Annotated in this window: 52 protein-coding genes and 1 pseudogene (2 of these 53 only partly in view); 25 read left to right on the top strand and 28 right to left on the bottom strand. The window is 63.8% G+C overall.

The features are described from left to right. Positions 1-588, bottom strand: partial view of a polyprenyl synthetase family protein gene (locus BGP00_RS11175; protein WP_168602533.1) — the 5' portion only. Its footprint begins 315 nt before the window's first position; only the first 588 of its 903 coding nucleotides appear in the window; it begins with the start codon at positions 586-588; the stop codon falls past the left edge of the window. Between the two features lie 15 nt (positions 589-603). Beyond that, the gene (locus BGP00_RS11170; protein ID WP_168602532.1) at positions 604-861 is read right to left on the bottom strand and encodes an exodeoxyribonuclease VII small subunit; all 258 of its coding nucleotides are present in this window, start codon (positions 859-861) and stop codon (positions 604-606) included. Between the two features lie 128 nt (positions 862-989). Here BGP00_RS11170 and purL point away from each other — a divergent pair, with 128 nt between their 5' ends. After that, entirely contained in the window at positions 990-3,143 is a 2,154-nt protein-coding gene (gene purL / locus BGP00_RS11165; protein ID WP_292689329.1) for a phosphoribosylformylglycinamidine synthase subunit PurL, read from the top strand. 251 nt (positions 3,144-3,394) lie between these two features. On the opposite strand, the gene serB is transcribed toward purL, so the two are convergent. Beyond that, positions 3,395-4,138, bottom strand: a complete 744-nt coding sequence (gene serB / locus BGP00_RS11160) for a phosphoserine phosphatase SerB (RefSeq protein ID WP_292689707.1) — start codon at positions 4,136-4,138, stop codon at positions 3,395-3,397. A 121-nt stretch (positions 4,139-4,259) separates the two neighbouring features. On the opposite strand from serB, the gene miaA reads away from it, so the two are divergent. From miaA to leuA, 7 genes are all read left to right on the top strand, one after another. After that, positions 4,260-5,228 (top strand): tRNA (adenosine(37)-N6)-dimethylallyltransferase MiaA, encoded by a 969-nt coding sequence (gene miaA / locus BGP00_RS11155; RefSeq protein ID WP_292689328.1) that lies wholly within the window; start codon positions 4,260-4,262, stop codon positions 5,226-5,228. Between the two features lie 245 nt (positions 5,229-5,473). After that, the gene (gene ilvB, locus BGP00_RS11150; protein ID WP_292689327.1) at positions 5,474-7,216 is read left to right on the top strand and encodes a biosynthetic-type acetolactate synthase large subunit; all 1,743 of its coding nucleotides are present in this window, start codon (positions 5,474-5,476) and stop codon (positions 7,214-7,216) included. Between the two features lie 17 nt (positions 7,217-7,233). After that, entirely contained in the window at positions 7,234-7,749 is a 516-nt protein-coding gene (ilvN, locus tag BGP00_RS11145; protein ID WP_168602881.1) for an acetolactate synthase small subunit, read from the top strand. A 153-nt stretch (positions 7,750-7,902) separates the two neighbouring features. After that, complete coding sequence (ilvC, locus tag BGP00_RS11140; RefSeq protein WP_168602527.1) at positions 7,903-8,922, top strand: ketol-acid reductoisomerase; 1,020 nt, start codon at positions 7,903-7,905, stop codon at positions 8,920-8,922. A gap of 74 nt (positions 8,923-8,996) precedes the next feature. Beyond that, positions 8,997-10,115, top strand: a complete 1,119-nt coding sequence (locus BGP00_RS11135) for a glycosyltransferase (protein WP_292689326.1) — start codon at positions 8,997-8,999, stop codon at positions 10,113-10,115. Then, entirely contained in the window at positions 10,112-10,735 is a 624-nt protein-coding gene (locus BGP00_RS11130) for a TMEM175 family protein (protein ID WP_292689325.1), read from the top strand. The genes BGP00_RS11135 and BGP00_RS11130 overlap by 4 nt, the downstream gene beginning before the upstream one ends. Positions 10,736-10,937: 202 nt before the next feature. Next, the gene (gene leuA / locus BGP00_RS11125; RefSeq protein WP_292689324.1) at positions 10,938-12,614 is read left to right on the top strand and encodes a 2-isopropylmalate synthase; all 1,677 of its coding nucleotides are present in this window, start codon (positions 10,938-10,940) and stop codon (positions 12,612-12,614) included. A 191-nt stretch (positions 12,615-12,805) separates the two neighbouring features. Here leuA and BGP00_RS11120 read toward each other — a convergent pair whose 3' ends face one another. The 3 genes from BGP00_RS11120 to BGP00_RS11110 all read right to left on the bottom strand — a co-directional run bounded on the left by BGP00_RS11120 (position 12,806) and on the right by BGP00_RS11110 (position 15,640). Beyond that, the gene (locus BGP00_RS11120) at positions 12,806-14,146 is read right to left on the bottom strand and encodes a pyruvate dehydrogenase complex E1 component subunit beta (RefSeq protein ID WP_292689323.1); all 1,341 of its coding nucleotides are present in this window, start codon (positions 14,144-14,146) and stop codon (positions 12,806-12,808) included. A 1-nt stretch (position 14,147) separates the two neighbouring features. Continuing rightward, positions 14,148-15,212, bottom strand: a complete 1,065-nt coding sequence (gene pdhA / locus BGP00_RS11115; RefSeq protein WP_168602522.1) for a pyruvate dehydrogenase (acetyl-transferring) E1 component subunit alpha — start codon at positions 15,210-15,212, stop codon at positions 14,148-14,150. Positions 15,213-15,355: 143 nt separating this feature from the next. Next, complete coding sequence (locus BGP00_RS11110; protein WP_246869987.1) at positions 15,356-15,640, bottom strand: septum formation initiator family protein; 285 nt, start codon at positions 15,638-15,640, stop codon at positions 15,356-15,358. Between the two features lie 220 nt (positions 15,641-15,860). Between BGP00_RS11110 and BGP00_RS11105 the strand changes: the two genes are divergently transcribed. Then, positions 15,861-16,274, top strand: a complete 414-nt coding sequence (locus BGP00_RS11105) for a PilZ domain-containing protein (RefSeq protein ID WP_168602520.1) — start codon at positions 15,861-15,863, stop codon at positions 16,272-16,274. On the opposite strand, the gene BGP00_RS11100 is transcribed toward BGP00_RS11105, so the two are convergent. Together BGP00_RS11100 and BGP00_RS11095 are read right to left on the bottom strand one after the other, a co-directional pair. After that, positions 16,275-16,406: a hypothetical protein gene (locus BGP00_RS11100; RefSeq protein WP_292689322.1), complete on the bottom strand. Its 132-nt coding sequence runs from the start codon at positions 16,404-16,406 to the stop codon at positions 16,275-16,277. A 124-nt stretch (positions 16,407-16,530) separates the two neighbouring features. After that, the gene (locus tag BGP00_RS11095) at positions 16,531-16,695 is read right to left on the bottom strand and encodes a hypothetical protein (RefSeq protein WP_292689321.1); all 165 of its coding nucleotides are present in this window, start codon (positions 16,693-16,695) and stop codon (positions 16,531-16,533) included. Here BGP00_RS11095 and BGP00_RS11090 point away from each other — a divergent pair. Continuing rightward, entirely contained in the window at positions 16,694-16,972 is a 279-nt protein-coding gene (locus BGP00_RS11090; protein ID WP_292921441.1) for a hypothetical protein, read from the top strand. The two genes, BGP00_RS11095 and BGP00_RS11090, sit on opposite strands and share 2 nt — an antisense overlap. Before the next feature lie 244 nt (positions 16,973-17,216). Here BGP00_RS11090 and BGP00_RS11085 read toward each other — a convergent pair whose 3' ends face one another. Genes BGP00_RS11085 through BGP00_RS11075 form a run of 3 tightly spaced genes read right to left on the bottom strand, consistent with a single transcriptional unit; the run spans position 17,217 to position 20,951 of the window. Next, positions 17,217-17,909: a response regulator transcription factor gene (locus BGP00_RS11085; RefSeq protein ID WP_168602516.1), complete on the bottom strand. Its 693-nt coding sequence runs from the start codon at positions 17,907-17,909 to the stop codon at positions 17,217-17,219. 8 nt (positions 17,910-17,917) lie between these two features. Continuing rightward, complete coding sequence (locus BGP00_RS11080; protein WP_292689319.1) at positions 17,918-19,543, bottom strand: ATP-binding protein; 1,626 nt, start codon at positions 19,541-19,543, stop codon at positions 17,918-17,920. 55 nt (positions 19,544-19,598) lie between these two features. Continuing rightward, positions 19,599-20,951 carry an MFS transporter gene (locus BGP00_RS11075; RefSeq protein WP_292689318.1) on the bottom strand — a complete coding sequence of 451 codons (1,353 nt, stop codon included), beginning with the start codon at positions 20,949-20,951 and terminating at the stop codon, positions 19,599-19,601. Between the two features lie 229 nt (positions 20,952-21,180). On the opposite strand from BGP00_RS11075, the gene cyoA reads away from it, so the two are divergent. From cyoA to BGP00_RS11040, 7 genes are read left to right on the top strand one after another with little or no spacing between them, the layout of a single operon-like run. Beyond that, positions 21,181-22,338, top strand: a complete 1,158-nt coding sequence (gene cyoA, locus BGP00_RS11070; RefSeq protein ID WP_172249243.1) for a ubiquinol oxidase subunit II — start codon at positions 21,181-21,183, stop codon at positions 22,336-22,338. 12 nt (positions 22,339-22,350) lie between these two features. Continuing rightward, positions 22,351-24,369, top strand: a complete 2,019-nt coding sequence (gene cyoB / locus BGP00_RS11065) for a cytochrome o ubiquinol oxidase subunit I (RefSeq protein ID WP_292689317.1) — start codon at positions 22,351-22,353, stop codon at positions 24,367-24,369. After that, on the top strand, positions 24,369-24,983 hold the full coding sequence (cyoC, locus tag BGP00_RS11060) for a cytochrome o ubiquinol oxidase subunit III (RefSeq protein WP_168602511.1): 615 nt from the start codon (positions 24,369-24,371) through the stop codon (positions 24,981-24,983). Before cyoB ends, cyoC begins: the two co-directional genes overlap by 1 nt. Further along, a complete protein-coding gene (gene cyoD, locus BGP00_RS11055) occupies positions 24,983-25,342 on the top strand; it encodes a cytochrome o ubiquinol oxidase subunit IV (RefSeq protein ID WP_168602510.1) in 360 nt (119 codons plus the stop codon). Before cyoC ends, cyoD begins: the two co-directional genes overlap by 1 nt. After that, complete coding sequence (locus BGP00_RS11050) at positions 25,342-26,067, top strand: SURF1 family protein (protein WP_292689316.1); 726 nt, start codon at positions 25,342-25,344, stop codon at positions 26,065-26,067. Before cyoD ends, BGP00_RS11050 begins: the two co-directional genes overlap by 1 nt. A 12-nt stretch (positions 26,068-26,079) precedes the next feature. Further along, entirely contained in the window at positions 26,080-27,378 is a 1,299-nt protein-coding gene (locus tag BGP00_RS11045) for an ATP-binding protein (protein ID WP_292689315.1), read from the top strand. Continuing rightward, positions 27,375-27,911: a response regulator transcription factor gene (locus tag BGP00_RS11040; RefSeq protein WP_168602508.1), complete on the top strand. Its 537-nt coding sequence runs from the start codon at positions 27,375-27,377 to the stop codon at positions 27,909-27,911. The genes BGP00_RS11045 and BGP00_RS11040 overlap by 4 nt, the downstream gene beginning before the upstream one ends. 249 nt (positions 27,912-28,160) lie before the next feature. Here the strand turns inward: BGP00_RS11040 and BGP00_RS11035 are convergent, their stop codons facing one another. The 3 genes from BGP00_RS11035 to BGP00_RS11025 form a co-directional block, all read right to left on the bottom strand. Beyond that, positions 28,161-29,657 carry a phosphomannomutase gene (locus BGP00_RS11035; RefSeq protein WP_292689314.1) on the bottom strand — a complete coding sequence of 499 codons (1,497 nt, stop codon included), beginning with the start codon at positions 29,655-29,657 and terminating at the stop codon, positions 28,161-28,163. A 168-nt stretch (positions 29,658-29,825) separates the two neighbouring features. Continuing rightward, the gene (locus BGP00_RS11030) at positions 29,826-30,965 is read right to left on the bottom strand and encodes a glycerophosphodiester phosphodiesterase (RefSeq protein ID WP_292689313.1); all 1,140 of its coding nucleotides are present in this window, start codon (positions 30,963-30,965) and stop codon (positions 29,826-29,828) included. A gap of 3 nt (positions 30,966-30,968) precedes the next feature. Continuing rightward, positions 30,969-33,413, bottom strand: a complete 2,445-nt coding sequence (locus tag BGP00_RS11025; protein ID WP_292689311.1) for a TonB-dependent receptor plug domain-containing protein — start codon at positions 33,411-33,413, stop codon at positions 30,969-30,971. Positions 33,414-33,633: 220 nt separating this feature from the next. On the opposite strand from BGP00_RS11025, the gene BGP00_RS11020 reads away from it, so the two are divergent. Both BGP00_RS11020 and BGP00_RS11015 read left to right on the top strand, forming a co-directional pair. Continuing rightward, on the top strand, positions 33,634-34,227 hold the full coding sequence (locus tag BGP00_RS11020) for a TetR family transcriptional regulator (protein WP_292689310.1): 594 nt from the start codon (positions 33,634-33,636) through the stop codon (positions 34,225-34,227). Beyond that, entirely contained in the window at positions 34,209-35,213 is a 1,005-nt protein-coding gene (locus BGP00_RS11015) for a CorA family divalent cation transporter (protein WP_292689309.1), read from the top strand. Before BGP00_RS11020 ends, BGP00_RS11015 begins: the two co-directional genes overlap by 19 nt. Here BGP00_RS11015 and BGP00_RS11010 read toward each other — a convergent pair. The 4 genes from BGP00_RS11010 to BGP00_RS10995 all read right to left on the bottom strand — a co-directional run bounded on the left by BGP00_RS11010 (position 35,210) and on the right by BGP00_RS10995 (position 39,745). Further along, positions 35,210-36,118, bottom strand: coding sequence for an SDR family NAD(P)-dependent oxidoreductase (locus tag BGP00_RS11010; protein ID WP_292689308.1), 909 nt, complete (start codon positions 36,116-36,118; stop codon positions 35,210-35,212). The two genes, BGP00_RS11015 and BGP00_RS11010, sit on opposite strands and share 4 nt — an antisense overlap. A 107-nt stretch (positions 36,119-36,225) precedes the next feature. Further along, a complete protein-coding gene (locus tag BGP00_RS11005) occupies positions 36,226-37,308 on the bottom strand; it encodes a hypothetical protein (protein WP_292689307.1) in 1,083 nt (360 codons plus the stop codon). A gap of 113 nt (positions 37,309-37,421) precedes the next feature. Beyond that, the gene (gene adhP, locus BGP00_RS11000; protein ID WP_292689705.1) at positions 37,422-38,447 is read right to left on the bottom strand and encodes an alcohol dehydrogenase AdhP; all 1,026 of its coding nucleotides are present in this window, start codon (positions 38,445-38,447) and stop codon (positions 37,422-37,424) included. 86 nt (positions 38,448-38,533) lie between these two features. Beyond that, positions 38,534-39,745 (bottom strand): NAD(P)/FAD-dependent oxidoreductase, encoded by a 1,212-nt coding sequence (locus BGP00_RS10995; protein WP_292689306.1) that lies wholly within the window; start codon positions 39,743-39,745, stop codon positions 38,534-38,536. 87 nt (positions 39,746-39,832) lie between these two features. Between BGP00_RS10995 and BGP00_RS10990 the strand changes: the two genes are divergently transcribed. Beyond that, positions 39,833-40,411, top strand: coding sequence for a PAS domain-containing protein (locus BGP00_RS10990; RefSeq protein ID WP_292689305.1), 579 nt, complete (start codon positions 39,833-39,835; stop codon positions 40,409-40,411). 12 nt (positions 40,412-40,423) lie between these two features. Here the strand turns inward: BGP00_RS10990 and BGP00_RS10985 are convergent, their stop codons facing one another. From BGP00_RS10985 to BGP00_RS10970, 4 genes and pseudogenes are all read right to left on the bottom strand, one after another. After that, positions 40,424-41,620: an MFS transporter gene (locus tag BGP00_RS10985; RefSeq protein ID WP_292689304.1), complete on the bottom strand. Its 1,197-nt coding sequence runs from the start codon at positions 41,618-41,620 to the stop codon at positions 40,424-40,426. A gap of 39 nt (positions 41,621-41,659) precedes the next feature. Continuing rightward, positions 41,660-43,296: pseudogene (locus tag BGP00_RS10980) on the bottom strand (amidase). Between the two features lie 66 nt (positions 43,297-43,362). Further along, positions 43,363-44,160, bottom strand: a complete 798-nt coding sequence (locus BGP00_RS10975) for a proline dehydrogenase (protein WP_292689302.1) — start codon at positions 44,158-44,160, stop codon at positions 43,363-43,365. Then, positions 44,157-45,257 carry a GNAT family N-acetyltransferase gene (locus BGP00_RS10970; protein WP_292689301.1) on the bottom strand — a complete coding sequence of 367 codons (1,101 nt, stop codon included), beginning with the start codon at positions 45,255-45,257 and terminating at the stop codon, positions 44,157-44,159. Before BGP00_RS10970 ends, BGP00_RS10975 begins: the two co-directional genes overlap by 4 nt. Before the next feature lie 99 nt (positions 45,258-45,356). Here BGP00_RS10970 and BGP00_RS10965 point away from each other — a divergent pair, with 99 nt between their 5' ends. Together BGP00_RS10965 and BGP00_RS10960 are read left to right on the top strand one after the other, a co-directional pair. Further along, positions 45,357-45,833: a vgr related protein gene (locus BGP00_RS10965; protein WP_292689300.1), complete on the top strand. Its 477-nt coding sequence runs from the start codon at positions 45,357-45,359 to the stop codon at positions 45,831-45,833. Between the two features lie 65 nt (positions 45,834-45,898). Further along, complete coding sequence (locus BGP00_RS10960) at positions 45,899-47,245, top strand: amino acid permease (RefSeq protein ID WP_292689299.1); 1,347 nt, start codon at positions 45,899-45,901, stop codon at positions 47,243-47,245. A gap of 7 nt (positions 47,246-47,252) precedes the next feature. Here BGP00_RS10960 and BGP00_RS10955 read toward each other — a convergent pair whose 3' ends face one another. The 3 genes from BGP00_RS10955 to BGP00_RS10945 all read right to left on the bottom strand — a co-directional run bounded on the left by BGP00_RS10955 (position 47,253) and on the right by BGP00_RS10945 (position 49,996). After that, entirely contained in the window at positions 47,253-47,417 is a 165-nt protein-coding gene (locus BGP00_RS10955; protein WP_292689298.1) for a hypothetical protein, read from the bottom strand. Between the two features lie 63 nt (positions 47,418-47,480). Continuing rightward, the gene (locus BGP00_RS10950; protein ID WP_292689297.1) at positions 47,481-49,535 is read right to left on the bottom strand and encodes a molybdopterin cofactor-binding domain-containing protein; all 2,055 of its coding nucleotides are present in this window, start codon (positions 49,533-49,535) and stop codon (positions 47,481-47,483) included. After that, a complete protein-coding gene (locus tag BGP00_RS10945) occupies positions 49,532-49,996 on the bottom strand; it encodes a (2Fe-2S)-binding protein (RefSeq protein ID WP_292689296.1) in 465 nt (154 codons plus the stop codon). The genes BGP00_RS10950 and BGP00_RS10945 overlap by 4 nt, the downstream gene beginning before the upstream one ends. Before the next feature lie 142 nt (positions 49,997-50,138). On the opposite strand from BGP00_RS10945, the gene dacB reads away from it, so the two are divergent. The 3 genes from dacB (at position 50,139) to BGP00_RS10930 (ending at position 53,502) form a co-directional block, all read left to right on the top strand. After that, positions 50,139-51,593 carry a D-alanyl-D-alanine carboxypeptidase/D-alanyl-D-alanine-endopeptidase gene (gene dacB / locus BGP00_RS10940; RefSeq protein ID WP_292689295.1) on the top strand — a complete coding sequence of 485 codons (1,455 nt, stop codon included), beginning with the start codon at positions 50,139-50,141 and terminating at the stop codon, positions 51,591-51,593. A gap of 9 nt (positions 51,594-51,602) precedes the next feature. Next, entirely contained in the window at positions 51,603-52,922 is a 1,320-nt protein-coding gene (locus BGP00_RS10935) for an amino acid permease (protein WP_292689294.1), read from the top strand. Between the two features lie 73 nt (positions 52,923-52,995). Beyond that, complete coding sequence (locus BGP00_RS10930) at positions 52,996-53,502, top strand: RidA family protein (protein WP_292689293.1); 507 nt, start codon at positions 52,996-52,998, stop codon at positions 53,500-53,502. 49 nt (positions 53,503-53,551) lie between these two features. Here BGP00_RS10930 and mdoH read toward each other — a convergent pair whose 3' ends face one another. The 3 genes in view from mdoH to BGP00_RS10915 are tightly spaced (at most 26 nt apart) and all read right to left on the bottom strand, a layout consistent with a single transcriptional unit that may run on beyond the window. Beyond that, positions 53,552-55,342: a glucans biosynthesis glucosyltransferase MdoH gene (mdoH, locus tag BGP00_RS10925; RefSeq protein WP_292689292.1), complete on the bottom strand. Its 1,791-nt coding sequence runs from the start codon at positions 55,340-55,342 to the stop codon at positions 53,552-53,554. Continuing rightward, positions 55,339-56,808: a glucan biosynthesis protein gene (locus BGP00_RS10920; RefSeq protein ID WP_292689291.1), complete on the bottom strand. Its 1,470-nt coding sequence runs from the start codon at positions 56,806-56,808 to the stop codon at positions 55,339-55,341. Before BGP00_RS10920 ends, mdoH begins: the two co-directional genes overlap by 4 nt. A 26-nt stretch (positions 56,809-56,834) precedes the next feature. After that, on the bottom strand, positions 56,835-56,995 hold the end of the coding sequence (locus BGP00_RS10915) for an efflux RND transporter periplasmic adaptor subunit (RefSeq protein WP_292689290.1). It continues 1,012 nt past the right edge of the window; only the last 161 of its 1,173 coding nucleotides appear in the window; its start codon lies off the right edge, out of view; its stop codon occupies positions 56,835-56,837.

Raw genomic sequence — 56,995 nt, 5'->3', positions numbered from 1 at the left:
TTCGACCGCCGCGCCCAGCAAGGCGCCCGTCTTGAGCTGCTGCAGGCGGGTCACGGTCGCCAGATCGAAACTGGCGGTTTCGGCGGCGATATCCATCATCTGGCCGCCCGCCATCCCGTTATGGCCGCTGGCCGTGGCCAGGGTCGTCACCAGTTCGACCCGCACAAAGGGATCGCCGCTGGTGGCCACATCGGCCAGCAGTTCAAAGGCAAAACACTGCAGCGCATCGCCCGCCAGCACCGCCGTAGCCTCGTCAAAGGCCAGATGCAGCGTCGGCTTGCCATGGCGCAGCGCGTCATTGTCCATACACGGCAAATCATCGTGGATCAGCGAATAGACATGAACCGATTCGATGGCCGCCCCCACACGCACCGCCGCATTCCGGTCCACCCCGTACATTTCGGCCACCGCCGCCACCAGCAAGGGCCGCACCCGCTTGCCACCGCCGATCACGGCATAGCGCATCGCCTCGAACAGGCGGGCGCGCGGATCCTCGGGAACCGGCAGCAACGAATCGAAAGCAGCGTCAATATCGGCCTGGATGCTTTTCAGCCCCTGAGCCAACAGATTATCGGTCACAACAGCCATGGCTTGCCCCTTCCCTTATTGTTCGTCGAGCGGGCGCAGACCGGCGGGCGCGCCATCGGGCCCGGCCACGATGCGCTCGATGCGCGCCTGCGCCGAATCCAGTCGGGCCTGACAGGCCTTGCGCAGCGATTCGCCCCGTTCATACAAAGTGATTGATTCATCAAGCGGCACTTCGCCGCCCTCCAGCCGCCGCACGACATCTTCCAATGCGCGCAGGGCATCCTCGAAACTAAGACCGGAAAGCTCGGGCGAACTTGCAATTTCTTGGCTCATGCGCATTGCCATGGCCCCAATTGCCCGGCCCGGTCAAGGCTCCCCCAAGGGCATCGTGCAACTATACACGTTCATGAGCGACCGATACGCTCTGGAAATCTGCCTGCCATGGCGCTAAGGGCGCGGCCATGACAAACGCCGCCAGCACGATCACCCCCGAAGTTGTCGCCGCCCACGGGCTTAGCCCGGAGGAATATGACAAGGTTCTCCACGCGCTCGGGCGCGAGCCGAACCTTGTCGAACTGGGCATTTTCTCGGTCATGTGGTCGGAGCATTGCTCGTACAAGTCGAGCCGCCTGCACCTCAAGAAGCTGCCGACCGAGGCGCCCTGGGTCATCTGCGGCCCCGGCGAAAATGCCGGCGTGATCGACATTGGCGACGGACAGGCTGCCATCTTCAAGATGGAATCGCACAACCACCCCTCGTATATCGAACCCTATCAGGGCGCCGCGACCGGCGTTGGCGGCATTCTGCGCGACGTGTTCACCATGGGCGCGCGCCCGGTGGCCAATATGAACGCGCTGCGTTTCGGCCGTCCCGATCACCCCAAGATGAAGCATCTGGTGCAGGGCGTGGTTGCGGGCATCGGCGGTTATGGCAATTGCGTGGGCGTGCCCACCGTTGGCGGCGAAACCAATTTCCACAAGGCCTATGACGGCAACGTTCTTGTGAACGCCATGACCGTTGGCGTGGCCGACACGGACAAGATCTTCTATTCCGCCGCCACGGGCGTGGGCAACCCCATCGTCTATGTGGGTTCCAAGACCGGCCGCGACGGCATCCATGGCGCCACCATGGCCAGCGCTGATTTTGGCGACGACATCGAGGAGAAGCGCCCGACCGTGCAGGTTGGCGATCCTTTCGTCGAAAAGCTGCTGATCGAAGCCTGCCTCGAACTGATGGCCACCGACGCCATCGTCGCCATTCAGGACATGGGCGCTGCGGGCCTGACCTCCTCCTCGGTGGAAATGGCCACCAATGGCAAGGCGGGCATCATCCTGAACATGGACAAGGTGCCCTGCCGCGAAACCGGTATGACGCCCTATGAAATGATGCTCTCGGAAAGCCAGGAGCGTATGCTCATGGTGCTGAAGCCCGGCAAGGAGCCGATGGCCGAGGCGATCTTCAAGAAGTGGGAGCTGGACTTTGCCGTGATCGGCGAAGTGACCGACACCGGCCACATGGTGCTGACCTTCAAGGGCGAGGAAGTCTGCAACATCCCGCTCGGCCCCCTGGCCGAGGATGCCCCGCTCTATGACCGTCCCTCCACGCCCACGCCCAAGCCCGCTCCCCTGGGCGATGTGGCGGAAAGCGCCGACATTGGTGCGGACCTGCTCAAGCTGATCGGCTGCCCCGATCTGGCCTCGCGCAAGTGGATTTTCGAGCAATACGATTCGCAGGTCGGCGGCGACACGCTGCAAAAGAGCGGCGGCGATGCGGCCGTGGTGCGCGTGCATGGCACCGACAAGGCGCTGGCCATCAGCACCGACTGCACCCCGCGCTATTGCTTCGTCGATCCCTATGAGGGCGGCAAGCAGGCCGTGGCCGAAACGTGGCGCAATATCTGCGCGGTGGGCGCAACGCCGCTGGCGATCACCAACTGCCTCAACTTCGCCAACCCGCAGCGCCCCGAAATCATGGGCCAGATCGTGGGCTGCCTCGAAGGCATGGGCGATGCCTGCCGCGCGCTGGACTATCCCATCGTGTCGGGCAACGTCTCGCTCTACAACGAATCGAAAGCCACCGGCGGCGGCTCGGCCATCCTGCCCACGCCCGCGATCGGCGGCGTCGGCCTGATGCTGAACCACGAAAAGATGGCCACCGTGAAGTTCAAGAAGGCGGGCGATGCGATCTGGCTGATCGGGCCGGAAGGCTCGCATCTTGGTCAGTCGATCTGGCTGCGCGAAGTGGCCGGGCGTGAGGAAGGCCCCGCCCCTGCCGTCGACCTGAACGTCGAACGCCGCAATGGTGAAACCGTGCGCCAGTTGATCGCCGATGGCGTGGCCACCGCCGTGCATGACGTTTCGGATGGCGGCCTGCTGGTGGCGATTGCCGAAATGGCGATGGCGGGCGGCATCGGCGCACGACTCGACGTGACGTTCAACACTGCGCAGGCCTTTGGTGAGGACCAGTCGCGCTATGTCGTGACCACGGCGGGTGATGTTGTGCTCGAAGGCGCGGTGCGTCTGGGCACTGTTGGCGGCGCGGATGTGGCCGGCGTGCTGGTGTCGGATCTGAAGCGTGCCCATGAGGCGTTCTTTAAGGATTGGATGGAGGGCTGATTTCAGCCTCCGGCGGGTAAAGGGCCTCGGCCCTTTGCAATCCCTTTATGGGGTTTTGATCAGCCCGCCACATCATCCCAATAGGATGAATGAAAAAGCCTGCGGCGCTTTAACCCTTGAGGTTTCCGCGCCGCAGGCTTTCATTTTTCAAACGCCGCGCCGATCAATCAAGGCCGGTACCGAACGCGACAAAGACAGTAACGGGATTGCAAAGGGTCCAAGACCCTTTGCCCGCCGGAGGCACCCCCCTTTTACTGAACCCAATCCGCCTCGGCCACGCCGAGCAAACGCAACACCGCCGTCAGATCCCCGCGATCCACCCAGCCATTGGCCGCCGCTCGGGCCTTGGGCTTGGCCTCGAAGGCCACGCCATAGGCCGCCGCTTCGATCATCGGGATATCATTGGCGCCATCGCCGGTGGCCAGCGCCACCGCCCCCTCGCCCAGCGCCGCCATTTCTTCGATCAGCGTGGCCTTCTTGGTGCTGCTGTCGCAGATCGGGCCATCAAGCCCGCCGGTCAGTCGTCCATCGGCCACAGCGAGGCGGTTGGCCACCACGCGCTCAAAACCAAGCTGCTCGGCCACCGGATCGGCAAACTGATGGAAGCCACCCGTCACCAGCACAGTGCGGCACCCCTTGGCCTTGAGCGTTTCAACCAGCACCTTGGCGCCCTTCATCGGGAAGATCCGCTGATCGAGGCAATCGGCAATCGCCTGAGCGGGCAAGTCCTTGAGCAGTCCGACCCGCTCGGTCAGCGCCTGGGCAAAGTCCAGTTCGCCGCGCATGGCACGCTCGGTGATATCGGCGACGCGATCCTTGATCCCGGCAAAATCGGCCAGTTCATCGATGCATTCCGCCGAAATCATCGTCGAATCCATGTCCGAGATGAACAGTTTGGGAATGCGGATTTTATGATCCGCGATCAACGCGTCCGAGACGCCCACATGGGTGTCGATGGCCCCGCGCAGATCCTCCAGCGCCACGCCTTCGACAATGACTTCCCACACATTGCCGGGCAGTTCGCGCGCATCGGCCGAGGCCTCGCCTTCGCTCAAAGCCTCCAGCAACGTATCAATCCTTGCCGACAGGTCCCCGCAATCTGCTAATACGCGCGCAATGAGCACCGAAATATCCCTTCATTCCTCGACAGGCCCGTCAGCCCGCCCTTTGGTCGGCCTCATTGCAGGCCCGACCGCCAGCGGCAAGAGCGATATTGCCATGGGCCTTGCGCGCGCGCTGGAAAAATCCGGGCGGGGCGCGGCCATCGTCAATGCCGACAGCGCGCAGCTTTATGCCGACCTGCCGGTTCTCTCGGCGGCGCCCTCGGCGCAGGAGCAGGCGGAAATCCCCCACCGCCTCTATGGCGCATGGGATGGGGCGCAGAGCTGCTCGGCCGCCGATTGGGCGGCGCGGGCGCGCGAGGAGATCGCAGCGGCCCATGATGCCGGGATCACGCCGATTCTTGTCGGCGGCACCGGGCTTTATCTACGCACGCTGCTCTATGGCATCGCGCCCGTGCCCGAAATCGCGCCCGAAGTGCGCGAGGCGGTGCGCGCCATGCCTGTGGGCGAGGCGCACGAAGAACTGAGCCGCCTTGACCCCGAACGGGCCGCCACCTTGCACGCCAACGACACCACCCGCGTCCATCGCGCGCTGGAGGTCGTCCGCTCAACCGGCCAGACGCTGGCCCATTGGCAGCAAAGGCTGGAGGGCGGGATTGGCGAAACGATCCGGCTGGCCCCGCTGATCCTGCTGCCCGACCGCGACTGGCTTTATGAGCGCTGCGACCGGCGCTTTGGGCTGATGGTAGAGCAAGGCGCGCTGGCCGAGGTCGAGGCGCTGGTTGCGCGCGGGCTGGACCCGGCGCTGCCGGTGATGCGGGCGATCGGGGTTTCCTCGCTGGCGGCGCATCTGCGTGGAGACATGTCGCTGGACGAAGCGATCGCCGATGGCGCGCAGGCCACGCGCCAATATGCCAAGCGCCAATATACCTGGTTTCGCCACCAGCCACCGGCCGACTGGCCACGCGCAGGCGAAACAAATGTCGCCCTAAAAACTCATTTTGATATTTTATTTCACGATTAATCCTTGACGAGACATTTTGCATCACCTAGAGCCCGAGCCGTCATCGATAGACAGGTGTGGAAGCGCCTGTGTGCCGGTGGGGCATGAATGGGCAGACAGCCGCAAAATGGCTGAATTTCGCGGTTTTGCACCATTTCCCCTCTTGCGCAGCAGGCCAAGCTTGGCCATGGCCGCGCGATTGTCGTGAGCACGCACCCCATACGGGGCCGGTGGCCGCAAACATTGTGATAGAAGGATGGATTCCCGTGAGCCAAGAGCTGAGCGGTGCGCAAATTCTGGTTGAAAGCCTTGCCCGTCAGGGGGTCGAATGCGTATTCGGCTATCCGGGCGGCGCGGTGCTGCCGATCTATGACGCGTTGTTTAACGATGCACGCATGCGCCACATCCTTGTCCGCCACGAAGCGGGCGCGGCCCATGCCGCCGAAGGCTATGCGCGCTCCACCGGCAAGCCCGGCGTGGTGCTGGTCACGTCCGGCCCCGGCGCGACCAATGCCGTCACCGGCATTGCCGACGCCTTCCTCGACTCGATTCCGATGGTGGTCATCACCGGACAGGTCGGCACGCCGCTGATCGGTTCGGACGCGTTTCAGGAAGCCGACACCGTTGGCATCACGCGTCACTGCTGCAAGCACAATTATCTGGTCAAGGATCCCGCCGATCTGGCCAAGGTGATCGACGAGGCGTTCCAGATCGCCACGACGGGCCGCCCCGGTCCGGTCGTGATCGACATTCCCAAGGACGTCCAGATCGCCACCGCCCATTTCCCCGAAGGCCCGGTCCAGCGCCGCAACCGCTATCAGCCGCGCATGGCGGGCAGCGAAAGCGAGATCGCGCAGGCGGTTGAACTGCTGGCCAATGCCAAGGCGCCGGTGCTGTATACCGGCGGCGGCGTGATCAACTCAGGCCCCCGCGCCTCTGAATTGCTGCGCCAGCTTCAGGCGCTGACGGGCGCGCCGGTCACGTCTACGCTGATGGGTCTGGGCGCGTTCCCGGCCGGGCATGACGACTGGCTGGGCATGTTGGGCATGCATGGCACGTATGAGGCCAACTGGGCGATGAATCAGGCCGACCTGATCCTGTGCATCGGCGCGCGCTGGGATGACCGCGTGACGGGCCGTCTGGACGCCTTTGCGCCCAATTCGACCAAGATCCACATCGACATCGACCGCTCCAGCATCAACAAGATCATCCGCGTCGATCTGCCCATCGTGGGCGATTGCGCGACTGTTCTGGGCCAGATGGTCGAGGCTTGGGGCAATCGCAAGCCGCAGGATCTGACCGCGTGGAAAGAGCGCGTGAAGGGCTGGAAGGCGAAGAAGAGCCTGTCCTATCCGCGCTATAACAGCACTATCGCACCGCAATATGCGATCGAGCGCCTGTTCGAGCTGACCAAGGACCGCGATCCCGTCATCAGCACCGAGGTCGGCCAGCATCAGATGTGGGCGGCGCAGTATTTCCACTTCTTCGGCCCCAACAAGTGGCTGACGAGCGGGGGCCTTGGCACGATGGGTTATGGCCTGCCCGCCGCCATCGGCGCGCAATTGGGCAATCCCGACAGTCTGGTGATCGACATTGCCGGCGACGCCTCGATCCAGATGAACATTCAGGAACTGGGCACCGCGACGCAATATCGCCTGCCGGTCAAGGTGTTCATTTTGAACAACGAATGGATGGGCATGGTCCGCCAGTGGCAGGAACTGACCTATGAGAGCCGTTATTCGAACAGCTATTCGGACTCGCTGCCCGATTTCGTGAAGCTGGCCGAGGCCTATGGCTGGAAGGGCATCCGCATCCAGAACGAATCCGAACTGGACGCAGGCATTCAGGCGATGATCGACCATCCGGGGCCGGTGATCGTGGATTGCTGTGTTCACAAGGAAACCAACTGCTTCCCGATGATCCCCTCGGGCGCGGCGCATACCGACATGATCCTCTATGGCGACAATGTGGCCGGGATCATCGACGATGAAGCCAAGGCGCTGGTGTAAGGAGGGCGAGAGAGATGATGAAGATCAAGCACGCCGCCGAGGAACGCCATGTTCTGATGCTGGTGGTCGACAATGAGGCGGGCATTCTGGCCAAGATCGCGGGCCTGTTCACCGCGCGCGGCTATAATATCGACAGCCTGACCGTGTCGGAAATCACCGAGGATCATTCGACCAGCCGCATCACCATCGTGACGCATGGCCCGCCCGATGTGATCGACCAGATCCATGCCCAGCTTGACCGCCTTGTGCCCGTTCACAAGGTGATCGATCTGACCGAGGAAGGCCCCTATGTCGAGCGCGAACTGGCGCTGGTCAAGGTGGTCGGCAAGGGCGAGAACCGGGTCGAGGCGCTGCGCCTTGCCGATGTGTTCCGCGCGCGGCCCGTGGACACCACCACGCAGAGCTTCATTTTCGAGCTGACCGGCACGCCCGACAAGATCGACATGTTCGTCAGCCTGATGAACGAGCTGGGCCTTGTCGAAACCGCCCGCACGGGTGTGGTTGGCATGGTGCGAGGGACGCGCAAATCTTAAAAAGGGGCTCCGGCGCGCCCGGAAATCCTGAACTTGACCGGGGCGGCAGTCTGATGCAGATGCCGCGCCAAATCTGAAACCCGCCACCGACAGGTGGCACCTGTCCGGCCCCTTTGAAAGCGCCAAGCGCGGGGGCATTCAAGGGGAATTGCTGTGAAGGTCTATTACGACGCCGACGCCGATCTGAACCTGATCGTAAACAAGAAGATCGCCATCCTCGGCTATGGTTCGCAGGGCCACGCCCATGCGCAGAACCTGCGTGATTCGGGCGTGAAGGAAGTGGCCATCGCGCTGCGTCCCGGTTCGGCCTCGGCCGCCAAGGCGGAAGGCGCCGGCTTCAAGGTTCTCTCGAACGCTGACGCCGCCGCTTGGGCCGACGTTCTCATGATCCTGGCTCCCGACGAGCATCAGGCCGCGATCTATGCCGCCGACCTGCACGCCAACCTGAAGCCGGGCGCTGCTCTGGCTTTCGCTCACGGCCTGAACGTTCACTTCGGCCTGATCGAACCGCGCGCCGACATCGACGTCATCATGATCGCCCCCAAGGGCCCGGGTCACACCGTGCGCGGCGAATATGTGAAGGGCGGCGGCGTGCCCTGCCTCGTTGCCATCCACCAGAACGTGACCGGCAATGCCCATGACATAGCTCTGGCCTATGCTTCGGGCGTTGGCGGCGGCCGTTCGGGCATCATCGAAACCAACTTCCGCGAAGAATGCGAAACCGACCTGTTCGGCGAGCAGGCTGTGCTGTGCGGCGGCGCCACCGCGCTGGTTCAGGCCGGTTTTGAAACGCTGGTCGAAGCCGGTTATGCGCCGGAAATGGCCTATTTCGAATGCCTCCATGAACTGAAGCTGATCGTCGACCTGATGTATGAAGGCGGCATCGCCAACATGCGCTACTCGATCTCGAACACCGCCGAATATGGCGACATCGTGACCGGTCCGCGCATCATCACCGACGAAACCAAGAAGGAAATGAAGCGCGTTCTGGAAGACATCCAGTCGGGCCGCTTCGTGAAGAACTTCGTTCTCGACAACCGCGCCGGTCAGCCCGAACTGAAGGCTTCGCGCATCGCCGCCAAGCGTCACCCGATCGAGGAAACCGGCGCCAAGCTGCGCGCCATGATGCCCTGGATCGGCGCCAACAAGCTGGTTGACCAGACCAAGAACTAAGCGTTCTTTCCTGATCGCACGGAAGCGCGCCCGGCAGTCTTGCCCGGCGCGCTTTCTTGTTTATGGCTGGCGCGATGACGATGCGCGCCGACCATATCCTGATCTGTTTCCACGATTTCAATCGGGGCGGCACCGAACGTATTGCCCTTGGCATGGCGCGACGCTGGATCGATCAAGGGCGGCGGGTGACGATCCTGTGCGGCGCGCGCGTGGGCGGGTTGGAGGATACGGTCGATCCGCGCATCGAAGTGGTCGAACTTGACCCACCGCTGCCGCGCAGCCTGACCTCACGCCTGCGACTCGGGCCAGCGATGGCGCCCTATGTCGAGCGCCTGAAGCCCGATGTGATCTTCCTGCCGGGCAATTTCCATTTCCCGCTGATCCCGGCTTTGGCCAAGGTACGTGGTGCCGCCGCGCTGGTGGCCAAGATTTCCAATCCCGCCGTGCCCAAGGGCATCGTGGCCGGGCCGGTGCGCTGGCTCTTGCGCCGCTTTGCCCGCAATCTGGACGGGTTTGCCGCGATGAACACCGGGCTTGAGGCAGAGATCCGCGCCATCGCGCCATGGGTCAATGTCTCGACGCTGTATGATCCGGTCTTTCTGGCCGATAATCCCGCCCCGCATCGCCCCACCGGGGATCGGCTGGAGATCCTGTGGGCGGGCCGGTTTGAGCCACAGAAGGACGCGCCCCTTGCGCTGAAAACCATCGCTGCGCTGAACCGGATCGCGCCAGCCCGCCTGACCATGCTGGGCGAAGGCTATCTGCGCCCACGCATGGAGAGGATGGCGGCCCGCATGGGGCTGGGCGACAAGGTGCGCTTTATGGGCCATGTCCCGGCCATCGACCCCTTTCTGGCCGAGGCGGATGCACTGTTCGTCTCCAGCACTTTTGAGGGCGGCCCCGCCGTGGCGGTCGAGGCGCTGGCCCATGGCGTGCCGGTGGTTTCGACCGATTGCTCGCATTTCCTGCGCGACATCATGGCCATTCCCGAGGCAGGCATGATCGTGCCCTGTCGCAAACCCGATCCGCTGGCCCATGGCCTGCTGACGGTGGCGCGCACGCCCCGCCCCTCGCCTGCGCTGCTGCGCCCGTTGATTGCCCATCTGGCGGCCGAGCCTTGTGCGGACGCCTATCTGGCGTGGTTCGACCGGGTGGTGCATGATCGCAATTCCGCCATGGGGGGCACGGCATGAGCAAGAACGACGATTCCTTTGAAACACGCGGCAGCATCAGCCGGGTAGAGGCCTTTTCCGACGGCGTGCTGGCCATCATCATCACCATTATGGTGCTGGAACTGCACGCGCCCAAGGAAGAAGGCTGGCAACCCCTGCTCCAGCTCTGGCCGGTGTTCCTCGCTTATCTTGTCAGCTTTGCCTATGTAGCGATCTACTGGGTGAACCATCACCGCCTGCTGGCGCATGCCACGCGCGTCACCAACCGGCTGGTGTGGAACAATATGGGGCTGCTCTTCGTCCTTTCGCTGGTGCCCTTTGCCACCGCTTATCTGGGCGAACACCATTTCAACCGTGACGCCACGATGCTCTATCTGGCCGTCATGCTGGCGCCGGCGATCTGTTATGTGCCGTTGCAGGCCGATGTGCGGCGCCATGGCCATCGGACCCCCGCCGCCGAGGCCTATTACCGCACCAGCACGCGCAAGGGGCTGGTTTCGGCCATTCTCTATATTGGCGGGCTAGGTCTTGCGCTGTGGCAACCATGGGCCGGCATCGGCTGCGCCGGGGCGGTGGCGGTGCTGTGGTTTCTGCCCGCAGGGCCGATCGACCGCCTGTTCGAGGCCTGCGGCGCGGAGTGAACGGTTTTGCATGGTGGGCCAATCAACACTTTACTTCGCGCCCTTCTGAGGTCATAGGCAAAGGCATGACCATCCATCTGGACCTTACCCTGCGACTTATCCGCCCTTGGGCGTGAGCTGGCGTGCCGATTGAGCGCGCGCGGCGCTCAAGGGAGCAAGCATCTAGCCTCAAGTCGCACATCCAGCCTTACGAGATCCTGTCATGTCCATGCTGAAAGACCCTTCGGTCAAGTATCGTCCGTTTCCGCAGATCAACATCCCCGATCGCACCTGGCCGTCCAAGGTGATCGAGAAAGCCCCCCGCTGGCTCTCGACCGACCTGCGCGACGGCAACCAGAGCCTGATCGACCCGATGGGCGCGGAAAAGAAGAACCGCTTCTTCGACCTGCTGGTCAAGGTGGGCCTCAAGGAAATCGAGGTCGGCTTCCCCAGCGCGGGCGCGACCGAATATGACTTCATCCGTGGTCTGGTCGATCAGGGCCGTGTGCCGGATGACGTGCTGATTCAGGTGCTGACGCAGGCGCGCGAGGATCTGATCAAGACCAGCTTCGAATCGCTGGCGGGCATCCATTCGGCCATCGTCCATGTTTACAACGCCGTTTCGCCGCTGTGGCGCAATGTCGTGTTCGGCATGGAAAAGCCGCAGGTGCGCGCCATTGCAGAAAACGCCGCCAAGCTGCTGCGCGACAATGCCGCGCGTTTCCCGCAGACCAAGTGGCAGTTTGAATATTCGCCCGAAACCTTCTCCACCGCCGAGCTGGATTTCAGCATCGAGTGCTGCGAGGCGGTGATGAACATTCTCCAGCCTACGCCGGAGAATCCGATCATCCTCAACCTGCCCGCGACGGTCGAATGCGCGACGCCCAATGTTTACGCCGACCAGATCGAATATTTCTGCCGCAACCTGCCCAATCGCGAAAGTGCGGTGATCAGCCTGCACACGCATAATGATCGCGGCACGGGCGTGGCGGCGGCCGAACTGGGCCTGATGGCGGGCGCGGATCGCGTCGAGGGCTGTCTGTTCGGCAATGGCGAGCGCACGGGCAATTGCTGCCTGGTGACCGTGGCGATGAACATGTACACGCAGGGCGTTTCGCCGGGTCTGGATTTTTCGGACATTGACGAGGTGATCCAGACGGTCGAATATTGCAATCAACTGCCCGTGCCCGAGCGCCATCCCTATGGCGGCGAACTGGTCTTCACGGCCTTTTCCGGCAGCCATCAGGACGCGATCAAGAAGGGCTTTGCCGCACAGGAGCAGCGCAATGACCAGCTCTGGGCGGTGCCCTATCTGCCCATCGATCCGGCGGATCTGGGCCGCTCGTATGAAGCCGTCATCCGCGTCAATTCGCAGAGCGGCAAGGGCGGCTTTGCCTGGGTGCTGGAGCAGGATCAGGGCCTGAAGCTGCCCAAGAAGATGCAGGCGCATTTCAGCCGCCATGTGCAGGAACTGGCTGATCAACTGGGCCGCGAACTGGTGGCCAGCGACATCTGGGATGTGTTCCAGCGCGTCTATTACGTCAACGATCCGCAGCATCTGCAACTGGTCGATTACGAGGAAGCGCGCGCGCCCGACGGCACCCGCGTGTTCGCCGGAAAAATCGGCGTCGATGGTCAGGAACGCAGCGTCTCCGGGCGCGGCAATGGCCTGATCTCCTCGGTGGTCGCCACGCTGGCCGAGCATTTCGGGGTGGCGATTTCGGTGAAGGATTATTCCGAACATGCCCTCTCGGCCGGTTCGGAAGCCAAGGCTGCGGCCTATATCGAGGCTGTTGGTCCCGATGGCCAGACCGTCTGGGGCGTTGGTCTCGACAATGACATCGCCACCGCCTCGGTGCGCGCAGTACTGAGCGCGGCCAATGCGCTGAAGCCTGCCTGACCGATCACGGCATCAGCGGAAAATGGAAAGGCCGGGAGCGATCCTCGGCCTTTCTGTTTGCGTCCGTTACGCCTCTCAGCGCGTCATGCTCGACGGGTTTGGGCCTGCAGCATGGAATGGCCATCGCCCAACAAAAAAGGCGCCCCCTGCCTTGCGACAGAGGGCGCCCAATTCCTTAGCCGAAGCTCTGCTTAGCGATAGCAGACCTTCTTGACCGCCTCGATGATGCGCGGCGTGTTGATCAGCGCAGCCTTTTCGAGGTTCGCCGCATAGGGCAGCGGAACGTCTTCATTGCACACGCGAACAACCGGCGCGTCGAGATAGTCGAAGCCATCTTCCATCGCGATGGCCGCGATTTCCGAGGCGATCGAGCAGGTCGGCCAGCCTTCTTCGGCCACGACAAGGCGGTTGGTCTTGGCCAGCGAGGCCAGCACCGTTTCCTTGTCGAGCGGACGCAGCGTGCGCAGATCGATGACTTCGGCATCGATGCCTTCCGCTGCCAGCGCTTCGGCGGCTTCGAGAGCCAGACCCACGCCGATCGAATAGGACACGATGGTCACGTCCTTGCCCTCACGCATGATGCGGGCCTTGCCGATGGGCAGAACGTGGTCGTCCAGTTCAGGCAGTTCGAACGAGCGGCCATAGATCAGCTCGTTTTCAAGGAACACGACCGGATCTTCGCTACGGATAGCAGCCTTGAGCAGCCCCTTGGCGTCCGAAGCGTCATAAGGCGCGATCACGATCAGGCCGGGCACGTTGGCATACCACGGGCCATAGTTCTGCGAGTGCTGCGCACCCACGCGGCTGGCCGCACCGTTGGGGCCACGGAACACCACCGGGCAACGCATCTGGCCGCCCGACATATAGTTGGTCTTGGCCGCCGAGTTGATGATGTGGTCAATCGCCTGCATGGCGAAGTTGAACGTCATGAACTCGATCACCGGGCGCAGACCGCCCATCGCCGCGCCCGTACCGATACCGGCAAAGCCATATTCGGTGATCGGTGTGTCAATGACCCGCTTCGGCCCGAATTCGGCCAGCAGGCCCTGAGTCACCTTATAGGCGCCCTGATATTCGGCCACTTCTTCGCCCATGACAAACACGCGCGGATCGCGGCGCATTTCCTCGGCCATGGCGTCACGCAGCGCGTCACGCACGGTCGAGGTCTTCATGTTGGTGCCATGCGGGATGACCGGGTCGGCCGGACGGGGCGCGGCCACCAGCGCGGGGGCCGAGGTAGCCGCCGCCGGAGCGGCCGGAGCAGCAGCGGGAGCCGAAGCCGCAGCCTCACCTTCGCCGCCGATCAGCGCGATGACCGTGCCGACCTTAACGCCTTCGGTGCCTTCCGCGATCAGGATCGAACCGATGGTGCCTTCGTCCACCGCTTCGAATTCCATCGTCGCCTTGTCGGTTTCGATTTCGGCCAGAATGTCGCCGGAACGCACTTCATCGCCAACCTTGACCAGCCATTTGGCCAGCTTGCCCTCTTCCATGGTGGGCGAGAGAGCGGGCATCTTGAGTTCAATCGCCATCTCAGTAAGTCTCCACCAGAACGTCGGTATAAAGCTCGTTCATCGCCGGTTCGGGCGAATTTTCGGCAAAATCGGCCGCTTCGGTGCAGATGGCGCGGATGCGCTTTTCGATTTCCTTGAGCTTGTCCTCAGGAATGCCGCGATCCAGCAGGTCCTTCTTGGCCGCCTCGATCGGGTCGCGGTGGTCGCGCACTTCATTGACTTCCTCGCGGCTGCGATACTTGGCCGGGTCGGACATCGAGTGGCCGCGATAGCGATAGGTGTTGAGCTCCATCAGCACCGGACCATTGCCCGCGCGGACATGCTCAACCGCCAGATTGGCCGCGCTGCGCACTTCCAGAACGTCCATGCCGTTCACGTCCATGCCAGGGATGCGGAAGGCCGCGCCGCGACGATGGAAATGCGTTTCGGCCGACGAACGGTTGACCGCCGTGCCCATCGCATACTGGTTGTTTTCCACAACGAAGATGATCGGCAGATTCCAGAGAGCCGCCATATTGAAGCTCTCGTAAACCTGACCCTGGTTGGCCGCGCCATCGCCGAAATAGGCAACGCACAGGCCGTTGTCTTCGTTATACTGATGCGCAAAGGCCAGACCCGCGCCCAGAGACACCTGCGCGCCCACGATGCCGTGGCCGCCGTAGAACTTGTGGCTGGTCGAGAACATGTGCATCGAACCGCCCTTGCCGCGGCTGATACCAGCCTCGCGCCCGGTCAGCTCGGCCATGATCACCTTGGGATCGATGCCATAGGCCAACATGTGGCCGTGGTCGCGATAGCCGGTGATCACGCTGTCGTGGCCTTCTTTCAGCGCCGACTGGATGCCGACGGCCACCGCTTCCTGACCGATGTAGAGGTGGCAGAAGCCGCCGATCAGGCCGAGGCCATACAATTGACCCGCACGTTCCTCGAATCGGCGGATGAGCACCATCTGCTCATAGAAATGCAGCAATTCCTCATCGCTGGCGGCATAGCGCCGATTGGCCTCATAGGCGGCCTGAAGTGCATTGAGGGAGTTATCGGCTGCGGCAGGTGCCGCATTCTGGATTTTGCCGGTTCTGGCCAAGACGCTTCCCCTGAAGGTCGTTATGTTCAGCCTTGCCTATAGGAGTTAGACTCCATCCAGCAAACCGTCACATACGAATTTTGTAATGACCGCGCATCACTTCCAATGGCCCACTTGACAGGCCGCAAGGAATCACCGCGCGATCAGTTCACCATCATGATGATCTCATCAGGATGCGCAACATTAAGATTTTTCCGCAGCAATTCTCCGGCCAGATCGGGGTCGGCATGACGCGGATCGAGCAGGTTGACACGGTTGCGCAATTCATCGCGCTGAACCGCCAGTTTCTGGATTTCCTGACGGCGCTGCTCCAGCAACTGGCGATTCTCGCTCCACGCCAGCAGGCCGCTGGGCCCGGCGATCGCCACGGCAAGCATGATCAGAAGCAGACACAGGGCCACGCCCTGCGCCACGGCTTCACGCGCCATTTTTGGCCTGTGCATTCTTTGTCGCATAATTACCAAGAATCATAATTGAGGTCCGCTTTCAAGCGGGAACGCGCAGGAAACCGGGCAAAACCGCCGAAATTTTCGACGAAACCCCGCCCTCCTTCCTCACACCTACGTAAACAAACCTAATCCCCGGTTCAGGCCAACTTTGTCGGACTGTTTTAGAGAATCAGACCGCATTCCGCTTCAGGACAAAGTTATGTCTCAGCTCGACACCACCAATGATCCCTATGCTGACCAGCGCAATGCCCCGCGCAACAATCTGCTGCTTTCCTCTGTCTGTCACTGGCCCAACCGCCAGTTGGATGAACGGGTCAAGATCCGCAATGTTTCGGCCACCGGACTGATGGCCGAGGGCACGCTGGGCGCCACTGTCGGGGAACAGGTCGTGCTGGAATTGCGCAATATCGGGGCCATCGAGGGCATTGTCGCCTGGGTTCAAAGCAACCGCTTCGGCGTGGCCTTTGCCCGGCCGATTGACCCCGTCCTGCTGCGCACCCCGGCCGAAGTCGGCGCCAAGCAGAGCGAAACCCGCGATTATTACCAGCGCGGCCCGGTCTCCGTGCTGAACCGTCAGGATGAAACGAGGACCGACCGCCTGCGCCGCATCTGATCAACGGGGACGCAGCACCAGAGCGAACCCGTCGCGCGGGCGCAGGGTCAGCCGCGCCACCACCTCAGGCCTGCGCCGCCCGGCGGGAAATTCCAGCCGGAAATGGCGGATCACCTCGGCCAGAATTAGCACCGCCTCCTGCTGGGCCCTGCCACAGCAGCGCGGGAGGGTGTTTGGCCCATGTGGCCCGGACGATATCGTCCCACACCAGAAATTCATGCGCGCCCGACACCGCCCCATCCTCACGCGCCAGCGTCTAGGCCACATTGCACCCCGCCCACCCCCGGCGCGAGAGCCTCAAACCCTCCGCCTCTTCGGCCAGCAGCGCGTGGTAATAGCGCGCCCCGCGCGGGTCATATCCGGGCAGGTAGAAGATTTTGCGCTTGAAAGCGGGCGCGGGCGCGGGTCTATCCATGGCCATGACCCAGCGCCGCTACTGCCTGTTCATGAATGGCCGGATCCACAACCGCAACATCGGGTGCAAACGGCATGACAATGCCTATGGCATCAGGGGCGGCGGCAATGGGGCGGACCGGCGCCGGGCGGACCATGCGCTCTATGCCCATATGCGCGAAAACCGCCATCCACTGGCCCTGCCCGTGCTGGGTTTCACGCGTCTGTTCGGGTGGTTCTTCTTCAACTATCATGGCAAGCCCTGGCGCGGACAACTGATCCGCAAGCTCTTTCCGGGCTACTGAATTTGCCTCCTGCGCAACACAGGGCTTGCAACCGAAACGGCGGCAAGAATCAGTGTTTATGGCTTTTTTAGGTGCAAGCCATGCGGGGGCTGGATAGGCTGGGTATCAGAAAAACAAAACATGCCGGCCTTTGTCTGGCTTTCCGATCCGCAACTTTGTGTGGTCGCCTTCATCATCAACCTATCCCTAAGCGATATGAAGGCGGCCCCTTTCCTTTGTGCCCGTTTTCCTTCCGGCCCCGCAATCAGACCGACGCGGGCACCAGCAGACGATAACCCACGCCCGGTTCGGTCAGGATCATCTGGGGATCGGACGGATTGATCTCCAGCTTTTGCCGCAACATGCCGATATAGACGCGCAGATATTGCGGATCGGCTTCTGAGCGGCCCCAGCCCGCAGCCAGCAGGCGCTTTTGCGTCACCACCTGTCCCGCGCTGTCGGCGAGCATACGCAACAGATTGTATTCCTTGGGCGAAAGCTTGATGAGATCGCCGCGCAGGCGTACCTCCCGCGTGCCGAAATCAATGCTCAGATGGCCCAGATCCAGCCCCTCGGGCACCTCGATCAGATGCTGCCGCCGCCGCAGCGCCGAACGCACCCGCGCCAGCAATTCGCCCAGCACAAAAGGTTTGTCGACATAATCATCGGCCCCTTCGTCCAGCGCGGCAATCTTCTCCGCCTCCTGATGGCGGGCGGAAATGACGATGATCGGGGTCGAGGATGTCTCGCGGATCTTGCGGATCACCTGCTTGCCATCCATGTCGGGCAGACCCAGATCGAGCAGCACGACATCGGGATCGGCCAGCAGGAAACTGGCCAGAGCGGCGGTGCCGTCGCTGGCCACCGTCACCTCATGCCCCACCGCGCGCAAGGCCGGGCGCAGCGCCGTCACGATGCCCACTTCATCATCCACCAGCAAGATATGACCGCTAACCATATGTTCCCTTATGCCTTCATGCCTGCCGCGCCCGGCGCCGGATCAACAGCGTCATCCGCCATATTGGCGCAAATATCGTCCTCATCCTCATCGGCCAACCGGCTCTGGTCCTGCTCCATCAGGGGCAGGATGATGGTGATGCGCGTTCCCTGCCCATCGCGCAGCGGCGATTCAAGTCTAATCCTGCCGCCCGAGGCCTGAACAAAGCCGCGCACGATGGCCAGCCCGAGCCCCGAACCTTGCGGCACGCGGGCATCGCGCGCAAGCCGGTAGAAGCGGTCGAACACCCTTTCCTGCTCGGCAGGAGGGATGCCATGGCCCTCGTCGCTGATGGCGATATGGCACCACCGGCCCTCGGGCATACAGGCAATGGTGATCGGGCTGCCCGCCGGACTGTAGCGGATCGCGTTCTGCAGCACATTGGTCACAGCCAGATCAAACAGCGTGGCATCGGTACGCACCAGCAATTCCTGCGGCGGCATATGCAGCGTCATCGGGTGGGTTTGGCGATGCATCTGTACCCGGCCCATGATCGCGCGCAAACTCTCGCCCACCGGCAGCAGCGACCAGCTCAACCCCTCCTCGCCCGCCTCAAGCCGCGTCATCTGGAGCAGGTTGGTGGTCAGGTCATTGAGCCTTGCCGATTCTTTCACGATGCCGTCCAGCAGCTCATGCGAGGTTTCGCTGTCAAATTGCGCCCCGAAACTCAGCAGACTCGCCGCCGAGGCGCTGATCGCGGTCAGCGGGCTGCGCAGGTCATGGCTGACCGAGGCGAGCAGCGCCGATTTCAGCTCCTCGGTGCGGGCATGGGCATGGGCCTCGGACAGGCGCAGCGACAGATCGATCCGTTCGAGCGCCAGCGCCGCCATCCGCCCCTGGGCCAGCATGAAGCCGATGCCGCGGGCCCGCGCCGTGGCGCGATCCACCACCATCGCCCCCACGCAATGTTCGCCCGCCAGCAATCGGCAGCCGATCAGATGCTCATCCTCCAACCATTCCGGCTCCCAAAGCATCGCGGCCTTGGCCAGCGCGATCCATTCCGGGCCCTCGGCGCTATGGCCCACCGGCGCGGCGCGGCCCTCGGTCATGCGGTAAAGGCCCAACGACCCGCCCTGTCCGGCCAGCAGGCTTTCGCACAGGATGTCATGCACGGCCTCATCGCTGCTCGCGCTCTGCAACTGGCGCGAAAGGGACAGCAGGCTGGCCAATTGCTGGTTCGAACGGTTGGCGCGCGTCGCCTCGTCGCGCAGGCGGCCCGAGAGCAGGCCCGAAATCACCGCGCAAAGCGCAAAGACCACCGGCGGGGCAAGGTCGGTGGTGCGGCTGATCGCCAGTTCAAACACCGGCTCGGATACAAAGAAGTCAAAGAGCAGCGAGGACAGCAGCGCGCAGAGCAGCGAGGGCATCAGCCCATAAAGCGCCCCGACCATCGAGACGCCCACCACGAACACCAGCGAAGCATAGCCCTCGCCCAGCCAGGGGTTGAGCAGGATGCCCAAAAGGGAAAAGCCCGCAACCAGCCCCAGCGAGGCCAGATAGGGCCATAAGGGATGCGCGCGCATGGGATCGCCCTTGATCGCGGGGCGTTCGGGCTCTGTCACAGCCTTGAGGTCAAGAGAAAGGGGGCTTTTCACGCCCCCTTTCCTTTGCAGATCCAAGACCTGCGGGCAATGGTGTTGCCGTCCGCGATCAGACCGCCAGCGACATCGGGCTCATCGCATTGTTGCGATTGCCCGCCAGTTCGCGGTTTGCCCACAGCGCGATCAGCGTGGCCGCCGCGCCCGAGAGCAGATAGGCCCCCGACGAGATAAGCCCATAGGTCGTGGCCAGTTTCAGCGCGATCAGCGGCGCAAAGGCGGCCCCCACCAGCCATGCAATATCGCTGGTCAGCGCCGAACCCGTATAGCGATGCTGGGTCGAGAAGCTGGAAGCCACAGCGCCCGAGGACTGGCCAAAGGAGATGCCCAGAATGGCAAAACCGATGGTCATGAAGGCGACTTCGCCCCCGGTTCCCTGGCCCAGCAATTGCGGGGCAAAGCCGGAGAAAGCCGCAATCGCCGCCGCCGAAGCGCCCAGCACCGCGCGGCGTCCGAAACGGTCCGCCATATAGCCCGAGACGATGATCGCCATCACGCCGATCATGGCCGCGCCCGTTTCGATAATCAGGAACGAGGCGGGGCGTTCAGGCGTGTTGAGCATCACATAGGAGAGCGGAAACACCGTGACCATGTGGAACAGCGCAAAGCTGGCCAGAGGCGCCAGAGCGCCGATCAGGATGGTGCGGCCTTCCTCGCGGATGGTGACGATGGCCTTTTCAGGCTGCAGGTCGCGGCTTTCGAACAGGCGCACGAATTCGGGCGATTCGACCAGACGCAGGCGGGCAAAGAGCGCCACCACATTGATGGCAAAGGCCACGAAGAACGGGAAGCGCCAGCCCCAGCTCAGGAAATCCTCGGTGGGCAGCGACGAGACGAAAAAGGCGAACATGGACGAGGCCACGATCAGACCCAGCGGCGCGCCCAATTGCGGCACCATCGCAAACCAGCCGCGGCGGTCACGCGGTGCATTGAGCGCCAGAAGCGAGGCCAGACCATCCCAGCTGCCGCCCAGCGCGAAACCCTGACCCAGCCGGAACAGGGCGAGCAGCGCGATGGCCGTCTTGCCCAGCGTGACATAGCCCGGCAGGAAGGCAATCGCCGCCGTCGATCCGCCCAGCAAAAACAGCGCGATGGCCAGCTTGGCCGTGCGGCCGTAGAGTCGGTCGATGGTCATGAACACGAACGTGCCCAAGGGCCGCGCGACAAAGGCCAGCGGAAAGATCGCGAAGGAATAGAGCGTGCCGGTATAGGCATCGGTGAACGGGAAAAAGAAGCTCGGAAATACCAGCACCGAGGCGATGGCATAGACGAAAAAGTCAAAGAATTCCGAAGTTCGACCGATAATCACGCCAATGGCGATCTCACCGGGAGAAACGTGATCGGAATGGCCAGCATGGCCCGAAACGACCCCTGCGGCCACCCCGTTTGAAACGGAGGTGGTCATGTTCAGCATCCCCAAAATCGGGCCGGTGTTTTCCCCAAGGAACAACCCGGCTTTTCTCTTTAATTATGGTCCGTCCACAAGGTTCCAAAACGCGCGGAAAACCGCAGATTTCAGGGCCTTTTGGCGGGCCTGAAATGAGACTGCATCAAAAGATCCATGATGGCAATCAAATTGATGGGACAATATGTCCTATCGCGGTTGCAGCATGAGCCTCCTACGCGCGGGCGCCATGAGCACGCAACCCACCCTCCTTCGTCACGCGAGCCGGCTCGGCAGCCTTGTCAGCCTCGCCTCGCTCTCCGCCTGTAGCCCGGTGGTGCTGAACCCCGCGGGCGACATCGCCAAACAGGAAGCCAGCCTGGTGGTCACGGCCACGCTGCTGATGCTGCTGATCATCGTTCCGGTGATGGCGTTGACCGTTTATTTCGCGTGGAAATACCGCGCGACGGCCGGCGCCCGCTATGAGCCCGAATGGAACCATTCGACCCAGCTCGAACTGGTGATCTGGGCCGCGCCGCTGATGATCATCATCGCGCTCGGTTCGCTGACCTGGGTGACCACCCACACGCTCGACCCGTTCCGTCCGGTGGCCCGCATTGCCGAGGGCAAGCCCCTTGCTGCAGATGCGAAGCCGCTTGAAATTCAGGTCGTCGCGCTCGACTGGAAGTGGCTGTTTATTTATCCCGAGCAGAAAATCGCCACGGTCAACGAATTGGCCCTGCCGGTGGACCGCCCGGTGCATTTCAGCATCTCGTCCTCTTCGGTCATGAACTCGTTCTACATCCCGGCGCTGGCTGGCCAGATCTATGCAATGCCCGGCATGACGAGCGAACTGAACGCTGTACTCAACAAGACCGGCACGTTCGACGGCTTCTCGGCCAATTATTCGGGCTCGGGCTTCTCGCACATGCGCTTCAAGACCTATGGCCTGGCCGACGCCGATTTTGACCAGTGGGTCGCCAAGGTTGCCAAGGGCGGCGACAAGGACAGCGCGGGCGCGCTCGACACCGTGGCCTATCTTCAGCTGGAACAGCCCAGCGAGAAGGAACCGGTCCGTCACTTCACCACCGTGGCCGACGGCCTGTTCGACAAAATCGTCAACCTCTGCGTCCGTCCGGGCAAGATGTGCGTGCGCGACATGATGGCGCTCGACGCACGTGGCGGCGCCGGCAAGGCTGGCATCTATAATGTCGCCGCGCTGACCTATGACAAGAATGGCCGCGAAACGACCATCCCCGTCATCCCCGGTCGCGCCGCAGCGCAGGCCGATGCCCGCACCAAGGCTTTCGTGCGCGCGATCTGCGTTCCCGATGGCGTGAAGACCCCCGTTCCTGCCGCCGCTGCCAAGCTGTCGCTGGCCGCCCCTGCGCGCACCCCTCTTAGCTGATAGCGAGATCCCATGATCCCGACCCATTCCCATTGGACACCGCTGCTGGGCCGCCTTGGCCCGGACGCGATCCCGACCGAGCCGATCGTGCTCGCCACCTTTGCGGCCGTTTCACTCGGCGGCATCGCGCTGGTGGCCGCGCTCACCTATTTCCGCCTCTGGGGCTATCTGTGGAAGCAGTGGTTCACCAGCGTCGACCACAAGAAGATCGGCATCATGTATATGGTGCTGGGCCTCATCATGTTCCTGCGCGGCTTTGCCGACGCGATCATGATCCGCAGCCAGCAGGCGCTCGGCTTCGGCGGCTCTGACGGCTATTTGAACAGCCACCACTTCGATCAGGTGTTCACCGCCCACGGCGTCATCATGATCTTCTTTGTGGCGATGCCTTTCGTCACGGGCCTGATGAACTATGTCGTGCCGCTGCAGATCGGCGCGCGCGACGTGTCCTTCCCCTTCCTGAACAACTTCTCGTTCTGGATGACGGCGGGTGGCGCGGTGCTGGTCATGCTCTCGCTGTTTGTGGGCGAATTCGCGCGCACCGGCTGGCTGGCCTATCCTCCGCTCTCGGGGTTGGCGTACAGTCCCGATGTCGGCGTCGATTACTACATCTGGTCGCTGCAGGTGGCCGGTGTCGGCACCACGCTTTCGGGCGTCAACCTGATCGCCACGATCATCAAGCTGCGCGCGCCGGGCATGACCATGATGAAGATGCCCGTCTTCACCTGGACCGCTCTGGTCACCAACATCCTGATCGTTGCCGTGTTCCCTGTGCTGACCGTCGTTCTGGCCCTGCTGGGTCTGGACCGCGTGTTCCACACCAACTTCTTCACCAATGACTTCGGCGGCTCGCCGATGCTCTATGTCAACCTGATCTGGATCTGGGGCCACCCGGAGGTTTACATTCTGGTGCTGCCGGTGTTCGGCGTGTTCTCGGAAATCGTCTCGACCTTCTGCTCCAAGCGCCTGTTCGGCTACACCTCGATGGTTTACGCCACCTGCGTCATCGGCATCCTGTCCTATTCGGTCTGGCTGCACCACTTCTTCACCATGGGTTCGGGCGCGTCCGTGAACTCGTTCTTCGGCATCACCACCATGGTGATCTCGATCCCCACCGGGGCCAAGCTGTTCAACTGGCTCTTCACCATGTTCCGCGGCCGCATCCGGTTTGAACTGCCGATGATGTGGACGGTCGCCTTCATGCTCACCTTCACCATCGGCGGCATGACCGGCGTGATGATGGCTGTGCCCGCCGCCGACTTTGTGCTGCACAACTCTGTGTTCCTCATTGCCCACTTCCATAACGTCATCATCGGCGGCGTGGTCTGGGGCGTGTTTGCCGCGATCAACTACTGGTGGCCCAAGGCTTTCGGCTTCAAGCTGAACCAGTTCTGGGGCAAGGTGTCGTTCTGGTGCTGGGTTCCGGGCTTCTGGATCGCCTTCACCCCGCTCTACATCCTCGGCTTCATGGGCGTGACGCGTCGTATGCGCGTGTTCGACGCCAGCTTCGACCCGCTGCGCGTCTATTACTGGATCGCGTTGGCAGGGGCCTTCCTGATCGCGGCCGGTATCGGTGCGATGCTGATCCAGTTCGCCGTGTCGATCTGGAAGCGTGAAGAATACAAGGACGAAAGCGGCGACCCGTGGGGCGGCCGTACCCTGGAATGGGCGACCTCTTCGCCTCCGCCGGAATATAACTTCGCCTTCACGCCCAAGATCCATGACATCGACGCCTGGGCCGACATGAAGGCCAAGGGTGTTGCCCGCCCGATCAGCGGTTTCCAGGACATCTACATGCCTCAGGGCACCTGGGCCGGTATCGTGCTGGCGGGTCTGTCGACGGTCTGCGGTTTCGCGCTGATCTGGCAGGTCTGGTGGCTGGCCGTGGTGATGCTGGCCGGTATCGTCGGCACCGCGATCTTCCACACCTTCAACTATAACCGCACCTTCTATATCAAGGCCGACCATGTCGCCGAGGTTGAAGCTGCGCGCACGGCCCAACTGGCCGCGCTGGAAAAGGGAGCCGCGTAATGGCGAGCACCAACCTCACCGAGCAGTATTACGATCTGCACGAACACGCCCACCCGGACGGCTACAGCACCACGCTGGGCTTCTGGATCTACCTGATGAGCGACTGCCTCATCTTCGGCATGCTGTTTGCCACCTTCGCGGTGCTGGGCGGCAATTATGCCGGGGGTCCGGCGCCCAAGGATCTGTTCGACCTGCCGCTGGTGGCGCTCAACACCTCGCTGCTGCTCTTCTCGTCGATCACCTATGGCTTTGCCATGATCGCGATGCAGAACGGCAGCAAGAAGGGCCTGATCGGCTGGCTGATCCTGACCCTGTGCTTTGGCCTTGGCTTCCTCTCGATCGAACTTTACGAATTCCATCACCTGATCGAGGAAGGCGCCGGGCCGCAGCGCAGCGCTTTCCTGTCGGCCTTCTTCACGCTGGTCGGCACCCACGGTCTGCACGTGACCTTCGGTTCGATCTGGCTGGTCACGCTGCTGTTCCAGGTGGGCAAGCATGGCCTGACCGAGGCCAACAAGCGCCGCCTGTCCTGCCTCTCGCTGTTCTGGCACTTCCTTGACGTGGTCTGGATCGGCGTGTTCACCTTTGTCTATCTGATGGGAGTGCTGCGCTAATGGCTGACCATTCGCATGGCCACGGCCACGAATCGGCGTTTCACGCCACCACCAAGGATTATGTGATCGGCTTCGTCCTTTCCGTCATCCTGACCGCCATCCCCTTCTGGCTGGTGATGAGCGGCGCGATCGCCGACAAATCGACGACCGCCATCGTCATCACCGCCTTTGCAGCGGTTCAGGTTGTGGTTCACATGATCTACTTCCTGCACATGAACGGCAAGATCGAGGGCGGCTGGAACCTGATGGCCGCACTGTTCACCATCCTTCTGGTGGCGATCATCCTGTCTGGCACACTGTGGGTGATGTTCCACCTCAATGCCAACATGATGCCGGTCAAGATGGACGGCATGGGCTGATGAAGTCCGGCCTTTATGGCCAGCAAAAGGGGCGGCGCCGGATTCTTCCGGTGGCCGCCCTGCTGCTTTGTGCGGCGCTGTTTTCGGCGCTGGGCGTATGGCAGGTGCAAAGGCTGGCATGGAAACGCGCGTTGATCGCGCATGTGAACGAGGTTTCGACCGCCAATCCGATTGAGGCGCGGCTGCTGCCGATGGCGCCAAACCCGCGCGATCTGGCCGATCTGGAATATCGCCACGTCTGGGCGCTGGGGCGGTTTGAGCCGCAGGGCACCACGCTGGTCTCCGCGCTGACCGAGCGGGGCGCGGGCTATTGGGTGATGGTGCCGCTGCGCATGGGCGACGGGCGCGCGGTGTGGATCAATCGCGGCTATGTGCCTTTGGGCAGCACCGCTCTGGCCGAAGCCGCGCGCACGCCCATGGGCGAAGTGGCGATCACCGGCCTTCTGCGTAAAACCGAGCCCAAGGGCCGCTTTCTGCAGGCCAATGTGCCGACGCAGGACCGCTGGTACGCGCGCGACATTGCCGCCATGTCCGCCACGCGCGGGGTGAAGGGTCAGGCCGCATGGTTCATTGATGCGCAAGGCCCCGAAATCCCCGGCAACCCCATTCCCGGCCTGACCGTGGTGCAATTCCCCAACAGCCACCTGCAATATGCGCTGACATGGTTCGCCATGGCCCTGCTCAGCCTGTTTGCCATCTGGCTGGTCTGGCGGCGCGCACCCTGATAAAGCGCGGCCATGGCAACCCAAATCGCGCCCGATTATGACATAGCCCCCGCCTCCTATGGCAATATGGGGCTGCTGGTTCAGCTGCGCTGGATCGCGGTGCTGGGGCAATTGGTGACGATCTGGGTGGCGTGGCGCGTGCTGGGTGTGCGCCTGCCCATGGCCGAACTGGTGGCGGTGCCGGCGCTTCTGGCGCTGATGAACATCGGCACATGGGCCTATGGGCGTCAGCGCGCGGGCTATTCCTATCTGGAACTGCTGGGCGCGCTGATGCTCGATGTCGAGGCGCTGAGTTGGCAGCTCTATTTCACCGGCGGCGCGACCAACCCCTTCATCTTCCTGTTTCTGGTCCAGATCATGCTGGGCGCGATCCTGCTGCCCGCGCGGTGGAGCTGGATCGTCGCGCTGGTCGCGTGCTGCGATGTAGCGTTCCTGACCTTCGATTATCGCCCGCTCGATCTGCCGCCTGCCTATGTGGGCGAACATTTCCGGCTCTATCTGCTGGGCAGTCTGGCCTGTTTTGTGCTGATCGCGGCGCTCTTGGTCTATTTCGTCGTCCGCATGGACCGCAACCAGCGCGCCAGCAGCGCCGCCCTTGCCGCCCTGCGCCAACAGGCAGCGGAGGAGAATCATATCATCCGATTGGGCCTGCTGGCCAGCGGCGCGGCGCATGAACTGGGTACGCCAATGGCCTCGATGTCGGTGATCCTTGGCGACTGGGCGCGGGAAAAGACCATTGCGGGCGACCCAGACCTAGCCGCAGATGTAGCCGATATGCAGGCGGAACTCAAACGCTGCAAAACCATCCTGTCGGGCATTTTGGTGGCCGCGGGCGAGGTGCGCGGCGAGAACCCCAGCGTCACTACCGCGCGCGGGTTTCTACGCGAAATCGTCGAGGACTGGCGCGCGCGCAGCCCCGCCCCCATCACGCTGGACGACCGGCTGGGCGAAGATGTGCCTATCATCGCCGACCCGGCGCTGCGGCAAGTGATCGGCAATGTGGTGGACAATGCGCTGGAGGTTTCCCCCGAAGGCATCGCCATCGCCACCGCGCGCGAGGGCGACATCTGGCAGATCGCCGTGCGCGATTTCGGCCCCGGTTTCGCCCCCGACATGATTGACCAGGTCGGCCGCCCCTATCGCTCGACCAAGGGGCGCGATGGCGGCGGGCTCGGCCTGTTCCTCGTGGTCAACGTGCTGCGTCAGCTTGGCGGGCGGATCGAAGTGAGTAATACCGAAGAGGGCGGCGCGCTGGTCGTCCTTTCGATCCCATTGTCGGCGCTGGCTTTTACGGGCAAAGGAACATCATGAACAACCCCCTGCCCCATCTCGTGATCGTCGAGGATGATCCCGCCTTTGGCCGCACGCTGCGCCGATCCTTCGAGCGACGCGGCTATGAAGTGTTGCTGGCCACCAGCCCCGATGAACTGGGCCTGCTGATGACCAGCACGCGGTTTCAATATGCGGTGGTGGACCTGAAACTGGGCACCGCCTCCGGGCTGACCTGCGTCCAGATGCTGCACGAAAAGGACCCTGAAACCACCATCGTCGTCCTCACCGGATTTGCCAGCATTGCCACCGCCGTCGAGGCCATCAAGCTGGGCGCATCGCATTACCTCGCCAAGCCAGCCAACACCGACGATATCGAAGAAGCCTTCTCCAAGCGCGAAGGCAATGCCGCCGTCCCCGTCGAAGGGCGCAAGACCAGCATCAAGACGGTGGAATGGGAATATATCCATACCACGCTGGCCGAATGCAATTTCAACATCTCCGAAGCCGCACGGCGATTGGGGATGCATCGGCGGACTTTGGCCCGAAAGCTGGAGAAGCAGCAGGTTAAGTGAGGGGGGTAAAATGCCTCTGGCGGGCAAAGGGACTCGGTCCCTTTGCAATCCCGTTAATGGGTGACGCGAGATTGGCCAGGTTGTGTGGCGATTTTGAAAGCCTGCGGCGCGGGCTGCGCTGATTGGCGCCGCAGGCTTTAAAATTCAAACGCTGCGGCATTCAACCAAGGCCGAACCCATAGCGCAACAATGACAGTATGGGGATTGCAAAGGGACCGAGTCCCTTTGCCCGCCGGAGGCATAAACCCCTTAAGCCAATTCCTCCAACACCACCTTCAACGCCGCCGCATTGATCGCCGCCGCATTGGCCACATCATCCGCCTCGCTATAGCAGCGCAATTCCGGCGCATTGCCCGACCGGCGCAGATGCAGAACCGAACCATCGGCGCAGGACATGCGGATGCCATCGGTCAGATCGACGCGCGTGATCGCCCCGGCAATGCCGCCGAAATAGCTGGTCAGCCGCGCAATCTGTTCCTGCGCGCCGCCCTCCAGCAACGCGGCGAAGATCGACTCGCTGCGCTCGGTGGCAAAGTTCTGGATGCGGTCGGAATAGGTCACGCGGGGCGGCAATTCGCCCAGCAGGTCGGCCACCCGCCGTCCCCGCGCCGCCGCGATCACCGCCACCACTGGCAGCACCGCATCGCGCGTCGGCAGCGCAGAAATGCTCCGCCCGCCAAGGTCAAAATCACTGGCCAGCAGAAAGCCGCCATTGGCCTCATAACCACACACGCGATCCTGCCCGGCGGCCAGAGCGGCATTCATCGCGTCGATCACGAAGGGCGAACCGATCCGCGTGCGCGCGCAATGGGCAAACGCGCCCGACAGTTCCAGCACCGTGTTGCTCGACACCGGCGTCACCACCGTACCCGCGCCCAGCGCCCGCGCGCAAAGCACGCCCAGCACATCGCCGCGCAGCCATTCGCCGGTGTGATCGGCCAGCAGAGGCCGGTCGCTGTCGCCATCGGTCGAGATGATCGCGTCAAAGCCATATTCCGCCGCCCATTCGCGCGCCAGCACCACATCTTCCGGCCTGATCGCCTCGGTGTCGACGGGGATAAATTTGGTCGCGCGGCCAATCGGCACGCCCTCGGCGCCCAGCGCATTGACGATGGAGAGCACGACATCGCGCCCCACCGCCGAATGCTGATAAACGCCGATCTTGCGCCCGGCCAAGGCATCCGCGCCAAAGGCATCGACATAGCGCGCAACATAGGCCGCAACCGCATCGGTGATCGCGGGCAAAGGCGCGGGCGACACCAACATGCCCGCATCGTCAAACGCGCCATCGCCCAGCGTCACCACCTGACGCTTCATCCCCGCCTCGTCCGACTTCAACACCTCACCGGCGGGGCGATAGAATTTGATGCCGTTGCGGTCGTCGGGAATATGGCTGCCGGTCACCATCAGGCAGGGGATCGCCTGCCCAAAGGCATAGAGCGCCAGCGCGGGCGTGGGTACATAGCCGCAAAACACCGGCTCTCCGCCCAGACCGCGGATGGCCTGGGCACAGGCGGCCAGAATGCGCGGCGTGCTGGGCCGCAGATCGCCCGCCAGCGCCACGCGCCCGCCCGCATATTCGCCAATTTCGCGCAGATAGGACAGGAAACCCTGCGTATAACCATAACACACGCGGTCGGTCATCGCGACAACTTCGCCCCGCGCGCCGCTGGTGCCAAATTGCACGCCCGATTGCTGCATCAGCATATCGACGGTGAGCGGAACAAGCGCGGCAGTAGTTTCCATGGCGGCCTTCCTGAGCAGGATCATCATATTCAAGGCAAAGTTGCCTAGGTTAACTCCACTATACAGTATCCTGCACTGCAGCAAAGTTCCAAAATGGATTTCACAAAGGAACCAATTTATCGGTTCAATGCGAACCGGAAGTGATAGTTCCCTGCCTTTGCAAAGCGCTTATTTGCCCCGCGCTTCAAACCCCAGCGCCGGATCGTCGGTAAAGAAACCGTCCAGCCCAAGCGCCAGATAGCGCCGCATTTCGGCTACGCTGCCCGCTGCATTGCGGGCATTCTCGCCCTCGCCATTGCGGAAATCGGCGGCGAGGAATCGGTTTTCCGGGCGGAAGGTCCATGTCCCCACCAACAGCCCCGCGCGCCGTGCCGCCTCGACCAGCCCGGTCGGCTTGCCCAGACGCCCATCGGCCTCCAGCGGGATCAGCATCCGCGTCGCGGGCGCCAGCCAGTCGGCATAGGTGGCGATTTCCGTCAAACCCTGAGGCGTCAGAAGATCGGCCCAGCGCCTTTTGTCGCCCGTCGCCTCGAAATCGGCCGGGCTCTGGCGAGGATCGCCCACCAGTTGCATCAGTTGAATATTGCTCCGCCCGGCCAGATCGCGCCGCAAAGCCTTCAAATTCGCCACCTCAAAACTCTGGATCACCACCGGCGCCTTTTTCAAATAAGCGCTGGCATTCAGACATTCGATCAGGCGCGGTTCGATCGGCAAACCGATCCGCGCGAAATAGGTCGAATGCTTGACCTCCGGGATCAGGCCGATCACCCGGCCCCGCGCCGCAGCCTCAGCCGCGACGAAATCGGCGATTTCCTCCAGCGTGACGATCTGAAACTGGCCATCATAGCTCTGGCTCTCGGGCCGCACCGCGCCAAGGCGCTCCTTGGCCCGCAGCGTCTTCAATTCCGCCAGCGTGAAATCCTCAGTGAACCAACCGGTCAGCTTTTCGCCGTCCACCACTTTTTCGACCCGTCGCGCGGCAAATTCGGGATGCGCGGCCACGTCGGTCGTCTCGGCAATATTGTTTTCATGGCGCGCCACCAGCACGCCGTCTTTGGTGCAGCACAAATCGGGCTCGATAAAATCGGCCCCATCGGCAATCGCGCGGGCATAGGCGCCCAGCGTATGTTCGGGCCGCAGCGCCGATGACCCGCGATGCGCCAGCAGGATGGGCCGCGCCGGGCGGGCGCGCATCGAAACGCTGCCCCCCACAGGCGCGGCAAAAGCGATGCTCCGCCCTCCCGCCACGGCTGTTGCCGCGACCAGACCTTGCGACAGAACCTTGCGACGAGAGAGCGGATTACGCATCGATCAGAGACCCACCGCCAGAGTGACAAAGAACTGACGCGGGGCCACCGGATAGGCGGCGAAGCTGCCAGCATTGTTGAAGCTCGACACCTGCAGCCAACCCTTCTTGTCGAACAGGTTGGTCACGTTCAGGCTCAGCTCGGCCTTCTTGGCATGGACCAATTGCGCGGGCAACTGATAAGCCACGCGGGCCGAGGCCAGGAACAGGCTGGGGATCGAGGCATCATTGGTATAGGTGGCATAGCGGCGGCCGATATAGTCACCGATCAGCTGAACCTCGGCCCCGGCGTAATTCACCGTCAGCATGGTCTTGTTCATCCAGCTGGGCGAGCCGGGGATCTGCTTGCCGCCCGTGGGCACCACGCCCGCAACCGTGGCATAGCCGCCGATCTGCATGCCGGTGGCCGCGCCCGTCACGGTCGAATAGTCGCTGGAATATTTCGAGCTGTTGTAGCTCAAGGCATTATACAGCTTCACATGCTGGCCAAAGCCCAGCGTGACGGCCGCGTCCACGCCATCGGTGGTCACATTGCCCACGTTGAAGAGCGCCGTGGTCGAGGGGTTGATCGTGTTGATCGTGCCCGAAGTGGAAAGCGCCAGCAGGCGGTTGCTGAAATCGACGTGGTAATAGTTGATCTGCGCGTCGATGCTGCTGAGCAGGCCGGTGAAATTGCGGTGGCTGCGCAGGCCCACTTCATAGACCCATGCGGTTTCGGGGCGGACGTTCGACTTGATATAATCAAACGCGGCCTGGCTGCCCGTGCTCCACGGATCGGCCGAGCCGCCCGCGCCATAGGCCTGGAACTGGCGCAGGTTCTTCTGGATGTTGAAATAGACCTTTTCCGACCCGTTCAGGTCATAATTCGCGCCCACCGAGGGCAGGAACCAGTTGGTCGAATTGATGCGGCCGCTGGGACGGTTCGAGTTGACCGTAGGCGTGCTGACTTCCTGCACCGTGAACAGGCCGTTGGCGAATTGCGCGCTGGTCTTGATGCCCGCTTCCACATTCAACCGGCTGTTGACGCGCCACGCATCCTGAATGTGAAGTTGCAGGTTATCCGTGCGCATTTCCACCGCATATTGCGTGATCAGATAGCCCGAGGGACGGATATAGGGGCTGTAGGCGTCCGGCGTGTTCACATTCATCGGATACCAGCGGCGATAGGCCGAGGATTCATTGTGGTGGAACCACACGCCCGCCTCGATATGGTGATCGCCCGCGTCGATGTTCAGGTTGCTGATGATGCCTTCGCGGTGGATCATATATTCGGTGGTGCGGATCGCATAGCCCGAGCCGCCGAACACGGTCTTCAGATCCTGACCGGGGAAATATTTGGCAAAGAGCGAAGGCAGGCCCGCCACCGTGATAGGCCCGGCCACCACGCCCACGCCGTCATTGTGATGGATATAGAACTGGTTGGACCACTTGACGGCCTTCGAGAGGTTCACGTCATATTTGATATAGCCCAGATAGTCGGTGCGCTGGGCGTCCGAATAATAGTTGCGGTAATTGTTGGCCGCCACGGCGGGCACATTGCCGCTGGCGTCCAGATAGTTCAGCGCCGCGCTCAGGCTGGGATAGGTGAAGGGGCGCGTATAAGGCTGATAGGCCTGCACCGCATTGGTGGGGTTGGTATAGATGGTGGTCGCGTCCTCATTCGGCTCGATCTTGTCCGAATAGGCGAAATAGGCGGTCAGCTTGCCGTGGCTGTCTTCATGGATGAACTTGCCATTGGCCTGATAGCCGCCCTGAACGCCTGCAAAGTCCCACGCGCGGGCGCGCTGGCGGCTGCCCGAGAGGAAGAGCTTGTTGCCATTGCCGAATTCGCCCGAATCCACGCGGACAAAGGTGCGCGCCGTGCCATAGGAACCGGCGGTGTGGTTCATTTCCAGCCCGCGCTCGTTCGAGGGATCACGGCTGGTGATTTCCACCGCGCCGCCCAGGTTGCTGACAGAGGCCACGCCCAGTTCGCCCGCGCCCGTGGCCACCACGGTGCGCCCGGTGTTTTCCGAAATCAGCGCGCGGCTGGGCGAAAGGCCGTTGTAATTGCCATAGGACTGATCGCCCAGCGGCACGCCATCCATCGTATAGCCCAACTGCTGGGCCGAGAAGCCGTGGACGAACATCTGCGCGTTCTGCTCGTTGTTGCCCCAAGGGTCGGCGGTCACATAGAGGACGCCGGGCAGACTCTGGATCGCCTTCAGGGGCGAGATGCCGGGCAGGATCTTCTGCATTTCTGCCGCCGGGATGGCCGTGGCCGAACGGGTGGTCTTGGCGTTGACGACGATGGTTTCGCCCATATCAGCCGCGGGCGCTTCGGCATCGGCGGCAGGCGCCGCAGCAGGCACTTCGGCGGCAAGAGCGGGCGTGGTGGCAAGAGCCAGCGTGACAGCAGCCAGCGAGAGGCTGGTGCGCATCATGCTGGTGCGCAAAGTGATTCGACCCATGGTATTCCCCATCCTTGTGCAGCAAGCCTGCTGCATATGCGAAGGCCGCTAGGCGAAACCGATGACCGGAACACGACAGTTCGATGACAGGACTATGAAATATATGGCATTTCCGTGAATGTCTGCCCAGTTACACCGCCCCTTCCCTGCCCCGCGCCCGTCCGTCCCTCGCCCCCATGTCCGGTTGCCAATCCCACAGGCCGCGCCTAGTCATGCCATCATGTGCAGCGCGACCACCCCTTCCGAGAGACCCGCCGCCGAGGCGCCCAACGCCCCACTGAGCGCCGAACGCATCGTGGGCGAGGCCATCGCGCTGATGCAGGAACAGGGCCTTGATGCCGTCTCGCTGCGTCGCCTTGCCGGGCGGCTGGGGGTGCAGGCCATGTCGATCTATTGGCATATCCCGAACAAGGAGGAACTGCTGCGCCGGATGAGCCAGCGCCTCTATGCTCTGGCCATGGCCGATATGCCCGTGTGCGAGACATGGCAGGATTGGGCCCGCGCCTATGGCCGCGCGCTCTGGACGATGTATCACAGCGCCCGCGATGCAGCCCGGCTGACCTTCTCACTGGGCTATGTCGAAGAGGATTTCCGCAATTTTCGCGAATATCTGGCCCAGCGCCTGCAGCCGCTGGGGCTGAGCGCGGCCGAGGCGGTGCAATTGCATTCAGCCATTCAGGCGCTGGTGATCGGCTGGGCCGGTTTTGACAACACCTATGGCGAGGCGATGGGCAAGCTGACCCCGATCGAACCGGCGGTGATGGACAGTCTGGAAGCGCTGATCGTGGGCTCGGAATGTCTGCGCCGGATGTGAAAACGCCCGAACGCGCGCCGGCATGGAGCCAGCCCGGCAACGGTCTGCTCTGGGGCAAGGATTTCTACACCACTGGCCCGCGCGACATCGCCATCGACACTCCGCGCGCCGATGGCGTCTTTCGCTGGCTGCATATGAGCCTGGCCGACAATGGCGCGCGGCAATGGATCGAGCGCGCCGATTTCCTACCCCAGAATGTGCGCGAGGCGATGCTGGCCCCCGACACGCATCAGAGCAGCTTTGTTGAAGGCGATACGCTCTCCTGCGTGCTTCAGGATCTCCAGCGCGATTTCGAGATCCGCTATACCGACCGCGCCGGAACGGTCCATGTGGCGATTACGCCCGACATGATCATCACCGCACGGATGCATCCGCTGGGCTTTGCCGATGTGCTGCGCGATCGCTTTGCCGAAAAACTGTTCATCGACAGCCCGCAACGCGCGCTCGATGTGCTGGTGTCGGCCATTGTCGCCAATCAGGCGGCGCTGGTCACGCAATTGTCAGCCCGCGTGCAAAAGGCCGAGGATGCCGTGCTGGCGGGCAAGGCCCCGCCCTCGGCGCGCGATCTGCTGGAATTGCGGCGGCGACTTTCGATCATCCACCGCATTATGGACGGCACCAAGCGGGTGCTGATGCGGCTGGAGGAGGACGGTGATCTGGACGCCGCGCTCCACCCCACGGTGGAAAAGCTGACCCAGCGCGCGCAGGGGCTGGACGAGGACGTGACCGCCGCGCAAGGGCAGGTGCGCATGCTGCGTGAAGAGCTGGAACTGGCCGCCAATCAGCGGATCAACCGCAACCTCTATATCCTCTCGGTGATGACGGTGCTGCTGATGCCCGCCACGCTGGTGACGGGCTTTTTCGGCATGAACACCGGCGCCCTGCCCTTTGCCCATGGCGAGGGAACATGGGTGGCGGGAGGCGTCGCTTTGCTGGCCTCGCTCGCCACCTATGTTACCCTGCACTGGCGCGGGTTTTTCCGTTAACCGGCGGTTTTCGCAAAAACCTTCGCGCCATTTTGCGCCCAGTCCATCAGCGCGTCGGTGCGGGCCTTGGCGCCTTCCGGGTCGGCCTCAATGGGCAGGACGGCATCGACAATGCGGTCGAAATGGGCGCGGATCTGCTCCTTGGCCTCGGGATAGGGGATGATGTAGAGGTCGCCCTTCTCGATCCCCTTCTTGGTCCATTCGGCCAGCTCGACCGGCTCCATACCGTGGCGGTGGATCGAATGGAGCGACTGGATCGTCGCCTCATCCTCGCGATATCCCGAGGGGCCGAGCCCTGCGGGGCGCAGCTTGCTGGCCTCGGCAATGTTGCTCTTGATATTGGCGGGGCAGATCACCGAAACGCCGATATTGTGCTTGGCCAGGCCCTGCGCATAGCCCTCCATCAGGTTGATGACCGCCGCCTTGGCCGCCGAATAGGGCGCGGCCAGCGCGCTGCCCGACAGACCGCCCAGCGAGGAGGTGGTGACGATATGGCCCGGCTTGCCGCTCGCGATCATACGCGGAACGAACGTCACCATGCCATTGATGACCCCGCCAAGGTTCACCCCGATCAGCCAGTCGAAATCGGCATAGGTGGTCTTTTCCACCGGGCCAAAGCTGTTCACGCCGGCCGTGTTGAACAGCATCGTGGGGGCGGCCCCAAAGACCTGCTCAACCTCGTCTGCGGCGCGGGCATAGGCCTCGCGGTCGGTGATATCCAGCACGATGCCATGAGCGGTAATGCCCTCGGCGCGCAATTGGCCCAGCGCCGTTTCAATCGCATCAGCGCGCAGATCGGCGATGACGACCTTGGCCCCGGCCCGGCCAAACACCAGCGCCTGACCCAGCCCCGCGCCTGAGGCGCCGCCGGTGATAAAGGCCAGTTGCCCGTTGAAATCCTGCATAAAACGCATCCTCTCTTACCATACGGGCGATCTGCTGCCTGAGTCGCCTTTGTATGTTATACTTACATTGTAAGAGCGAATGCGCAAGAGGATCGCCACGCCCGCGATCAGGGAGCAAGCACCTCCAGCGCATCGAGATTGGCGTCCATGTCCTCCCATGTCGGCTGCCCTTTGGCGAGGCGCAGCAACAGGCTCAATTCAACCGCCTCGGGCCGCAGCAGGCGCGCGGCCAGATGCCAGCCGAACCAGCGCCGCGCCGCGTCCCGGTCGGGACCCGTCAATTCGGCCGGATCCTCGCCCGCCTTCGTCCATGGTGCCATCGCCCCTCGGCCCAGATGCAGCATCGGTTTCCCCGCAAAGGCGGCCAACGTCCAGCTATCACACAAATCGGTCAGCACCGCCGATGCGCCCGCCACCATCCCCTCAATCCCGCGCTCAGCCATACTGATCCGGTCGGGCGCGGCGGCCACGAAAGCCTCCAGCCCCGAGCGATCGCCATGCAGCCGGTTGAGCGGATGATCGCTCACCTCGATCCGCCATTCCTCGGGCAGGCGCGCCAGCAGCGATTGCAGCAGCGCCACGCCGTCCTCATGCGCGGCATGGCGCAGAAACAGGTTCTCCTCATGCTGACAAGGCAGAGGCACCGCCAGCGACGGGCGGGACAAGGGAACCGAGAAAGGCCCAAACCGACCCGCCGCCGCCTTCCACAAGGCATCAAGGCGCGCGGCCAGATCCTCCGGCAATGCCCATCCCTCCGGCATCGCCCCGCAGGAAAGGGGCGTTTCCTCCAGCACCACCCATGATGGATCGGTGGCAAAGGGGGCGGCCGCGCCCTCCATGATATAACGCACTGTACGGGGAAACAGGGCTGGCGTGGCAAAATCGCTGCTGCGCACAAGGGTCAGGTCGGGGTTGATGCCCGCCACCGTTTCGATCAGCCCCGGCACCGCCGCGCCATGCGTCCGAAACAGCGCCGGATCGCCCTGATCGACAATATGCCAGCGCAGTTTTTCCTGTGCGATCAAGGGCTCAAGCTGCGCCCCTTCCACCCCGGTGCTGCGCCAGAGCGGGGCCGCCATCACATGGATTTCCTTGACCCAAGGATCGGCGTTCAGCCGGATCAGCATCGGCGTCACAATGGTTTCGAACCACCACGGCGTGATGGCCGGAAGATAGAAGAAAAGGCGCATCCCCGTTCCCTGCCGCTGGGCGGCGAGAGCCTTGCCCTCGCCGCCTCGCTATATGAACAGGGATACCTAAAGCATGACTGAGCCTTGGCTCGGCAAATGCCCTTAGGCGGATTTCAGAGAGCCAGAACGATGCGCCCCTCGATCTTGCCCGCGATCATCTTGTCGAACACGGCGTTGATGTCTTCCAGCTTTGCCGTGCTGATGGTGCTTTTCACCTTGCCCTCAACGGCAAAGGCGATGGCTTCGGCCAGATCGCGCCGCGTGCCGACGATAGAGCCGCGCACCGTGATGCGTTTGAGCACTACATCGAAGATCCGCGTGGGGAAGGCGCCCGGCGGCAGGCCCACCAGTGCCACCGTCCCCTTGCGGCGCACCATGGCCAGCGCCTGTTCAAAGGCGGGCACCGAAACCGCCGTCACCAGCACGCCATGCACGCCCCCGCCCGTGGCCTCGACCACGCGGGCCGCCGCATCGGGGTCCAGCGCATTGACCGCCAGATCCGCGCCCAGTTCAAGCGCAAGGTCGAGCTTGTCCTGCCCCACATCGACGCCCACGACTTTCAGCCCCATCGCCTTGGCATATTGCACGGCGACATGGCCAAGCCCGCCCACGCCTAAAATCGCCACCCATTCTCCGGGCCGCGCCTCGGTTTCCTTCAAGCCCTTATAGGTCGTCACGCCCGCGCACAGGATCGGGGCCAGCGGCACCAGATCGGCATCAAGGGGCAAACGCCCGACAAAGGCGGCGGGCGCCGTCACATATTCAGCATAGGTGCCATTGACCGAATAGCCGGTGTTATGCTGCTTTTCACACAGGGTTTCCCAGCCCGTCTGGCAATATTCGCACTGGCCGCAGGCGTCATGCAGCCATGGCACACCCACCGCATCGCCGATCGCCAGATCATCAACCCCTTCGCCAAGGGCGACGACATGGCCCACGCCTTCGTGGCCCGGGATGAACGGAAGGGTGGGCTGGACCGGCCAATCACCATGGGCCGCGTGAAGATCGGTGTGGCATACGCCCGTGGCCAGCAATTTGACCAACACCTCGCCCCGCGCGGGGGTGGGGGTGGGCCATTGCTCGATGGTGAGCGGCGCACCGAATTCACGGACGACCGCTGCGCGCATTGTTGCGGGAATTTTGGGGGAAAGCGAAGTCATGGAGAATCTCCTTGAAAGGCTGGCGCTTACCTAGCCCGCTCTTTTCCCCCTGGCCTTGATGCGGGTCAAAGGTTTTCCGCGATGGCTACCCCCGCCGCATGGCCGCTGGCCCATGCCCATTGGAAATTATAGCCGCCCAGCCAGCCCGTCACATCCACCGCCTCGCCAATGGCATAGAGGCCCGGCACGGTGGATGCCTCCATCGTCTTTTGCGACAGGCCGGTGGTGGCGATGCCGCCTGCGGTCACCTCGGCCTTGGCATAACCCTCGCTGCCATCGGGGTTAAAGCGCCAGTCGGCCAAGGCGCCTTCCGCCGCGCGCAGGGCCTTGTCCGAATGATGGCCCAGATCGCCCGCCAGCGCCAACCGATCCGCCAGCGCCACCGCCAGACGATCAGGCAAATGCGCGCCCAGCACACGGCGCAGGCCCACCTTCGGATTGGCCTTCTTGGCCTCGACCATCCAGCCCGCCGCCAGATCGGGCAGGAAATTGATCCCCAATTCCGTGCCCCGCTGCCAATAGGAGGAAATTTGCAGGATCGCCGGACCCGACAATCCGCGATGGGTGAACAGCGCCGCCTCGCGGAAGGCCGCCTTGCCCCATGGCCCATCGGCCACCCGCGCCTCGACCGGGGTGGCCACGCCCGACAATTCGCGGAACAGCGCCTCATCCCCCGGCAAGGTCAAGGGCACCAGTGCGGGACGCGGCTGCACGACCTTAAGCCCGAATTGCCGCGCAAGATCATAGGCAATGCCGCTGGCCCCCATCTTGGGAATCGAAGGCCCGCCCGTGGCGATCACCAGATGGCGCGCCGACAGCGTCCGATGGCCTGCGCGGACATGGAACATGCCATCAGCATGGCTGACCTCGCCCAGCGACAGGCCGCAGGCGATCTCGACGCCACCGATCCGGCATTCCTCGACCAGCATGGCCAAAATCTCGCGCGCCGAACCATCGCAGAACAATTGCCCCAGCGTCTTTTCATGCCACGCAATGCCATAGCGCTCGACCAGTTCGAGGAAATCGGCGGGCGTATAGCGCGACAGGGCCGAACGGGCGAAATGCTTGTTGGCCGACAGATAACGTTCGTGGGTGGCGTGAATATTGGTGAAATTGCAGCGCCCGCCGCCCGAAATCAGGATCTTGCGCCCCGGTTCCGGCGCATGATCGACCACGATAACCCGCGCCCCGCGCGCTCCGGCCTGCGCGGCACAAAACAGCCCCGCCGCCCCCGCGCCCAGCACGATGGCATCATGATTTTCGCTTGTCGGTTTCATCGCGCCGCCCTTAGGCGATCATGCCACCTCGCGCCAGCATCGATCTGCGGCTTGGAATAGACGGTTTTCTGCCCTAGAACCCCCGTCATGTTGCCCGACGAGATGATCAAACACAGCCCCATCGCCGCCGTCGTGAGCGATCCCCGGCTGCCCGACAATCCGATTATTGCCTGCAATCAGGCCTTTATTGACCTGACCGGGTTTGCCCGCGAGGAAATCATCGGGCGCAATTGCCGTTTCCTGCGCGGGCCGGACACCGAGGGGGAACTGACCGAAACGTTGCGCAACGCAATCCACAATCGCCAGCCCGCCATCGTCGAAATCCGTAATTACAAAAAAGACGGCACCCCGTTTCGCAATGCCGTGATGATCGCGCCGGTGTTCGATGCCGATGGCGAAGTCGAATATTTCCTCGGTTCTCAGGTCGAGGTTGTCGATCAGAACCGGCAAACCCGCGAAGAGGCGCTGGCCCGCGTCAACGCCCTGCCTCCGCGCCAGCGCCAGATTCTGGTCGAAATGGCCCGTGGCAAGCTGAACAAGCAGGTGGCGTGGGAATTGGGCCTGTCGGAGCGCACGATCAAGATGCACCGCTCGGCCATGTTCAAGACGCTGGGCGTGCGATCCAGCGCCGAGGCGATCCGCGTGGCGGTCGAGGCCGGACTCTAATCCAGCGGGCCTCTAACGCGGGCGCAGCGAAAGGGCCACGCCCAGCCCCGCCGCGCAGATCCCGCCTGTCAGCGCCACCACGCCCGGCCATTGCCAGTGCTGATAGAACCAGCCGCCCGCCGTGCCGGTGATCCCGGCGCCAAGGTAGTAAAACAACAGATAGAGCGAGGCGGCATGGCCCTTATCCGGCCCCGCCCATTGGCCTACCCAACCGCTGGCGGCGGCATGAGCCGAGAAAAAGCCCAGCGTGAGCAACAAGATGCCCAGCACGATCAACGGCAGCGCCCCCGACAGCGTCAGCAAAGCCCCGCCCAGCATCGCCACCAGCCCCATGGCCAGCACCGGGCGCCGCCCCCATGCCTCGGTCATATGGCCGGTGATCGATGAGGAAAAAATGCCCGAGATATAGGTGAGGAAAATCGCGCTGATCGCGCCATGGCCGAGCGAAAAGGGCGGGCGGACAAGGCGAAAGCCGACATAGTTGAACAGGGTGACAAAGACGCTCATCAGCGCAAAGGCGATGAAGAACAGGCGCAGCAGGCCATTATCCTGCATCAACCGCCACCACACCGCCCGGTGATGCGCCCAGCCCAACCCCCGTTGCGGCACAAACCGGCGCGAGGACGGCAACAGCAGGCCAAAGCCCAGCGCGGCGGCCAGCCCCAATCCCCCCATTGCGCCCAGCGCGATGCGCCATGAGCCAAACTCGGTGAACCATCCTGTGGCAAAGCGGCCCATCATCCCGCCAAAGGCCGTGCCCGCGACATAGAGTCCCATGGCTTTCACCAAATCGGCAGGGTGCATCTCCTCGGCAATATAGGCCATGGCGACCGCTGGCACGCCCCCCAGCGCCACCCCTTCGAGCAGCCGCGCCGCCACCAGCCATGGCCAATGCGTTGCCACACCCGCCACCAGATTGAGCAGGCTGGCCGCGATCAGCGAGCCGAGCATCAGCGAGCGGCGCGGCATCGCCTGACCAATGGCTCCGGCCAAAAACACCGCCACGGCCAGCGCGCCCGATGTGAGCGACAGCGCCAGCGAGGCCCCCGCAGGCGCCAACCCAAACTCGCGCGCGAATTCGGGCAACAGCGGCTGAACGCAATAGAGCAGCGAGAAAGTGGCATTGCCCGCCAGAAACAGCGCGAGGCTGGCCCGGCGATATTCGGCGCTGCCCCGGCGCATTCCGGCAAAGGGGACCCGTTCAGTCATGGGGCCGCGATGCGCCATCAGATGGCGGATTCCAAGCGCTTACTTTTCCACCGCCCCTTTGAACGCCGCCCCGGCATCGACCGTGGCGCGATAGGAAGGCGCCGTCCGCGCCCGCGCCGCCTGTTCATAGACATAGCCCGCGCCCAGCAATTTGCCCTCCTCATAGGGCCGCGCGATAAAGGACAGGCCCACCGGCAAGCCCCCCACCAGCCCCATCGGCACGGTCAGATGCGGATAGCCCGATACCGCCGGAAGCCCGCTGGCCGAAGGGCCGCGCGACTGGTCGGTATAGATGGGGTCGATCAGCCACGCCGGGCCCGTGGTGGGCTGGACCAGAATATCGGCCTTGGCCAGCATCACCTCCAGCCCTTCCTGCGCCGCCAAACGCACGGATTTTGCTCGCGCGCCCAGATATTCGGCATCGGCTATGCCGCGCGTCCCCTCGGCCTCCTCAAAGCTTTCCTGCGCGAACAGGGGCATTTCGGCCTCCGAATTGGCGCGGTTAAAGGCGATGATATCGGCCAGCGTGCGCGGTTTGACCGCCGCCGTGGCCCCGGCCAGATAGGTGTTGAGATCGGCCTTGAGCTCGCTGCGCAACACCTCATGTTCGGCCGCGCCCAGACCATCGAGTCCGGGCCGCGCCACCTCGACCAATTCGGCCCCCTGCGCCTTGAGCACCTCCAGCGCGGCGGCAAACCGCTCGCCCAGAGCCGCGCCCATTGTCGGGCGGTAATAGGCGACACGCACGCCCTTCAGGCTGGCCTGTTCCAGCGGGGCGGCATAATCCTGCTTGTGGGCATCGGCCTCCGCTGTGGCGGGATCGGCCGGATCACTCCCCGCCATGGCCGAGAGCATCATGGCCACATCGCGCACGCTGCGCGCCATCGGGCCGGGCGTGTCCTGACTGTGGCTGATCGGCACGATATGGTGGCGGCTGAGCAGGCCCACCGTGGGTTTGAGCCCCACCAGACCGTTCACCGAGGAAGGACAGACCACCGAGCCGTCGGTCTCTGTCCCCAGCCCCGCTGCGCCGAAACTGGCCGCCACGCCCGCCCCGGTGCCGCTAGATGATCCGCATGGGCTGCGGTCCAGCGCATAGGGGTTGCGCACCTGCCCTCCAACCGCGCTCCACCCGGAAATCGAATGGGTCGAGCGGATATTGGCCCATTCCGACAGATTGGTCTTGGCCAGGATCACCGCCCCGCCCGCGCGCAGCCGCGCCACCACCGGCGCATCGCGCCCGCCCACATTGTCGCGCAGCGCAAGACTGCCCGCCGTGGTGGCGATGGGGTCCTGCGTCTCGATATTGTCCTTGATCAGGATCGGCACGCCATCCAATGGCCCCAGCGCCTTGCCCGCCCGCCGCCGCGCGTCCGAAGCGCGGGCCTGCGCGATGGCGTCGGGGTTGATGGCGATGATGGCGCGCAATTGCGGCCCCTTGCGATCCATCGCGGCGATGCGCTCCAGATACGCCCCCGTCACCGCCTCGCTGCTGACCGCGCCCCGCTCCAGCTGGGCCGAGATTTCCCAGAGCGGCACTTCCTCCACTCTGGTTGCGGCCTGTGCCGTCTGCGCCGCCAATGCCCATGCGATCCAGTAAAGCCTCATGCAGCCCCCCTTTGTGCCGCCACGAGATTAGCCCGCAGCCACCCACAAGCAATGCGTCGAATCTGCATAAATGCAGCGGGCGTCGAATCTGCATAAATGCAGAGGGCGTCGAATCTGCATAAATGCAGGAGGCATTAAACCCGCAACAGATCCCGCATATACCAGACCGGCAGATAGGGCCGCGCCAGCGCCTTATCGATGGCATAGGGCCACCATCCCGGACCAAAGGGCAGATAGACCCGCACATTCACCCCCAGATCGCGCGCCATATCCATCGTCCGCGCGCGCGGCAGGCCCCGCAACTGCTCCAGCTCGCAAGGCGTGCCGCCGCGCAGCAGCGCCTCCAGCGCCCGCCCCGCCAGCGCCGGATCATGCGTGGCCACCGCCACCGGCGCGGCGCGCCCGGCAAGGCTGTGGGCCAGCCCAAGATAGCGCGAGGGATCATCCGCCGCCGGATCGGCCCATTCACCCTTGACCAGCCGCAGCCGCAGCGGCGCATCGGCAAAGCGCGCCGCATCCGCCCCCGACCGCGCCCAGCGCGCGGGGATCGCGCATCCCGCATCAAAACCCTGCGCCGACAGGTCCTCCATCGCCGCATGGGTCGCGTCGGCCAGAGCGGGCGCATGGGCATCAAGCACAAGCGGCAACCCGCCCTGCGCAATCCGCCGCAGACGCGCATTATCAAACCCCAATTGCGGCGCCTTGACCGCCAGCAGCGCCGCAGATGCACCCATCGCCGCGCAAAGCGAAAGATTGGCCGCCTCCACCTGATCCGGCCCGTCGCCATCCCCGCCGAAATAGCCAAAGCTGAGCAGCAGCCCCTTGCGGGCCAGAGCGCGCCCCAAGGCTGCCGCATCGGGCGAGGGCAGCCGTGCCCCCAACCAGCCGGGCAAAGCATAGCGCAAATCGCGCAGCGCGGCCCACAGGCTCATTGGCTCAGCCGCGCCTTTATCCAGGCCAGCCCGTCCTGGGCCAGCGCCACCATGCCCTGGCGCGAATAGGGATAGGTGCGCAGATGCACCATCGGATGCGCATCCTGCGTCCATAATTGCGCGATCCACGGCTCCACCCCGCCCAGCAATTCGTAGGCCGCCAATCCGCGCCGCGCCGCATAGGCCAGCGTATGGAGCATCAGCAATGCGCCGGGCGAACAACGGGCATAGGCCTCGTCAAAGCCGATCTTGAACAGCCAGAAACGCCCATCGCTTTCCAGCGCCAGCTGCATCGCGGCGGGGCGGTTGTCGATCCGCATGAAGGCGATGCGCAGCGTGCCCTCCTGCGCCGCATGGCGGAAATAGGCGCGGAAAAAACTCTCCTTGCCCGCATCCATGGCCATGGCCGTGCCCGCCGCACGCTTCCAACTGGCCAGTTCGACCGCCAGCGCCTCGTCGAACAAGGCGTCGAATTCGTCCGGATCGGGGGCAATGATTTCGTAATCCACCCGGCCCATGGCCGCGGCCCGCCGCGCGGCGCGGCGAAAATCGGAACGACGGCCCGCGTTGAACGCCTGCTCGGGCCTGTGCCATTTTTCATCCAGCGCGATGGTCGGGCAGGCCAACGAAGGGCGCAGCGACACCAGCCCCTTGCCCCGCATCGCCGCCTTCAGGGCCGGGATCAAAGGCGAGGCGGCGGGCAGGCGGTGCAACTCCGCCGCCCGCCTGTCCTGTGCCAGCAGGGAGGCGATCTGCGCGGCGGCGGCATCATCGGCATAGGCGCCGTCGCAGGCCTCATAGACCTCCTGCGCGCCGGGCTGGCGCCAGCGGGCGGAAAAACCCGCGCCCCGACATAGCGGCAACAGCGCCGCAATCCCCTTGTCGCGCCGGGCGATCAGCACTTCGAAATGGTCCTCGACCTGCATCGTGGCGGCCAGCGCGACCACGAAATCGCGCGATCCGGTCGGCGATCCGCCCAGCCGCCGCCACGCCTGCGCCAGAGGCCCGCCGCTGCGAAACCGGTCCAGCCCGAGCACCACCTCGTCCGGCAAACGCTCACCCGGCCACAAGACCTTGTCGAACAGCGCGTGTTTCACCCGAAATTCCCTCCGCGCGTAAGGAATAGAGGAAAACCCCTAAAAATTCCTTGGCTCGCCCGGCTGGAATCGGCGGCGAGACGGGCTCATAGTGCGGCCATGACCGGCCCCCGCCCCGCCATCCGCCCGCTGACGCCCGCCGAAAGGAATATGATCGCCGCCATGTTCGGGCCGGCGCTCGATCCCGAACCGGTCCGGGTGATCCGCCGCCGATGGTGGTGGTTTCAACCGCGCAATGTGGTGATGGCCCCGCGCGGCCATCTCCATTTCCACCCCGACAGCCATTTTTGGCACCCCTGCTTTGCCCAAGGGTCGCTGGCGGCGCAGGGCCTGTTCATCCACGAAATGGCCCATGTCTGGCAGCATCAGGCGGGGATGAACCTGCTGCTGCGCCGAATGCCCTTTTGCCGCTATGATTATGCGCTGCGCCCCGGCGCGGCCTTGGGCGATTACAATATCGAGCAACAGGCCGAGATCATCCGCCACACCTTTCTGCTGCGGCAAGGCGCATCATGGCCCGGTGCGCCGCATCTGGGCGATCTTGAACGGATCATCCCTTTTCGCCGGGCAAAATAGCGTATCGGGCAGGACTTGACCCGGCCCGCTTCCCCCTGTTCACTCAAGGTCAGGGGAGACCACGCTTGGCCGCACATGACAACCAGCTTCAGGCCGCGCTGAAATCGCGCCATGTCTCGATGATCGCGATTGGCGGGATCATCGGCGCGGGGCTTTTCGTCGGCTCGTCCAGTTCGATTGCCCAGGTCGGCCCGGCGGTGGTCATGTCCTATGGTCTGGCGGGGCTGGTTGTACTGATGGTGATGCGGATGATGGCCGAAATGGCCGCGCTGCGCCCCGGCCTTGGCGCGTTCACCGAGCTTGTGCGCGAAGTGCTGGGGCCGCGCGCGGGTTTCGTCTGCGGCTGGCTCTATTGGTATTTCTGGGTCATCGTCGTGCCGATCGAGGCGATCGCCGGGGCCAAGATCCTGCATATCTGGATCGACGCGCCGGTCTGGGCCATCGGGGTCGCGCTGCTCGGAGCGCTGACCGGGGTAAACCTGATGTCCACCCGCTCCTATGGCGAGTTCGAATATTGGTTCTCGCTGATGAAGGTTCTGGCCATTGTCAGCTTTATCGCGATTGCGGGCGTCTGGGCTTTCGGTCTCACCTCGCCCACCGGGCCGACATGGAGCAACCTCAACGCCTATGGCGGCTTTGCCCCGCATGGCTGGGGCGCGGTTCTGGCGGGCACGGCCAGCGTGATCTTTGCCCTGACCGGCGCGGAGATCGCCACGGTGGCGGCGGCCGAATCGCACGAACCGGCGCGCACCATCGCCCGCATCACCAGCAGCGTGGCCGCGCGGATCATCCTGTTCTATGTGCTGTCGCTGTTGCTGATCGTGGCCGTCATGCCATGGACATCCATCGTGCCCGGCACATCGCCCTTTGCCATTGCGCTGGGCCATATGGCCATTCCCCATGCCGAATTCGTGATGAACCTTGTGGTGCTGGTCGCTGTGCTCTCCTGCCTCAATTCGGGCATGTATGTGACCAGCCGGGTTTTGTTCGTTCTGGCCGACAAGGGCGATGCGCCCGCTTGGCTGGTCGCGGTCAACCGGCGCAAGGTGCCCGCCCGCGCGATCCTGATCGCCAGCCTGTTCGGCTATCTGGCGCTGGCCGCCTCGGTCATCTCGCCGGAGCTGGTGTTTTCCTTTCTGGTCAATGCCTCGGGCGCGCTGATGCTGTTCATCTATTTCACCGTGGGCGTGGCCCAGATCGTCCAGCGCCGCCGGATCGAGGCGCAGGGTCGGGAAACATTGCCCATCCGCATGTGGCTGTTTCCCTATCTCTCCTATGCCACGCTGGGCGCGATCCTGAGCATTCTGGTGGCGATGATGTTTGCGCCTGCGCGGCGGGTCGAACTGGTCAGCAGCCTTGTGACGCTGGGCGTGGCGATGGGGGCGGCGTGGTGGAGAAACCGCCGCGTCTGAAAGCCCCCTATTCCGGCGTCATCCACCGACGGCGCCGGGCAGAGTAAGCGGCCCATCCCGTGGATGCCAACGCAACAAACGCCACGCCAAGCCCCGGCACAATCTGCGCAATCCCGAATGCGACCAGCGCGATGGCAAAGGCAACCGCCACATAGACCGATAACGGAAACATAGGCCTCTCTCCGACTGCAGAATGCAAAGGCTAATTCAGAACGCCAAATTTGTCCACGCGGCGCTAAACGACCAGCGGCAATTTGCGCATCCTCTGTCCGCTGGCGGCAAAAACCGCATTGGCCAGCGCGGGTGCCACCACCGCGCAGGGCGGCTCGCCCATACCACCCGGATCGGCCTGACTGGCGATGATATGGGTGGCGATGCGGGGCGCCTCATTCATGCGCAGGATGCGGAAATCGTGATAATTCGACTGCTGCGCCGCCCCGTCCTTCATGGTGATCTCGCCATAGAGCGCGGCGGAGAGGCCAAAGATCACCCCGCTTTCCACCTGCGCCTCGATGCCCAGAGGGTTGATCGCCAGCCCGCAATCGACCGCAATCGTCACGCGCACCGCGCTGATCTGGCCCTCCGCCACCTTGGCCTCGACCACGGCGGCAATATGCGTGCCCCATAGTTTTAGCACGGCCATCCCCATGCCCTGCCCCGACGGCAAGGCGCGGCCCCATCCCGCTTCCTTCGCCGCGCGGGACAGAACCGCCCGGCTGCGCGCATCCTCCATCAGCGCCAGCCGATAGGCCAGCGGATCAGCCCCCGCGCCATGAGCCAGTTCGTCAATGAAACTTTCCACCACGAAACAGGAGCGCAAGCCCCCCACCCCGCGCCACCAACTGGTCGGCACCGCGCTTTCCACCTGCTGAAACGTCACATGATGGGCCGCCACGGCATAGGGCATCTCCACTGCGCCCTCGATGGCATCACCGTCCACGCCCTTGAACCCATCGCCCATCAACCGCGCCATGATCGAGGAACCGGCGATGCGGTGCTCCCACGCGATGGGCCTGCCCTTGTCGTCGATCACCGCGCTGATCCGGTCGGCATAGGCGGGGCGGAACATGTCGTGCTGGACATCCTCCTCGCGGCTCCAGACCAGCTTGACCGGATAGGGCACCGCCCGCCCCAGCTCGACCGCGCGCAGCACCATGTCGGTTTCCAGCCGCCGCCCGAAACCGCCGCCCATCTGGAAGTTGTGAAAGGTCACCTTATCCTCGCCCAGCCCCAACGCCTTGGCCGCATCGGCGCGGGCCTGCGCGGGAACCTGCGAACCCGACCAGATTTCGCAGGCGCCATCCGTGACATGAATGGTGCAGGCCAAAGGCTCCATCGCCGCATGGGCAAGGAAGGGCTGATGATAGGTGGCGGAAAATTCGCGGCCCCGTGCGGCGTTCAGGTCGCCCTGCGCCTTGGCCGAATGGCCGGGCTGGGCCAGCGCCGCGTCCAGATCGGCGACAATCGCGCCCTGATCGGCCGTTTTCGGCCCCGGCGCCCATTGCACATTGGCCGCCACATAGCCCTGCAGCGCGGCCCAGTAATGATCGGCCACGACAAAGACCACATCGCGGCCCTTGACCAGTTTGACCACGCCGGGGGTCGCCAGCGCCGCCTTTTCATCCAGCCCGGCCAGCATCCCGCCATAGATCGGGCATTGCGCCAGCGTGGCCACCTTCATGCCGGGCAGGCGGAAGTCGATCCCGAACTGCATCGCCCCGGTGATCTTGGGCCGCGCGTCGATGCGGGGGGTGGGTCGCCCGATCAGGCGCAGGTTCTGCCGCATGGGCGCTTCGCGGGGCAGGACCGCCGATGCGATCAGATCGCCCATGGCCAGCCGCCGCTTGCCCGCAACCACCATGCCATCGACCAGATCGCATTGCCCCGGCGGAACGCCCCATTGCCGCGCCGCCGCCTCGATCAAACCCACACGCGCCCGCGCCGCAGCCTGGCGCATCGGCTTGTAAACCTCGCGGATCGAGGTCGAGCCGCCCGTCTCCTGCGTGATGGGGGCAAAGCGGGGCGCGTCGCCATCGGGAATGCTCACCCGCACCTTGTTCAGGGCCACGCCCAATTCCTCGGCCACCAGCATGGAGAGCGAGGTGATCACCCCCTGCCCCATCTCGGTCTTGGGCAAGGCCAGTTCGACGCCCATCGCGGTTATGGAAATATAGGCATTGGCCGCCAAGGCCCCGCCGACCGACCCGCGCGCCACCGGCACCACCAGCGCCGCGCCAACCGCCGCCGCGCCCTGCAAAACGCCCCGGCGCGAAAATCCGCCCTCGCTCATTTCATGCCTCCTGCCGCCAGTTTCACCGCCTTGCGGATGCGCGGATAGGTGCCGCAGCGGCACAGATTGCCGCTCATCCCTTCGTCAATCGCCGCATCGTCGGGGCGCGGATTGGCCTTCAGCAAGGCGCAGGCCACGATCAATTGGCCGGGCTGGCAATAGCCGCATTGCACGACATCGACCTCCTCCCACGCCTGTTGCAGCGCCGCGCCATGGGGGTCCTCGCCCAGCCCCTCGATCGTGGTCACATCGCGCCCGATCACCGCGCGCAAAGGCGTCTGACAGCTGAAGAACCGCTGCCCCCCGATCAGCACGCCGCAGGCTCCGCAAAGCCCCACGCCGCAGCCGAATTTCGTGCCCGTCATGCCCACCATATCGCGCAGCACCCACAGCAAGGGCACATCGGCGGCGGCATTGTCGATACTGTGCTTTTGCCCATTCACGCTCAGGATGATCGGCATGATAAGTCCCCCTTGGCGCGCAAGCTAACCCATGGCGCATAGACGCGAAAATACGCAAAGCTGGCGCGGGTTTGGCCCTTTGCGGCGGCGCGGCATTCTGCAATGATCGAACGATGGACCATGACAGGAGACATTCGCGACCATGCGCCTGACCAAGACCGGGCTTGCCACGATGGCGGCGCTTTGGGCCTTTTCCGTTCCTGCTTTTGCCGCCGATCTTGAAACCCAGATCCGCGCCGTTCTGAACAAACCGGCCATTGAGGGCACCCGCTGGGGCCTGCGGGTGGAGGACAAGGAAGGCCATGTCATCGCCTCCATCGCGCCCGATGAGAGGTTTCAGCCTGCGTCCAACACCAAGGTCTTTGTCACCACCGCCGTGTTTGACGCGATGGCGCGCGCGCCTTTTCCCAATATGGGCAATGGCGTGCGGATCGAAAGCGATCATGGCCGCCAGAACATCGCGCTGATCGGACGCGGCGATGCGATGATGAAGGACACGCCCGATTGCGAAAAGGACTGCCTTGCCGCTCTGGCCGATGCGGTGGCAGCGAGCGGGGTGAAACGCGTGGGCGATGTGATCGGCGATGACAGCTTCATGCCCTTTGAACGCTGGATCATCTCCGACCGCATCCGCCCCGGCACGCGCACCCAGATTTCCGCGCTGACGATCAATGACAATGAGCTGACCGTGCTGGCCAATCCGGGCGATGCGGTGGGCGCGCCGGGCCGCGCCGCGCTGGAAATCGCCGCGCCCGAGATGGAGATCGTCAACCAGATCACGACCGGCGCGCCCGATTCCCGCGCCGAAGTCATGGTCGAAATGATCCCCGGCACACGCCAGATCCGCCTGTTCGGCTCGCTGCCCCTTGGCGGCAAAGAACAAAGGCTGGATTTCGACATTGACGATCCGGCGGATTATGCCGCGATCCGTCTGACCCAATTGCTGCGCGAGCGTGGCGTGAAAGTGACCGGCCATCCTCGTGCGCGCCATGCGCCGATGGGGCCGGTGGACATGATCCCCGCGCCGGTCGCGCCCGCCATTCAGGCCAAGGATCTCTCCACCCTCACCCCGCCCGATCTGATCGAGGATCTGACTATTACCTCGAAGGTCAGCCAGAACCTGCACGCCCATCTGTTTCTGAAGAAACTGGCGTTGACGCAGGGCTTTTCACCCACCACGCCCGCCGGGCGGATCGTGCTGAACCAGACGATTGCGCGGGCCGGTCTGCCCGCCTCTGCTCATGATTTCTACGATGGTTCGGGCCTCTCGCCCGACAATCGCATCACCCCGCGCGCGATGGTGCAATATCTCCATTGGGTCGAAACCCAGCCTTGGGCGGCGGACTGGCGCAAGACCCTGCCCATCGGCGGGGTGGACGGCACGCTGGGCCGCCGGATGAAAAATCCCGTGCTGCAAGGCAAGGTCTTTGCCAAGACCGGCACCTTGCTGGCGGCCAATGCGCTGGCGGGTTATCTGGTGGCGGCCAGCGGGCGCGAGCTGACCTTTGCCATTTATGCCAATGACCGGCCCTCGGGAGCGCCCTCGGTTCTGCCCACGATGGACGAGGCGCTGGCGCTGATCGCGGCGGCCAACTAAAGCACCACCATGAGCAGTCATCAGCCGCAACGGCACCTTCACAGCCTGCATGCGATGCTGCTGGCGCTGGGCATGATCATGTCCACCGACGCGCTGAAAACCGCGCCCACGATTGTCGCCTCGATTGGGCATTGGCATTTTCTGGGCCTGTGGATCGCGGGGGCGGCGATTTCGATTGTTGGCGGCTTGTCCTATGTCGAAATGGCCGCCGCCTTTCCCGATGCCGGGGGCGAATACAGCTTCATCCGCCGCGCATGGGGCGAAAGGGTGGGCACGCTTTACGCATGGTCGCGCTTTGCCATTATGCATACCGGATGGGTGGCGCTGATGGCGCATCTGGCCGCCGACTATATCGGCGCGCCGCTGGGTCTGGGCGCGGGCGGGCGGCTGGTGCTCTCGGTGGGGCTGGTGGCGGCGATGACGGGGCTCAATCTGGCCCATGTGCGGCTGGGTTTTCTGACGCAGGCTTTGCTGGTGCTGGCCGTGGCGCTGGGTTTCATCAGCGTCATTCTGGCCGGGATGGTGGTGCCCGCCGCCCCCGTCATGCCCGATGCGCCGCGTCCGCCTATGGGCGGGATCGCGGTGGCGCTCATCTACATCTTCCTTGCCTATGGCGGGTGGAGCGATGCGGCCACCCTCTCGGCCGAGGTCCGGTCCGGCAGGCGCGGCATGTTCATCGCGGTGATCGGCTCCATCGGCCTGCTGGGGCTGATCTATGTCGCGCTCAACTGGGCGCTGATGCGGGGCCTTGGCGAGGGCGCGCTGGCCCATTCGGTCGCGCCTGCCGCCGATCTGGCGCGCATCGCCTTCGGCTGGCCGGGACAGGCGCTGGTGGTAACGGTGGTGGGCATATCCGCGGTGGCCAGCATCAATTCGACCATCATCGTCTGCGCGCGCACCACCTATGCCGCCGCGCGCGATCACCCCGGCCTTGGCGCTCTGGCCCATTGGCATCCCACGCGCGGCGCGCCCACCCGCGCGGCGCTGGCGGTGGGCGGCGTGTCGCTGGTGCTGACCTTGCTTTCCGCGCTGACGGGCAGCGGGTTTAACGCGATGGTGGATTATATGACGCCGGTCTATTGGCTGTTCATCGGCATGGGTATGGCCGCCGCGATCCGGCTGCGGATCATACATCCCGCCCTGCCCCGCCCGGTCAGAACGCCGCTCTTTCCGCTGTTTCCCGCCGTTTTTATCGCTCTGGCGGCCTATATGCTCTATGCCTCCTTTGTTCAGCTCGGGCTGGGCGCGGTGTTTGGCGCAGGGGTGCTGGCGCTGGGCGTGGGGCTGGATTTTCTTTTGCGCCGCCGCGCGCAAGCATACGCAAAATAGCGCTTTACGGCGGTCTTGGCGGCGTCATCCCCCCGTGCCACAAAGGCATGTCTTTCCATCAGGAGTTGAACCAATGAAACGCCTTTTGACCGCCGCCGCCCTCGTCTCCTCGCTGGCCGCCCTGCCTGCTGCGGCGCAGGCGCAGGACGTCACCCGCATTCCGGGCGGTGCCACCTCGCCCATTCTGGCGGGCGTGTTCGTGCCGGCCAAGGCGGATATGCTGATCCTGTCGGGTCAGGTTCCCGCGCCTGCCGTTCAGGGCGGCGCGCCCGACGCCATCGCCACCTATGGCGACACCAAAACCCAGGCGATCAGCACGTTCAAGAAGATCGAGGCCCTGCTGAAATCGCAGGGTTATGAAATGTCCGACGTCATCAAACTGACGGTCTTCCTCGTGGGCGATCCGGCCAATGGCGGCAAGCTGGACTTCAAGGGCTTCAACGAGGCCTACAGCCAGTTCTTCGGCACCGCGACCCAGCCCAACAAGTCGGCCCGTTCGGTGGTTCAGGTGGCCGCGCTGGCCGGCCCGGCCTTCCTGGTGGAAATCGAGGCGACCGCCGCCAAGACGCCCAAGAAGTAAGCATGTCCAAGGGCGGCGGGGATACCTGCCGCCCTTATTCCTTGGCCCCCTATTCTTTGGGAGCCGTCGGGTCGGCAATCTCGGGCCTTGGCACGGCAAAGATGCCCGCATGGCCCGCCCTTGATCCCAGATCCTCGCTGGACGTCAGGCTGATCAGCCATGGCGAAAGCAGCAGGCCCAGCGCCAAAGGCGAAAGCCACAGCCCAAGGCTGGTGCTGTAGAAAAAGGTCGCGGCAAACAGCGCGCCCAGCAACAGATGTTCGCGCAAAGACCCCAGCAGCCCCCGCACCGGCAGCCGCCGCGCCTCGCGCGCCTGCGTGTTCCAGCCCGAGGGCACACCCATCAGCAACGCCCCCAGCGCCTTGGTCTGGGTCACCATCGTCACCGGCGCCAGCAGGATCGAAAGCACCGTCTCCAGCGCCACCGAGCGCACAATGCTGCCGCCTCCGCCAAAAGTCCGCGCCCGCGCCGGATCCGCCAACAGCCAGAGCATACCCATCACTTTAGGCCCGAACAGCAGCACCAGCGTCAGCCACAGCACATTGAGCGGCATCCCCCCCGCCGCCTGCCATTGCCCCGCAGCGCCCATGCGCAGGATCGAGGTGATGACCAGCAGCAGCCAGCCCGGCGAGGTGAGATAGGCCGAAGCCCCCAACAGCAGATGCAGCCGATGCGTCAGGCTCAGCCCCGAAGCGCCCAGCAATTGCAGATGCTGCAGATTGCCCTGCATCCAGCGCCGGTCGCGGATAGCGAAATCGACGATGCTGGGCGGGAATTCCTCATAACTGCCGCCGATCATGATCATGTGGACCGCCCAGCCGCGACGGCGCAGCAGGGCCGATTCAAACATGTCATGGCTCTGGATCGGCCCGCCAAAGGGCGGATTGCCGGGCAATTGCGGCAATCCGCAGGCCTCAGCAAAGGCACGGGTGCGCACGATCGCATTATGGCCCCAGAAATTGGCCTCCGACCCCGACCACCACAGCAGCCCCGCCGAGGCAATCGGGCCATAGGCCTCGCTGGCAAACTGCATCCAGCGCTGAAACAGGGTGCGCGCATTGGTGATCATCGGCACGGTCTGCAACAGGCCGACCGAGGGGCGCTCCTCCATGATCGCCGCCATGCCGACAATCGCATGGCCGCTCATCAGACTGTCGGCGTCCAGCACCAGCATATTCTCATAAGCCCCCCCAAAGCGGCGGACCCATTCGGCAATATTGCCCGGCTTGCGCTCGGTATTTTCGGCACGGCGGCGATAGAACAGGCGGATCGGCAGGCGGGGCGCCAGTCTGGCCCATGCCTCCTCCTCCAGCGCGCCATGATCAGGGCGCGAATCGCTCAATACGAAGAAGTCGATCCACGGACCGCCTCCCGATGCGGCAATCGAATGACCCATCGCCTCGACACGGGCAAAGACTTCCTCGACGCTTTCATTATAGACCGGCATCAGCACCGCTGTGCGATGGCGCAGCGCCTTGGCAGGGCTGGGAATTTCGGTGAAGCCGGGATGTTCGCCGCTGATCAGCTGTACAAAACCGATCGTCGAGGTGACAAAGCCGAAGGCCACCCAGCTGAACAAGGGCATAAAGCAGATCAGCAGCGCCACCTCGAACCAGTCCAGCCCGTCGAGCGAGAATTGCACCCGCAGTTCGCTCGACGCCGCCAGACTGAGCACCGCCGTCAGCAGCACCAGCAACAACCGCTTCATCCCCATGCCATGCGGACGGGTCAGCACCTCGATCCGCGCGGGCGGATTGCCGAACAGATCCTGCACCGGCATGGCCAACGGGGCCTCGGGCGGCAGTTGGGGCAGATGCGCGGCGCCCTTAGGGGGTGTCATGGCCGCACCGTCTTGATGACTGTCTCGCTCAAAGCCCCGCCCGCCCGGCGCAGGAACAGGCGGAACTCATTCTGTTTCAGCCCTTCGACCCGGACATCCATCACCACGCGCCACAGGCCGCTTTGCCCCTCCACCGGAAAGACATTGGCCATGATCATCGCCGCGCCCAGATCGGTCACCGCCTCAACCTTGCTGTCCCGCGTCAGGCCGCGCAGCGCCGGGCCGGAAAAGTCGAAGACATAGCGCGTGGCCCCGGCAATCGGATCGGCGCCCGGCACCCCGCCCGGGCCAATGAAGTGATTGACGCAGACCGCATTGGCATCGCCCGCCAGATCGCCCTGTCCCCAACGCAGCCGATAGGCGAAATCGCGGCGGTCCCCGGCGCGCACGGGCCGGTCGGACACCCACATTGCCGCCATATTATCAACATTTTCCGAGATCGTGTTCATCTCGTACAGCATCACCGCGCCCGGCCCCCAATCGCCTTCCGGCGATACCCAGAGCGAGGGGCGGCGGTTGTAGAAATTGAGGTCATCCTGATAATGGTCAAAGGTGGTGTCACGCTGGATCATGCCAAAGCCCTTCACCCCATCGGCGCGCAGCATATGGACGCGCGGCCCCGGCGGATTGTCCAGCGGGCGCCAGATCCGCTCGCCCGTGCCGGTGTGGATGGCAAGGCCGTCGCTGTCATGCACCTCAGGCCGCCAGTCGCCATGGGCGGGGCGGGCGGACTGGTCGAAATCGAACATGCTGGTGATGGGCGCCACGCCCAGCCGCGCAATGTCGCGCCGGACAAACAGCGCCGTACGCACCCCATGCTCCACCCCCGCAGCCGTGCGCGTGATGTCAAACGCATAGGCGCCGCACAGCGAAGGTCCGTCGACCAGCGCATGGATCAACAGATGATCCGCCCCCTTCTGTTCGATCCAGAAATCGGTGAAGGCGGGAAATTCCTCAGGCCCCGGCATGGCGGTGTTCACCGCAATCGCGCGGGCCGACAGGCCATATTGCCCGGTCGGCCCCACCGCGCGGAAATAGGACGCGCCAAGGCTGGCCAGCCAGTCGCCCCCGCCATGGGCTTCCATCACGCGGAAACCGGCAACATCGGCCGATTGTCCGCCGCCGAACAGGCCATGGGTGTCCAAGATCGCGCGCGCCATGCCATTTTCCACGACATGGATGTTCACCGCATCGGGCGCCGTATCCACCTTGGCCGGAAACAGGCGCAACCGGCCCGCCACCATCTCGGCGGGATCATAGCTCAGCCGCACATGGGTGTCGAAATCGGGCACGGCATGGGCGGCGATCTGGCGGGCATAGGGGCGGCGGGCGCGCATCTGCGCCTGCGCCACCAGATCATCCCACGAAAAGCGCCGGGCGGGGCCGAAACGCCCCGGTATGGCCGCCTCGCCCAGAGCGCGCCCGGCAAAAGCCATCAGCAAGGCGCCCAATCCGCTTTTCGTCACATTCCTTCGGGTCAATCGGGAAATCATCATGGTCCTTTGTGGTCGCGCCGCCAACCGATGATCACCTGATCGCCCGGCTGCAACGCGCTCGACAAGACTTCGCTGCGGTGACCATCATTGGCCCCCAGCGCAACGGCGACGAAACGCGGGGCGCCATCGCTGTCTGCCACATAAACGCCGCTCTGGC

Source organism: Novosphingobium sp. 63-713, assembly GCF_001898925.1.
Lineage (GTDB): Bacteria > Pseudomonadota > Alphaproteobacteria > Sphingomonadales > Sphingomonadaceae > Novosphingobium.
This window is presented reverse-complemented; position numbering and strand designations above follow the sequence as displayed.

What these genes read in the sequence shown, in the direction of transcription:
- BGP00_RS10935 (WP_292689294.1), top strand. Translation starts at nt 51,603, where the DNA reads ATGAGCAGTCATCAGCCGCAACGGCACCTTCACAGCCTGCATGCGATG.
- cyoC (WP_168602511.1), top strand. Translation starts at nt 24,369, where the DNA reads ATGGCGAGCACCAACCTCACCGAGCAGTATTACGATCTGCACGAACAC.
- BGP00_RS11025 (WP_292689311.1), bottom strand. Translation starts at nt 33,413, where the DNA reads ATGGGTCGAATCACTTTGCGCACCAGCATGATGCGCACCAGCCTCTCG.
- BGP00_RS11095 (WP_292689321.1), bottom strand. Translation starts at nt 16,695, where the DNA reads ATGGCCATGGATAGACCCGCGCCCGCGCCCGCTTTCAAGCGCAAAATC.
- BGP00_RS11090 (WP_292921441.1), top strand. Translation starts at nt 16,694, where the DNA reads ATGACCCAGCGCCGCTACTGCCTGTTCATGAATGGCCGGATCCACAAC.
- BGP00_RS11040 (WP_168602508.1), top strand. Translation starts at nt 27,375, where the DNA reads ATGAACAACCCCCTGCCCCATCTCGTGATCGTCGAGGATGATCCCGCC.
- purL (WP_292689329.1), top strand. Translation starts at nt 990, where the DNA reads ATGACAAACGCCGCCAGCACGATCACCCCCGAAGTTGTCGCCGCCCAC.
- cyoA (WP_172249243.1), top strand. Translation starts at nt 21,181, where the DNA reads ATGAGCACGCAACCCACCCTCCTTCGTCACGCGAGCCGGCTCGGCAGC.
- ilvN (WP_168602881.1), top strand. Translation starts at nt 7,234, where the DNA reads ATGAAGATCAAGCACGCCGCCGAGGAACGCCATGTTCTGATGCTGGTG.
- BGP00_RS10945 (WP_292689296.1), bottom strand. Translation starts at nt 49,996, where the DNA reads ATGCCGATCATCCTGAGCGTGAATGGGCAAAAGCACAGTATCGACAAT.
- BGP00_RS11005 (WP_292689307.1), bottom strand. Translation starts at nt 37,308, where the DNA reads ATGCGCCTTTTCTTCTATCTTCCGGCCATCACGCCGTGGTGGTTCGAA.
- dacB (WP_292689295.1), top strand. Translation starts at nt 50,139, where the DNA reads ATGCGCCTGACCAAGACCGGGCTTGCCACGATGGCGGCGCTTTGGGCC.
- BGP00_RS11110 (WP_246869987.1), bottom strand. Translation starts at nt 15,640, where the DNA reads ATGGCGCGTGAAGCCGTGGCGCAGGGCGTGGCCCTGTGTCTGCTTCTG.
- BGP00_RS11085 (WP_168602516.1), bottom strand. Translation starts at nt 17,909, where the DNA reads ATGGTTAGCGGTCATATCTTGCTGGTGGATGATGAAGTGGGCATCGTG.
- BGP00_RS10955 (WP_292689298.1), bottom strand. Translation starts at nt 47,417, where the DNA reads ATGTTTCCGTTATCGGTCTATGTGGCGGTTGCCTTTGCCATCGCGCTG.
- BGP00_RS11135 (WP_292689326.1), top strand. Translation starts at nt 8,997, where the DNA reads ATGACGATGCGCGCCGACCATATCCTGATCTGTTTCCACGATTTCAAT.
- BGP00_RS11120 (WP_292689323.1), bottom strand. Translation starts at nt 14,146, where the DNA reads ATGGCGATTGAACTCAAGATGCCCGCTCTCTCGCCCACCATGGAAGAG.
- cyoD (WP_168602510.1), top strand. Translation starts at nt 24,983, where the DNA reads ATGGCTGACCATTCGCATGGCCACGGCCACGAATCGGCGTTTCACGCC.
- leuA (WP_292689324.1), top strand. Translation starts at nt 10,938, where the DNA reads ATGTCCATGCTGAAAGACCCTTCGGTCAAGTATCGTCCGTTTCCGCAG.
- BGP00_RS11030 (WP_292689313.1), bottom strand. Translation starts at nt 30,965, where the DNA reads ATGCGTAATCCGCTCTCTCGTCGCAAGGTTCTGTCGCAAGGTCTGGTC.
- BGP00_RS10950 (WP_292689297.1), bottom strand. Translation starts at nt 49,535, where the DNA reads ATGAGCGAGGGCGGATTTTCGCGCCGGGGCGTTTTGCAGGGCGCGGCG.
- BGP00_RS10995 (WP_292689306.1), bottom strand. Translation starts at nt 39,745, where the DNA reads ATGAAACCGACAAGCGAAAATCATGATGCCATCGTGCTGGGCGCGGGG.
- BGP00_RS11170 (WP_168602532.1), bottom strand. Translation starts at nt 861, where the DNA reads ATGAGCCAAGAAATTGCAAGTTCGCCCGAGCTTTCCGGTCTTAGTTTC.
- cyoB (WP_292689317.1), top strand. Translation starts at nt 22,351, where the DNA reads ATGATCCCGACCCATTCCCATTGGACACCGCTGCTGGGCCGCCTTGGC.
- BGP00_RS11050 (WP_292689316.1), top strand. Translation starts at nt 25,342, where the DNA reads ATGAAGTCCGGCCTTTATGGCCAGCAAAAGGGGCGGCGCCGGATTCTT.
- BGP00_RS11035 (WP_292689314.1), bottom strand. Translation starts at nt 29,657, where the DNA reads ATGGAAACTACTGCCGCGCTTGTTCCGCTCACCGTCGATATGCTGATG.
- BGP00_RS10990 (WP_292689305.1), top strand. Translation starts at nt 39,833, where the DNA reads ATGTTGCCCGACGAGATGATCAAACACAGCCCCATCGCCGCCGTCGTG.
- BGP00_RS10930 (WP_292689293.1), top strand. Translation starts at nt 52,996, where the DNA reads ATGAAACGCCTTTTGACCGCCGCCGCCCTCGTCTCCTCGCTGGCCGCC.
- BGP00_RS11020 (WP_292689310.1), top strand. Translation starts at nt 33,634, where the DNA reads ATGTGCAGCGCGACCACCCCTTCCGAGAGACCCGCCGCCGAGGCGCCC.
- miaA (WP_292689328.1), top strand. Translation starts at nt 4,260, where the DNA reads ATGAGCACCGAAATATCCCTTCATTCCTCGACAGGCCCGTCAGCCCGC.
- BGP00_RS11105 (WP_168602520.1), top strand. Translation starts at nt 15,861, where the DNA reads ATGTCTCAGCTCGACACCACCAATGATCCCTATGCTGACCAGCGCAAT.
- BGP00_RS11010 (WP_292689308.1), bottom strand. Translation starts at nt 36,118, where the DNA reads ATGCAGGATTTCAACGGGCAACTGGCCTTTATCACCGGCGGCGCCTCA.
- BGP00_RS10965 (WP_292689300.1), top strand. Translation starts at nt 45,357, where the DNA reads ATGACCGGCCCCCGCCCCGCCATCCGCCCGCTGACGCCCGCCGAAAGG.
- BGP00_RS10985 (WP_292689304.1), bottom strand. Translation starts at nt 41,620, where the DNA reads ATGACTGAACGGGTCCCCTTTGCCGGAATGCGCCGGGGCAGCGCCGAA.
- BGP00_RS11075 (WP_292689318.1), bottom strand. Translation starts at nt 20,951, where the DNA reads ATGACCACCTCCGTTTCAAACGGGGTGGCCGCAGGGGTCGTTTCGGGC.
- BGP00_RS10975 (WP_292689302.1), bottom strand. Translation starts at nt 44,160, where the DNA reads ATGAGCCTGTGGGCCGCGCTGCGCGATTTGCGCTATGCTTTGCCCGGC.
- BGP00_RS11045 (WP_292689315.1), top strand. Translation starts at nt 26,080, where the DNA reads ATGGCAACCCAAATCGCGCCCGATTATGACATAGCCCCCGCCTCCTAT.
- BGP00_RS11130 (WP_292689325.1), top strand. Translation starts at nt 10,112, where the DNA reads ATGAGCAAGAACGACGATTCCTTTGAAACACGCGGCAGCATCAGCCGG.
- BGP00_RS11015 (WP_292689309.1), top strand. Translation starts at nt 34,209, where the DNA reads ATGTCTGCGCCGGATGTGAAAACGCCCGAACGCGCGCCGGCATGGAGC.
- mdoH (WP_292689292.1), bottom strand. Translation starts at nt 55,342, where the DNA reads ATGACACCCCCTAAGGGCGCCGCGCATCTGCCCCAACTGCCGCCCGAG.